Genomic DNA, 55308 nt, shown 5'->3' on the forward strand with positions numbered 1-55308 from the left:
GCAGGAGAAGCGCCGCTTCTCGACGACGAGTTCATCGCCACCCACACCACCGGCTACGACGATTTCGCCGCCGACATTCGGCAGACGAGCTGGGAAAGCATCGAACGATGCTCGGGGCTTCTTCGTGACGACCTCGTGGAGGTGGCCCGGGTGTATGGCGCGGCCAGATCGACGATCGCCTGCTGGGGCATGGGGATCACGCAGCATGTGACCGGCACCCAGAACGTCCAGCAGGTCGTCAACCTCCTGCTGCTCAAAGGCAACATCGGCCGCCCGGGCGCGGGCGTCTGTCCGCTGCGAGGCCACTCGAACGTCCAGGGCAACAGGACTGTCGGCATCACGGAACGGCCCAGCGAAGCCTTTCTCGACCGGCTGCGTGATGTCTTCGCCTTCGACCCGCCCCGAAAGCACGGTCACTCCGTGGTGGAGAGCATCGCGGCTATGCGGGCCGGTTCGTCCAAGGCCATGATCTCGCTCGGCGGCAATCTCGCCGTTGCAACCTCGGATCCCGGCGCCGCCTTCGAGGCCTTCCGCGCGCTGGACCTTTCGGTCTGCATCGGGACGAAACTCAACCGGACGCACTTGCTCACGGGCAAGAAGAGCTATGTCCTGCCCTGCCTGGGCCGCACCGAACTCGACATGCAGGAGACCGGCCGGCAGTCAGTGACGGTCGAGGATTCGATGTCGATGGTTCACGCCTCGTCCGGCTTCCTGGCGCCACCGAGCGATCACGTTCGCTCGGAGCCCTGGATCGTGGCGAGCCTGGCAAAGGCCACGCTGGGTGATCGTTCCAGCGTGGACTGGCGCGCGCTCGCGGCCGACTATTCCTTGATTCGCGACCAGATAGAAGCGGTGTTTCCGGACTTCGCAGGTTTCAACAAGCGCATCCAGACACCCGGCGGCTTCCAGCTACCGAATGCGGCACAGCGCAGGGTCTGGAACACCGAGAGCCGGAAAGCGAATTTCTCGGTGTTCGCCGGCTTGGAGGAAGACATGCTCGCCCCCGGCGGGGATGTCCTCAAGCTCATGACCATGCGATCGCACGACCAGTACAACACCACGATCTACGGCCTGGACGACAGATACCGAGGCGTCTTCGGCAGAAGGGACATCCTGTTCATCAGCGAGTCAGACCTGAACCGCCTGGATCTTCGCGAAGGCGATCTCGTGGACGTGGCAACCGCCCTCGACCACGAGAAGGCGGACCGCATCGTTCGAGGCCTGACGCTCGTGCGCTATGACATCCCTCCAGGTTGCTGCGGCGGCTACTACCCGGAAACGCAGGCCCTGGTCGCGCTTGAGCACGTGGACCCGGACAGCCTCACGCCGTCCTTCAAGTCCGTGCCGGTCCGCATCAAGACGAGTGCGGGAGGGTCGAGCGGCCCCGTTGCCATCGAGCGCGCAGGCGTGGCTGGGCGCGGCGTTGCGGCAGCCTGAAACACCTTCCTCGGAGCCTCACGGGAAGGTCACTCCGGCGTTGAAGCAAACAGCTCTGTTCATGGACGGCTCGGGCGCCCGACGACGTTTTTCCAAAGACGACGCAAGCTGTCGACGCCACCTGCCGTGGAACTCCAGAGCGTCGCATCGCCGACCAGGAGGGTGCCGGCAAAGACGCCCGGTCTTGCCTGCAACAAGGCGTCGAAGTCGCTTCGACCGCCTTGCACAAACGAGTGCGATGGCGCCGCCGTGTCGATGGACTGGCGGGCCAGCACCTCCAGCTTCTCGCCGCCATCGCCGACCCGCCTGAGATGCGGGAGATGGGGATGCGCGTTGAAGGTCGTCACGCCGTCAAGGACACCAAGACGGTCCAGGCCTTTTTCGATCCTGACCGGCATCGGTGACCCATCTGCCTGTACCGCAGGGCGCAGACCGAAGAGGTTCTCCACGGGAACGCCGAGCCCCGACAGCAGCGACCTGGCGAAGGCGCCAAAGCGTTGCTGCGGCGGAATCGTCTTGTCGCCGTGATGCAGGAACTCTTGCAACTGAAGGTCCGAGAGAACGACCTCCGACGCTTCATCCGCGTGACCGATGCTGTGGTGAGGACAGACAAAGACCAGGTTGTCCGGCCGCGCAAGAAACTCGGTGACGCCAGCGATCTCCGCGGCGCTGGCCTGCTGCGCCGTGCGGATCGAATCGAAGCTGATGACGATCAGCGTGTCGATGGATCGCAGGAGTTCATTGCCAAGCGGCGTGTGCCGATCGTCGTGCCCGCCGCGCTCGATCTCCAGGACAGGATTCCCAGTCTCACCGTTGGCCAGTTCGACGAACTCGACGAAGTTCTTCTTCAGGATCTGGTCCAGAAAACCTTCGATGCCCTGGTTGAAGCGTCCAGGGTCGGACAACTCGCTGAAGCGTGGGTACAGCATCCGACGGCTCTCGAACAGCGCCGGGAACCGATTGTCCAGGACGGCCAGCGGCGCACTGGTTTCCATCGACCTGTCCCACGCGTAGTAGACCGCCACCTTGCGACCGTTCATGTTTGAACCCTCATTCGACGGGCCATGCGTACCCCGATTGGAGCAACAGCTCGGTGCGACAGACTAGGACTCGCACCGCTGCGAGTCAACGTCGAGACGAAGCGAATCGGGGTACCCCGTTTCCATCGCGCCCGGCATCTCGATGCGCATTGCGACGCGGCTCTACGCGATGCCGGGCCCATTCAGCTTGACAACGCCGAAGCCGGCTTCGCGCCAGGCCGCCAGCCCACCTGTAAGGACCCGCGCGGCCTGCACGCCCCTGCTCCGCAGCTCGCTTGCGATCGTCGCCGCGGTCACGTCATTCGGGCTCGAGCAGTAGATGACGACCTTCTGGTCCGGCACGAACATGGCCGCCATGTCCAGCAGGGCCGTTTCATCCGCCAGCGTCGAGCCTTTGATCGCGTAAGGATCGATCTTCCGCTTCTCGGCCGAACGCACATCGAAGACCTTGGTAGCCACATCCTCCGCCATCAGCTTGTAGAGCTCGTGCACCAGGATGCGGTGGGTGCTGTAGAGGCGCAGCAGCGATTGCCGCCGCCAGTGCCGGTACGCCACGCATGCGACGATCAAGACCGCCGCCACGCCGGCAACTGCGCTGGTATTCGCGCCCGCGATGGTCGAGACGATCGCATCCAGCTGAGGCGCGATCAATGGCCCGATGCAGATGGCAACCGACGCCCAGATCAGCAGGCCGACCGCATCCCGCCAAAGGAAGGCCGGCACCTCCACGCGCATGGCGCCGGCAAGCGGCACCGAGACCAAGGAGAGCCCCGGGACGAAGCGCGCGAAGATGAGTATCCGCGCACCCCACCGCCCATAGAACCGCTCTGTCTTGGTGACGCAGCTGTCCCTCGACATCGTCAACTGGCAGATGGTTCGCAGCGTCCGGTCACCGTACCTGCGCCCGCCCAGGAACCACACGAGGTCTCCCAGCAGGCCGCCAAGCACCGCTGCCGCGATCGCCACGCCCAGGCCCCAGGTCGACGATGCGGCGTCGACGAGAGACAGCGATGCCCCGATCAATACGAGCGTCGCAAAGGCGGGGAACGGAACGCCGATCGACGCAGCAAAGACGCTCAGGAAAGCTGCTTCCGGGGCATACCGCGCCGCGAAGTCGTGAGAAAGCACCACCGGCCTCCAGTCAGAAATTGATCGGGCTCTCGTCGAAGCAGCGCTCGTCGAATGGGCCGCACCAAAGTGCGTCATCGGGACGCTGATATTAGGTGCGACTCGATGCCCGGCGGGCTGGATCAGGATGGGGTACCCCATTGACCAACAACCTGCTGCCACATCCGAGGTGCACGAGAGACGCACAGGAAACGCACGAGAGGAGTGCGCTGCTGCACGACTCTGGGGTCATGCACGAGACCGCCCGGCATTGCGAACATTCGTGGACGTATCGTAGGATGCCCCGCATGCCGAAGAGGATCGAGAAGTCCAAGCGATTTGCGCCTGCCGGCATGGTTCGCCAGCGTCCTGCGCGTGCGCTGTTCTTGCCAATGATCCCGCTGGCACTGAGCGGCTGCAGCCAGCGTGGGGCGCCATCGTTCGCACTGTTCGGCACCTACTTTCCCGCGTGGATGCTGTGCGCATTCCTCGGGATCGTGGCTTCGATCTGCGCGCGCGCAGTGTTCGTCGCGACGGGCCTGTCCTCTGCCCTTCCGTTGCAGCTTTTCGTGTGCACGGCGATCGGGCTCAGCTTCGCCCTCCTCGCCTGGCTGCTCTGGTTTGCCTGAGCGCATGAAGGCCGCAGGAATCCACCGCCCTCCCCTCTGGGGAAAACTGGCGTCCGCGGCGATCATCGCGATCGCGATCGGCCTCGGGATCTATGTGGCGCACCGGCACGCCAGCATGCCGTCGACAGACGATGCCTCGATCGATGCCGACATCGTCCACGTCGCCTCGGTCGTCGGTGGACGGATCATCGAGATCGGGGTCGCGGAGAACGCAAGCGTGGCCAAGGGCGATCTTCTTTTCCAGATCGATCCCGAGCCCTACCGGCTTGTCCTGACGCAGGCGCAGGCGGAACTCGAATTCGCCAAGGCCGCGCTCGAGACGCAGCGGCGCGTGCTGTCGACGCAGCGCTCGACGGCCGTCGTTGCCGGCGACCAGGCCAGGCGCGCAGCCACCAATCTCGAACATGCCAACCGCACCGTCGATCGACTGCGGCCGCTGGCCGCCAAGGGCTATGTGCCGGACCAGCAACTCGACCAGGCACAGACCGCGCAGCGCGACGCGGCGACTTCGCTGCGGCAGGCGCAGGAGCAGCAGGCTGCGGCCGGTCGCGCAGTCGACACCGATGCGGCGGCCGAGGCCGCGGTCCATGCGCGCGAGGCCGCAGTCGGCATCGCGCAGCGTGCACTCGAGGACACCACGGTCCGTGCGCCGCACAGCGGTCGCGTCGTCGGCCTGACCGTGTCGCCCGGCGAGATCGTCGCGCCGTCCCAGTCGCTGTTCACGCTGATCAACACCGAGGAGTGGTTCGCGGTCGCGAACTTCCGCGAGAACGATCTTTCAGCCATCGCCGAAGGCGACTGCGCCACGGTGTACTCGATGCTCGATCGCGGGCAACCCATCAAGGGCGTCGTGCAGGGGATCGGCTATGGCGTCCTCGACAGCGGCCGCATCAACCTGCCACGCTCGCTGCCCTTTGTCGAGCGCTCGCTCAACTGGGTGAAGGTGGCTCAACGCTTTCCCGTGCGCATTCGCCTCGAAGAGCCGCCCGCCCGGCTCATGAGGCTGGGCGCCACAGCCGCCGTCGAGGTGCAGCATGGCCACGCGTGCAAGTGAGCAGCGGCCGGCAGCGCCTCTCGCGAGCTTCCTCGAACTCCTTGCGCCGTCACCCGGCAGGCTGGAGTTCGCGCTCAGGCTGGCGCTGATCTGTGCCCTGGCGACGCTCGTTGCCGAGACCTACCAGACCCCAGAGGCCGCACTCACCGCCTACGTCGCCTTCTTCGTCATGAAGCCCGACCGCGCCACCAGCGTGATCATGAGCCTCGCGATCCTGATATTGATCACGTTGATCATCAGCTTCGTGCTGGTCGTCTCGACGGTGGTGATCGACTACCCGCTGTGGCGCGTGGCAGCCATGGCGGTCCTGTCCTTCGGCCTGCTCTTCGTCGCCACTGCGAGCAAGCTGCGGCCGATCGGCGGGATCCTCGCGCTGGTCGTGGCCTATGCGCTCGACCTGCTGAGCAACGCGCAGATCGGCGAACTGGCGACCCGCGGCCTCCTCTATGCCTGGCTCTTCGCGGGCATCCCGGCCAGCGTCTCGATTGCCGTCAACCTGCTCGTCGGCCCGGCGCCGCGGCGCCTTGCGGAGCGCGCGCTGGCGCATCGGCTCGCTGTCGCAGCGGACGTGCTCGCGACGTCCGCGGCGCGCAGTCGGGAAGTCCTTGGCGAGTGCCTGGCCGAAGGATCGGGCGAGATACAGAAGTGGCTGAAACTGGCCGCGGCAGAAAAGTCGTCCGCTGCCGCGGACATCGCCGCGCTACGGCAAGCCACGGCGTCCACGACACAGATCCTCCTGCTCGTCGACCTGGTCGAACGCAGCGCCGCCGGCACGTGGCCGCCCCCGTTGCGCCATCGCGTGGCGGGCACGCTCGAAGAGATGGCCTCGGTCCTGCGCGCCGGAGGGTATCCGGTGGAGATCGCGCTCCCGCTCGAAGACACCGAGCCAGCCTTGCCGCCCGAGGGTGCCGCGATCCTGGCGGAAATGAAGGAGGCTCTGGCGCACTTCGCCGAGCCGCCCTTGCCGGAGGCGCCACCGCCCGAGCACCCGCCCACGCCAGCGCAGCCGCAGCCTGCGGGTGGCTTCTTCCTGCCTGACGCCTTCACCAACCCGGAACACGTCCAGTACGCACTCAAGACGACCGCTGCGGCCATGTTCTGCTACGTCGTCTATACGCTGCTCGAATGGCCAGGCATCCACACGAGCCTGATCACCTGCTACATCGTTTCGCTCGGCACCGCGGCCGAAACCGTCGAGAAGCTGACGCTGCGGATACTGGGCTGCCTGGTCGGTGCCGCCGCCGGGCTCGCGACGCTCGTCTTCGTGATGCCCAGCGTGACCTCGATCAGCGGCCTGCTGACGATCGTCTTCCTCGCCGCGCTCGCGTCGGGCTGGATCGCGGCCGGCACGCCCCGCATCGCCTACGCCGGGTTCCAGATCGCATTCGCCTTCTTCCTGTGCGTGATCCAGGGCGCCGGCCCCGGCTTCGACATGGTGGTCGCACGGGACCGGGTCGTCGGCATCCTGTTCGGCAACCTGGTGGTCTATGCGGTGTTCACGGCCATCTGGCCGGTCAGCGTGGCGCGGCGGATCGATCCTGCCATCGCGTCTGTGCTGCGCCAGTTGAGCGCCATGATCCTGGCCGCCGGCCATTCGAAGCGCTACGCGATCGCGGGTGAGGCCCACGCCACCATGGGCACCCTGCGGCAGGACATGGGGCTCTTGCGCTATGAGCCGGGCAGCATCCGCCCGGCCCGGGACTGGCTGGCTGCCCGGACCCAGGCAACACAGGAGATCGCCGATCTCCAGGGCCCGCTGCTCCTGAGCGCCTCCCTCGATCCGGTGCAAGCCCACAGGATCGCCCATCGGCTCGACCGACTTGCCGATGGCGACGGCGATCGGCAAGCCGCTTCCGGCGTGGGCATCGGCTCGCCGTTCGCAGCCTGGCGCCAGGACCTGCCTGACATCTCCACGCGCGCCATGCGTCGGCACATCGATGCCCATCTCGTGTCCCTGGAGCAAGCCCTGGTCCATGAATCCAGCGAAGGCCAGGATGGGAGGGCCGACCATGCGCCGGCTTGAAGGCGCCATCACATGCGCCTTGTGCGCGGCCTGGTTGGCCGGTTGCGCCACGTCGGCACTCGAGATGGCGCCGCCGCAGCCCGACCGGCCCTGGACGCCGGCCATCACCTCCGAGGGCGAGATGATCGCCGGCCAGAAGGGTGCGGCCGATGCACCCACTGGCGGCTACGTGCTGCCCGCCAATCCGGCACTGGCGGTTTTCCCCCCGGGGCCCGCGATCGACGAAGCCAGGGACTACACCCTGCCCGAGCTGATCGACCTCGCGCAATCCAGCAACCCGCAGACGCGCATCGCATGGAACGACGCGCGTCGTGTCGCACTCGCCGCCGGCATCGCTGAAAGCACCTACCTGCCGCGGATCACGGCGAGTGCCGTGGGCGCCTACCAGTCGAGCAGCAGCAACGACTCGGTGCTCGGGTTCAGCGGCAACGGCAGGGAATCCGCGACCGGCGTCATCTCGGCGGTTTCGCTCGTGTGGCTGCTGTTCGATTTCGGCGGCAGGGCGGCCATCGTCGAGGCGGCAAAGCAGGCATCGCTGGTGTCGAACATCGCCTTCACCGCGGCCCACCAGCAGGTCATCTACGACGTCAGCCTGGCCTTCTACGCCAACGCCGCGGCGCGCACGCGCCTCGCGACGGCGACGCAGTCATTGAAGAACACCGAGTCCGTGCAGGCCGCTGCCGAAGACCGGCGCAAGCATGGCATCGGGACCGTCGTCGAGGTGGCCCAGGCGCGCCAGGCCACGGCACAAGCCAATCTCGCGCTGGTGCAGGCGACCGGCGGAGCGCAGGACGCCTATCTGCGGCTGGTGACGGCCATGGGCATCTCGCCGTTGACGAAGATCAGGATTGCCGACGTATCAGACCGCCAGTTGTCGCCAGCGATGGCTGCCTCCGTCGAGAGCATCGTCTCGGAAGCGTTGTCGCGGCGCCCCGACGTGCTGGGCGCCTACGCCGCTCAGAAAGCCAGCCTCGCGAAGGTGCGCGCGGCGGAGGCGGAGTTCAAGCCGAAGATCTTCATGTCGGCCACCGGCGCCTACAACTCGGGCAACCTGGACGTGACGGCGCTGCCCTCCATCGGGCAGCAATCCCCGACCGTCAACATCAACGGCAAGCGCCTCGGCGGCACGGTCTTCGCGGGCGTGACCATCCCGCTCTACGACGGCGGCACGCGCGATGCGATGCTGGCCCAGGCCCGCGCCGACGCCGACAGCGCCGAAGCCCGGCTCACGCGCATTCGCGAGGAAGCGGTGCGCCAGATCGTGCTCGCGGACAACGCCCTGCGCACCAGCCTGGCCGCCCACGACGCCTCGAAGGCGCTGGTGTCGGCCGCGCAGACCACCTTTGATGCGGCACTCGGCGCCTATCGCGGTGGGGTCGGCTCCATCACCGATGTGAACCTGGCGGAAACGCAGCTGCTGCTGGCCAGGAACGTGCGTGCCGACGCCTACAGCACGGCGCTGTCGGCGGCGGCGACGCTCGCGCTGTCCACCGGCGCCCTTGGCAGTTCACGCCCATAGACGACTGCTCATCGCCGGTCAGGCTCTCACTTACGACAGCCCCAGCGCGCGAGCCTCTTCCTCATACGCCGGATACGACGCCTTCATCACCGCCCCATTGAGGATCATCTCCGCCACCGCCTCGCGCGAACCCGCCTCGAAGACCCTCGTGCGGATCCAGACCGATTCGGTGCGCGCACTCTCGCTCAGCGCGATGATCTCGCGCTCCAGCTCGTAGGCCTGGTCAACGAACAGCGGCCCCTTCAGCAGGCGGATCTCCTGGCCCGCGAACAGCCCGACGGCCGGTTTGCGCCCGCTCAGCCCGGCCTCGGCGGAGGTGGCGCCGAGCAGCACGCTGATCATCTCCATCGGGATGATCGGCCGGCCCCAGGGCGACTGGCTTCCGGTCTCGCGTGAATACCATGCGCAGGGCTCGGTGATGACCTTCAGCTTGTCGGCCAGCGTGAACGGATAGTGGTCGCCCATGTGGTCGTCGAAACCCATGCGGATCTTCTCGACGGCCGCGCCGCGCTGCCCTACCTTGAGGTCGCGGTTGATGACCAGCCCCGTGGCTGGCCGCAGCTTGGCGATGCGTTGCTGGATCTCGTGCGGCAGGCCATTCGCGTCGCCGACCGAAGCCGAGCCCGTGAGCACCGGCGTGCCGTCGCGCTTCTCGGCCCAGATGCGGACGAAGCGTGGTTGCGACGGCGTCGACTCGACGAAGGCGCGCACCTCCTCGCCCTCCACCACCATGTTCTGGTAGTGCGCGCTGATGCAGCCCGTTTCAAACCAGGCTTGGCCGAACACCTTGTAGAGCAGCGGATCGAACTGGCTGAAATGCGTCGGTCCTTCGATCGGTCCTGCACGCAAGCCAAGCCCCTCCGCCATGGCGTCGTCGTGGATGGACTTGTGGCCGTCGTAGCGCTGGTCGGCCAGCATCTGGCGGGGCTGGCGCAGGTGGCCGCAGAGGAACGGGGATTCGGTGAAAGCTTGGCTCATGGGTGGGTGGGTCCGGCTGGGTCGAAGGGATCTGGCAGATGGCGACGCAAAAATTCTATGGCCCCAGCCGGAGAAGCGAAGTCACGCAAGTGCCTCGGGCGCACCAGGCATCGTTGCCGGTCCGACGCGATGCAGCCTGCGCGCCGGTCGCCGCATGCGATCGATGGCTCTCTGCAGCGTCAGGTGCAGCACATCGCGCTGCGCATGGCTGCCACCGAGCCGATGCGCCATCAGGGGCAGGCTGGCCAGCAGCGTGATCGCCAGCGCGTCGTTGCCCGCGCCGAATGCGATCATGGCGCGGCATGACGCGAGCCCGAGTTGCCGCGTGGTCTCGCCGTGCCGCGTGGGCAACTGTTGTGCACGCGCCAGCGATTGCTCCAGTCGCCTGGCGCTGTCCCAGTCGCGCGCACCGACGAACGCGAGCGCTGCGTGCAGGTCGTTGAAGCTGCAGAAACCATCGTCGATGCGCGGCGCCCATGCCTGCGCGAGTTCGACCCAGCGCGCGCCCGGATCGCCACCCGCTCAGCCCGACGCGCCACAGCAGTGCCGCGCCGTCGATCAGGTCCGCGATGTCGCTGGACTGCCCTGCGCCCATGTGCCGGTCATACAGCGCCAATGCCGCGTCGCATTCGCCGCGCGCCAGGTGGAACAGCGCGAGGTGCCACCGGCAATGCGTCGCGACCACGGTGTCCTTGCCCCATGCGTCGACGTGGCCGTTCAACCATTGCACGCCTTCGTCGAACCGGTCGGTCATCTCGAAGACATGCGCCAGGGCATGGTGCGCGCGTGCATTCAAGGCATTGGCATTCAACGCGGCATGGGCCGCGTCCTCGGCACGCGCGTACTCGCCGCACTCCTCCAGGGCGAAGGCATGCATGGCCAGCACCGCGTGATAGCCGGGCATGGAATACGACCAGTGCGGCAGCGCGGCGGACACGCGCTCGCGCATCGCGGCCAGGTCGCCGGTGACATGGTCCAGCGCGTGCGCCACCTGCAGGGCCAGCACATCGCGCGGGTGCAGCTTCAACAGCGCGCCGAGCGCGGACTTCGCGCCTTCGTAGTCGTCGCCCAGCACGGCGGCGATGGCGGTCAGGTGCCGCTGTTCGCGCAGGGTGGACGGCAGGCCGGCCGCGATCGCAAAGAGCGGTCGCGCCAGACGCACGCGCTGCGGATCGCGGCTGCACAGGAACAGCCAGGCGCGCAGCACATGGGCCATCACGAAGTCCGGCGCCTCGTGCAGGGCGATGTCGACTTCCGCATCGGCGCCGGCGCGCCAGTTCTGGAAGGCGGCGAGCGCGCGTTCGAAGGCGATGAGGCTCGCGGACGTGGTGCCGGTGATGCGGCAGCCGCGAGAGTCCAGTCCGCTGGCGCTCATATCGCCACCCGCCGATGTGGAGGCGCCGCCGGCGCGATGTTGAGGTTCATGCGGAACAGGTTGTCCGGGTCGAAGCGCTTCTTGATCTCCTGCAGGCGCTCGTAGTTGACGCCGTAGCTCATGCTCACGCGCTCTGCCTCGTCCTCCGTCAGGAAGTTGACGTAGCCGCTGCCGGTGGCGTGCGGTGCGGCTTCCTCGAAGGCGCGGCGGGCCCAGGCGCGCACCTTGTCGTCGTCCTGCGGATCAGACCAGCGGCCGTGCACGTTCATGATGTAGTGCGCATCGCGGCCGGCAAAGGCCGTCGCGGTGGGCTTCACGCGCGCCATCGCGCCGCCAAGCTGTGCGATGAAGATCTCGCACTCCGGCCCGGGCAGGAAGGCGGCCGACGAGATGACGGCATCGAGCGCCGCATCGCTCATCTTGCTGAAGTTGTTCGACTTCCAATAGTTGCGACCACCCGCCGCCAGCAGCGGGTCGAACGCGGTCTGGAAGCCGGCATAGGGTGTGGGGCCGACCGCGACGCCGACCGGGTCGCCGAACTTCATCACCGGGGCCGCAGCGCGCTCGCCCTCCCCGACGCTGCCGCTGTAGACCAGCGGCAGCACCACCACCTCCTTGCCATGCACCGACTCGGGCAGGAAGGGCAGCGGCGGCGCCTTGCGCAGCACGGCCCACACGCTCAGCTCATCGGGCGCCTCGGCATTGAAATCGCGCCATGCGCGCAGCACCTGGCGGGCTTGCGCGAACGAATAGACCACCAGGCCGCTGTAGACCTCCGGCCCCACGGGATGGAGCTGGAACTCGAACGACGTCACCACGCCGAAGTTGCCGCCGCCACCGCGCAGCGCCCAGAACAGATCGGGCTGCGAAGTCGCCGATGCCACGCGCAGCGCGCCGTCGGCGGTCACCACGGTCGCGCTCAGCAGGTTGTCGATGCTCATGCCGTAGCGACGCGTCAGCCAGCCGAAGCCGCCGCCGAGCGTGAGCCCCGCCACGCCGGTGGTGGAGTTGATGCCGAGCGGCGTGGCCAGCCCGTGCGCCTGCGCCGCGCTGTCGAAATCGCCGAGCAAGGCGCCGGCCGCGACGCGCGCCGTGCGCTTCGCCACATCGATGTCGACGGTACGCATGCCCGACATGTCGAGCATCAGCCCACCCTCCGCCACCGCGTTGCCCGCGATGTGGTGGCCGCCGCCGCGTACGCTCACCAGCATGCGGTGCGCCGCTGCAAAGCGCACGCCGGCCTGCACGTCGCTGTCGTTCATGCACCGCGCGATCAACGCCGGGCGACGATCGATGGTGCCGTTCCAGATCCTGCGCGCCTCGTCGTAGGCCGCGTCCGCAGCCGTCAACACCCCGCCGCTGACCTGCGCGGCGAAAGCGTCGACGTGTTGCGGCTGCACTTGCCGGACATCCTTGTCCAGCGTAAGGTAAGTGAGAGATTGCATGAGGTGCTCCTGTGATGAAGGTGTTGAAGAACAAGCCACCGCGTTGGGTTCTCGACGGGTGCAATCATTTTTTTGCTTCGCCCGCCTGCGCGCTTCACCGCGCGTCCACCGCACTTGATTGCGCATCTTTCGTTGTGCGAACGCGGCGCGCCGGCTTGATCGGATGTCCGCGCGACTTGATCGAAACGCCGCGGCGTTGATGCACGCATGAGCCAGGACACGCTGTCCGACGTGCTGCGTGGCGTGCGCCTGCGCGGCGCCGTGTTCTTCAACATCAGCGGCAGCAGCGACTGGGCCGCCGAAGCCCCGTCCGCGAAGGAACTCGCACCGATGCTGATGCGCGGTGTCGACCACGTCATCGAATACCACGCGGTCGCCCAAGGCACTTGCTGGGCCAGCATCCCCGGCGGGCCTTCGGTGCAGCTGCGGGCGGGCGACGTCGTGATGTTTCCGCACGGCGATGCGCACGTGGTGTCGAGCGCACCGGGCATGCGCGGCGACGGCGACTTCAGCTGGTTCCCCGGTACCGAGGCCGCGGGCCGGTTGCCGCTGCGCGTGGCCTACAACGGCAACAACGTCCTGCTGCCGCCAGCGGAAGCGCCCAACCCGGATGCCGACGTGAACATCGTCTGCGGCTTCCTCGGACTGGACTTGCAACCCTTCAACCCGCTGATCGACGCGCTACCCCGCATGCTGCACCTGCGCGCGAGCGAGGACGGGGCCTGGATCGCGAAGTTCACGCAGCAGGCCGTGGCCGAGTCACACGCGCAACGCCCCGGCGGCGAGGCCATGCTGGCACGCATGAGCGAGATGATGTTCGTCGATGCGGTGCGTCGCTATGCGGACAGCCTGCCGGCACAGAGCGCCGGATGGCTGGCGGGCTTGCGCGATCGCTTCGTCGGTCGCGCGCTCGCGGTGATGCACGAGCAACCGGCGAAGGAGTGGACCGTCGAGGAACTCGGCCGTCATGCCGGCCTGTCGCGTTCGGCGTTGCACGACCGCTTCGTGCAACTGGTGGGCGTCGCGCCGATGCAGTACCTGGCGCAGTGGCGCATGCAGGCCGCGGCGCGCAAGCTGCTGGAGACGCGCGCCACCGTCGCGGCCATCGCGCTGGATGTCGGCTACGACTCGGAGGCGGCGTTCGCTCGTGCGTTCAAGCGCGTGGTCGGCAAGCCGCCCGGCCAGTGGCGACGCGAGCGGGACGCCGCCGCGTCGCAGTAGTCTCCCATCTCTCCCTAGCTCAGGTCGTACTCCCGGAGCATCACGGGCTCCGTGGAGCCCCCAGCGACGCGCTTGCGCACCGCCGCATCGATCTCCTCGGCGTGAAGCTCATAGGTCTCCATGGGGTTGTCATCGGCCGCCGTGGGCCGGTAGTGGTAGTGCAGCACCTCCTTGCCGATGCTGGCCCCCACGTGCACGCCGTCGATCAGGATCCAGAATCGAACGGTGCCGGAGGCTTCATGAAAGAAAGGTGGGTTCGACATGCGCGACTTCCTCCGCCGTTGCTTCGCGGGCATCGATCCACTGCGTGGCCTTGAGCTGGATGGCCTGGATGGCGACGCCGGCATTGGCAAATTGCCGGCACGAGACGAGGTGGCATTTGCAGGCCTCGTCGAAGTAAAGCATCGCGCCGGCCGCAACCATGCCGTCGAGGGAACTCTGCATGAGGTTGCTTCGTACATCCCATCCGTGATAACGGAGGCGAATTGAATCGCTGTCGTGGTCCATGGTGTCCTTCCGGTTCGGTAGAACCCGAAGAGCCGGTTATAGGGCTTCACCACCCCAAGGTCGGTACGGCAGCGCACAGAGCCCGCGCCGCAACGAGCCTACAAAGCGGGTGAAAGACCACCCAGGACCAACCCATGAACCAGCAAACCCTTGTCCCGCCCCACGCGCTCCCCACCTCCGGGGCAGTTCCCCTCGGGAAGCGGTCCACCATGCAGGCCCTCGTCTACAACGGTCCCGGCCAGAAGGCCGTGGAAGAACGGCCGATGCCCGCGCTGCTCAAGCCCACGGACGCCATCGTTCGCATCACGCGAACGACGATCTGCGGCACGGACCTGCACATCCTCAAGGGCGACGTGGCAAGCTGCCGGCCCGGCACCGTGCTCGGCCATGAGGGCGTGGGCGTCGTCGACTCAGTCGGAGCCGGCGTGAGCACGTTCAATCCGGGGGACCGGGTGCTGATCTCGTGCATCAGCGCCTGCGGGCGCTGCGAGCAATGCCGCACGGGCATGTACTCGCACTGCACGACGGGCGGCTGGATCCTGGGCAACAGCATCGACGGGACGCAGGCCGAGTTCGTGCGTATTCCGTGGGCCGACACCAGCCTCTACCCGATACCCGAAGGCGCCGATGAAGAAGCCCTGGTCATGCTCAGCGACATCCTGCCGACGGGCTTCGAATGCGGCGTGCTCAACGGCAAGGTCAAGCCCGGCGACACGGTGGCCATCGTCGGCTCCGGGCCGATCGGGCTGGCCGCCCTGCTCACCGCGCAGTTCTATTCGCCGGCAGAGATCATCATGGTCGACCTGGACGACAACCGGCTCGCCGTGGGCAAGCGCTTCGGCGCGACGGCGACGGTGAACAGCGCCGCCGGCGACGCGGCGCAGCAGGTGATGAAGCTCACCGGCGGACGCGGCGTGGACACCGCCATCGAAGCGGTCGGCATTCCCGCTACCTTCGAGTTGTGCCAGGACATCGTGGCCGCCGGCGGCACGATCGCCAATGTCGGCGTGCACGGCTGCGGGGTCGACCTGAAGCTGCAGAAGCTGTGGTCGCACAACATCACGATCACGACGCGGCTCGTGGACACGCTGTCGATTCCGATGCTGCTGAAGACCTTGCTGTCGAAGCGCATCAACGCGCGGCAACTGATCACTCACCACTTCAAGTTCGCCGACATCCTGGAGGCCTACGACACCTTCGGCAACGCCGCTGGCACGCGGGCGCTGAAGGTCATCATCGAGACATGAAACGGGTGAACAGATCGGCCATGCACGTCCGATTCATTCACCGGCTCTGAGCCCGGCCTCCGGTGCGACCGTCACTCGCTCAACTCGCGCAACGGATTCGCGCTCACCGTTCGTCTTGCCCCGAAAAGTGAACAACGCGACCCCTGCAACGCAGGCCCACACCGCTACCGCGAAGGTCAGGATGCGCAGGCCATGCTGCCGCTGTCTTGCCGGAATGCCCTGGAAGCGGCGATACAGGAAAGCCGCAACCCGCGTCATCCGTGCCTCCCGACGGGCGGTGGCTCGGCGGGCCGATCCGCCCATTGCGCCTGCTGCGGAAGCGGGGCGTCCGGCATCGAGGGAATCCACGGCTCGATGAACGCGCCTTGCCTTGCGTCGCCTTCAGCCTCCGCGGCCGTCGGCACCTCGGTGATCGAGGGCCAGACTGGCGCGCAGAGCAAGTCGGACAAGGAGGCGAGCGCGAAAGCCAGCAGGAGCAGCAGCCACAGCAGTTCGAACTCGCGCGTGCGACCTGGATCGGTATCTGCATCGGTATGGCGCTTCATGAAGGCCTTGCCCGTGGGGCTGTTGCTTGAACGAGCCTCAGGCTAGGGCGCGACCGTTCGCGCATCGTTCGCATGCCGGCGCAACCCGACCGGAACTGCGGTGAGCGCTACTGCGTCGGCGCCTCGACATTGAAAAGCCAGGTGTCGACCAGCGTCGTGCCGGCGGCATCCACGTTCAGCGCCCGCCCTCTGCCGGTGCCGGGGTTGCGCGTGTAGACCCACAGCACCGGGCCGCTTCTCGCCGTCGCGACGACCGACTCGCCTTCCGACGCGGCCCGCTCGAGTTGGCTGCCGAGACCCGCGCAGTCGACGCCAGCGGCAGCGGCGGCCCCGCAGTCAGGCTGCTCACGACGGCCAAGCAACGCCAGCGATGTCGCGGGTTGCCCGAGCGGCCAGCGGGATGCCTGAGCGAGCCGCGCGCGAACGCAAAGCTGCTCGGCGCCGTTCATCACGCCCGCGAGCCCGTCGCGGGGAAACTCGTACCTGCGCACCCAGACGACGCCCTCGCCAGTCTTCCGATGAACCAGCACTACCAGCCACGCTGCGATCGCGTTCTCGCGCAGCAGGCTTGCATGCAGGTGCTGCCGGACCTGCGCGACGAATTGCGGCTCGGCGCCGGACCGGATGACCCCACCTTCGACCGCTTCCTCTGCATGCGCCCCGGCGTCGAGCGACATGTCGACCAGCGACTCGAGCTTGACGCGCACCTGCGAAGCACCCGCGCTGCGCGTTGCAATGCCCTTCGACGTTCCGCCCGTGCTGGCGATCTCGTTCGCATAGAGAAAGCCCGTGTAGCCGGCGCGCGAGCTTTCCTTCACGGCCTGCCTGAGCGGGCGGCACTCCACGTCGGCACGTGCCGCGCCCGCAGCGAAGAGGCTGGCCATCAGCACCGATGCGAAGCGTGGCAAATCCATTCAGCCTCCCTTGCATGCGAGCATCATTCGCCCGGCAAACACAGCCAGTGCCATCGCAGCACGCGCTGCCCGCAATGGTGCGCAACGACGCGCGCGATCAGTTCTGCCTTGCCGGCCGCTTCCCATCGCCGATCGATCCAGATCACTGCCTCGTAGAGATCGTCCGTGTCGCCCGTCTGCTCGTACCGGTCGAGCAGGGCGATCGACAGTTCACGGTTCGAGAGTTCGTCGCCGCTCGCCGCCTCGTTGCGCAGCACGTCCAGCCGCGATTGGGCAGCGAGCACGCGTGGTATCGGCCTGGCGGCATGCGCTGGCCGCGCAGGCCCGGCCGGCGGGGAGGAAGGCCCGTGCGGCGCGAAGGCAAGCACGACGCCCGCCAGCAGCGCACCCGCCGCAAAGCATCCGATGCGCTCGGATCGCCGGGACAGTGGGAACATCATTTGAAAATCAAAGGACAAGGCAATGAAGCGGTGGCAGACTCCGCGCAGGCTTTCGCCAACGCACCTGCTCATGGCTTTCCCCGAAAGGTTGTTGCATGAACCCGGCTCACCTTAGGGCGCGATCGTTCGCCCATCGTTCGCGCGCTCGCGCCCTCCCATGAACATGTCACGTTGGCCGACCTGAAGCCGTCCGCGAGTCCTGCAGGGCGCGGCCTCCAGATCGACTTGCTGGGGGGATTCCGCTGTGCCCTGGACGGCCATCCCGTGGCCGGGATGTCGTACGACAAGATGCGCGGGCTGCTCGCCTATCTCGCGATGGGACATGCGCAAGACCACAAGCGCGAACTGCTGGCCGAACTGTTCTGGAGCGGCAACGATCCGGTCACCGCACGAGGCAACCTGCGCCGGACCTTGTCGGACTTGCGTCGCGTGCTGGAAACGCCCGCCGGCCCGGCCTTGTTCTCCACCAGCCGCAGCACCATCCGCTTCATGCTCGGCCACACCTCAGCGGATCAGGGCGGGATGACCACGACGCATCGGCTCGAGAGCCCCCGCATCGACGCAGTCGCGTTCAACGACACGGGCTCGCCGCCCGGCGACGACGCGGCGCACCAGCGCGACGAGCGCCTCGTCGCGCTCTACCGCGGTGAATTCATGGCGGGCTTCTACCTTGCGGATTGCCCTGCCTTCGAAGACTGGCTGCACGTCCAGCGCGGCGTCATGCACCGTCGCGCACTGGCACTCCTGGAACACTTGGCAGGCTTCCACGAGTCCGCCGGCAACCCTGGCAAGGCCCTGCCATTCGCGCTGCGCCACGTGGCGCTGGAGCCCTGGGACGAAGCCGCCCACCGCCGTGCGATGCGCCTGCATGCCCTGCTGGGGCAAAACGGCTCGGCGCTGCGGCAGTTCGATGCTTGCGCTCGACTGCTGCAAGACGAACTGGGCATCGCCCCCGGCCCGGAAACGCAGGCACTGGCCGAACGCATCCGCAACGATGAACTGGCGCACGCCGCGGCCGCGTTGCCGACCGCACCACAGCGGCCGCCAACGCAAACGCCAACGCCCACAGCGCCGCATGCCGAGCGTCGCCAGGTCACCGTGCTCTTCTGCGAACTCGCGATATCAGGCGTCGACGATGCCGACGACGCGATGGAGCGCATGCTCGCGCCGCGCGCCCGTTGCACCGAGATCCTGCGGAGCTTCTCCGGGCATGTCCTGCCCATGCATGGCGGCGGACTGCTGGCCTACTTCGGCTATCCGCAATCCCGGGAGGACAGCGCGGTGCGCGCCGTGCGCGCCGCCCTGGCCCTGGTGCAGGAAGCGATCGACGGCATCAAGATCCGCGCCGGCGTCCACACCGGCTTGATCCTGACCGATGGCGATCCTTCTTTGCCCGATGCGGTGGGCAAGACATCCGCCGTCGCCATCCAGTTGCGGCGCCTCATCGGCTCCGGCGAGGCCGCCATCAGCGGGGAAGCGCACCGCATCGTGGCCGGCTACTTCGATTGCACGGGCCTGGGCAGCCAGGTGTTGCCCGACACGTCGCAGCCGATCGCCATCTTCAGGGTCGACAAGGAAAGCGGCGCCCGCACACGGCTGGACGCGGCGACGCCGCTGACGCCGCTGGTCGGGAGACAGGCCGAGCTCGCGCAACTGACGCAATGGTGGGAAGAGACCCGCCACGGCGCCAACCATGCCGTGCTGCTGCAAGGCGAGCCGGCCATCGGCAAGTCCCGCCTGGTGCATGCCTTCCGGCAAGGCCTGGCGGACGAGGCGCATGCGGTCCGCGTGCTGCGCTGCTTTCCGGAGTACAGCCAATCGCCCTTTCATCCGCTGCTGGTCCTGCTGGCGGAAAGGATGGGATTCGCCGCTGGCGATACGCCCCAGCTGAAGTCGGCCAAGCTGGCGCAGCATGTGTCCGCGGCCTGGCCCGCGTGGACCGCCGATGCCGTCCCCCTCATCGCCGCCCTGTTCGGACTCCCCCCACCCGCCGACGAGCGCGCGCCCGCGCCCGTACGGCCATCGCAAAAGGAGCAGACCTTCAGGCTTCTGCAGGCGATGCTGAGGGGGCCGACGGCGCACATGGGTGTGCTGTTCATCGTGGAGGACCTGCACTGGGCCGATCCTTCGACGCTGGAGCTGCTGGCCATGCTGGTCGCGCAGGGCAAGGGCGACGGCGGCTTGCTGTCGGTCTTTACAGCACGCCCCGAATTCGCCGGGCCCGTGGCAACGCATGCGCTGTCGCTCGCGCCCCTTGCGGAATCCGAGATGACGCAACTGATCGCCTCGGTCAGCCCGCAACTTTCGCCCGAAATGGTCCGCGGCATCGCGGCACGCGCCGACGGCGTGCCGCTCTTTGCGGAGGAGCTGGCGAAATCGGCCACACGAGAGGACTGGGCCGCCATTCCGATCGCGCTGCATGACCTGCTGGCGGCCCGCATGGACCGCCTGGGCGCAGCGCGATACGCCGCCCAACTGGCCGCCACCATCGGGCGCGAATTCAGCGCAGACCTGCTGCGCAAGGTGTCGCCCGACGAGCCCGAGGCGCTGTCGGCCCATCTCGATCAACTCAACCATGCCGGCCTGGTGTCGAGGGTCGACGACACGACCTTCCAGTTCAAGCATGCGCTGGTCCAGGAAGCGGCCTACCAGTCGCAGACGCGGGCCGACCGGCAGGCTGCGCACCGACGCATCGCGCAGGTGCTGCAAGCCGAGCTGCCGGACAGCGTCGCAGCCCGGCCGGAATTGCTGGCGCAGCACCTCTCCTGCGCGGGAGACGATGCGCAAGCCATCGAGCACTGGATCCGCGCGGGGCGCCGGGCCATCTCCGGCTCGGCCAACCTGGAAGCCATCGCGCATTTCAAGCGCGCGCTGCAATCGCTGATGACGCTGCCCGCGACATCGAAAAGGGACCAGGCCGAGTTCTCGATCCTTGTGGCGCTCTGTCCCGCGCTCCATGCCACGCAAGGCGACGGCTCGGAAGAAATCGGCCGCGTCACCGCGCGCATCTCGGCGCTGCACGCGCAGGTGGCCGACAGCCCCGACCTCTTCCTCGCGGAATGGACGCGCTTGCGCAACGCCGTGGCGACCATCGGCCCCCGCGGTGTGCCGCAAGCTGCCATGCGCCTGCTGGAGAAGGTCCGCGACGACCCGATCGCCCGGCAAGCGGCGCACTACGCGGCGGCGGTGGCAACCTTCTGGCTCGGCGACTTCGCGGACTCCGGCGCGCATTCGGTGGAAGCCATCGCGCTGTATCGCCCGGACCAGCATCACCTGATGCTTCAGTTGTTCGGCGAGGACCTGTCGGTGTCCCTCGCCGGGCACCTGTCGTGGTCCCTCTGCTTCCGGGGCTTCCCGGACCAGGCGCAGCAGGTCAGCGCGCGAATGCTGGAGCAGGCGCGCGCGATGGCGCATCCCAAGACCTTGGCAATGGCCCTCCTGTTCGCCACCATGTTGCGCCGCTGGCTCAACAAGCATGCGGAGACCATCCGCCTCGCCGGGGAGACCATTGCGCTCGCGCGCCAGCACGGCATGCTGCACTGGATGGCGACGGGCGAAGCCCTGCAGGGCAAGGCCCAGGTCCTCCAGGACGGCCACCGGGACCAACACGCGCTCACGGCGCTCACGGCGCTGGCGGCCCGCCTCGGCGCCGCCTCGCCTTCCTACTCGGCGCTGCGCATGTCCGACATGGCCGAGCTTCACATGCACCTGAACCTCCACGCGGAAGCGCTGCGCCTGCTCGACCAGGCGCAGGCCGATGAGCTCAGCACCGGCAGCCTGCAGTTCGCGGCCGAGCGCCATCGCCTCCGGGGCCTGTGCCTGCTGGCGCTCACGCCGCCCGACGCGGCGGCCGCGGAAGCCGCCTTCGAACGCGCCCTGGCCATCAGCCGCGCCCAGGGCGCCAAGACGCTGGAGCTGCGCGCCGCCGTATGCCTGGCCCGGCTCTGGCGGCAGCAAGGCAGGCACGTGCAGGCGCGCCAGTTGCTGGCAGAGACGCACGGCTGGTTCACCGAAGGATTCGACACGCCGGATCTCGTCCTGGCGGCCGGACTCCTGCAGGATGCGGCCTCAAGCGCAGAACAAGGCGGAGCGCCGCAGACCGCTTGATTGCGAAGCCGTCATCAGATCGCGGTGGTCGCCGGCAGCAGCCGGTCGTACTCCGACTTGACCACCGCATAGCACTCGCAGGTGCGCCGCTCCAGGCCCTCGCGGTCCAGCACCGTGATGTGGCCGCGCGCATAGCGGATCAGGCCCGCATGCTGGAGCTTGAGCGCGCCCTCCGTCACGCCCTCGCGCCGCACGCCGAGCATGTTGGCAATCAGCTCCTGCGTCATCACCAGTTCACTTCCCTGCAGGCGATCGAGGCTCAACAGCAACCAGCGGCACAGTTGCTGGTCCAGCGAATGGTGCCGGTTGCACACCGCCGTCTGCGCCATCTGGGTGATCAGCGCCTGCGTGTAGCGCAGCAGCAGATGCAGCACCGCACCGGCGCGGTTGAACTCCTCCTTCATGAGTTCCGCCTTGAGCCGGAAGCCCCGTCCTGCACTCTGCACCACCGCGCGGCTCGGCGTCGACTCGCCGCCCATGAAGAGCGAGATGCCCACGATGCCTTCATTGCCCACCACCGCGATCTCGGCCGAGGCGCCGTTCTCCATCACGTACAGCAAGGACACGATGGCAGTCGTCGGAAAGTACACGTGGCTCAGCGTCCGGCCCGATTCGTAGAGCACCTGCCCGAGCGGCAGGTCGATCGCTTCGAGGTCAGGCAGCCAACGCTTCCGCTCCGCATCAGGCAATGCGGCCAGCAGGCGATTGAGGAGAGGATCGGGGGACTTGGGCATGGCGCAACTCCGCAACAAGGCAGGCACTGGACTCCAGTCGGGGCTTGCGCCCCCACGCCGCCCTCGATTCAGGCCAGTATAGGCATCTCATGCCCTCGTTGGTGCGGTACCGGACAGTCCCCCCACGCCCGGCAGCGGATCAGAGGATGCGCAGCGACCGCGCCTGTTCCGTCAGCTCGCCCCTGAAGACCGGATGCGCAATGCCGATGAGTTCCTGCGCCCGCTGCTTCGCGGACTTTCCGCGCAACTGGGCCACGCCGTATTCGGTGACCACGTAGCTGATGTCGTTCTTGCTGGTGCTGACGTGCGTGCCCGGCGAAAGCACCGGGACGATGCGCGAAATGGTGTCGCTCTTTGCTGTCGAAGGCAGCACGATGAAGGACTTGCCGCCGCGCGAACGATTGGCCGCACGAACGAAGTCGGACTGCCCGCCCGTGCCCGAATAGGGCGACAGCCCCAGGCTCTCGGAGCCGCACTGCCCCAGCAGGTCGATCTGCAAGGTTGCGTTGATGGAGACCAGGTTGTCGTTCAGCCCGGCCAGCGCCGGATCGTTGGTGAAGTTCACCGGATGCATCTCCAGCGCCGGGTTGCGGTGCATGTAGCGGTAGAGCTTGCCGGAGCCGAGCGCGAAAGTCGCGATCGACTTCCCCGGCAGGTAGTTCTTGCGCTTGTTGGTGACGGCCCCGCTTTCCACCAGCGAGAGGATGCCGTCGCCGATCATCTCGGTGTGGATGCCGAGGTCGTGCTTGTGCGTCAACTGCATGACCACCGCGTCAGGAATCCCGCCGTAGCCGATCTGCAGCGTCGATCCATCGTCGATCAGGTCGGCGACGTACTTGCCGATCGCCTGCTGCACCGGGCCGATGACCGGCAAGCCGACCTCCAGCACCGGATCGCTGCTCTCCACCAGCGCCGCGACCTTCGAGACGTGCACGCGGCAGTCGCCGAAGGCGACGGGGACGTTCGGGTTGACCTCCAGTACCACCGCCCGCGCCCGGGCCACGCCGGCCATGGTGTAGTCGGCGCCCAGGCTCAGCGAGAAAAAGCCGTCCTCGTCCATCGGCGAGGCCATGCTGAACACCACGTCGGCCGGGATCTGCCCGCGCTCGATCATGCGCGGAATCTCGGAAAAGTAGTTGGGGATGAAATCGATCCAGCCGGCCTGCCCACCGGCACGCGTCGCGCCACCGTAGAAGAAGGCCACGTGCCGCACATGCTGCGTGGTCTCCGGGTCGATATAGGCGTACTTGCGGACGGCCAGGATCTGGGCGACCTTCACGTCGCGGAAGTCGAGGCGCTGCTCCGACAGCGCAGTGAGCAATGCCGGCGGCTCGCCGACGCCCGTGGGCACGATGATGAAATCGCCATCGCGCACCTGTCGCACGGCCTCTGCGGCGGAAGTCCGCTTTTCCTGGTACTGCGCCTCGAACGACATGCGGTTTGCTCCTTGTGGACCGTTGCGGACATTGCTGCGGGCATTGCCGGCGGCAAGCGTCGAATATAGGGCGGCTTCCGCCACTCTCGCAGTCGTGCTTCCACGGGGTTTGATTTGGCGCAAAGGCCTGCATCGGCCCATACTCGCCCACTCCATGTCGGAGAGCGGGAACAGCGGCGTGAACAAGCTCCGAAGAATCCTCCTGACGCTTGCCATCGGGGCCGCCTGCGCCCCCTGCGCCGCCCTCGCGCAAGGGCAGGCATCGAAGCCGCGGCGCATCGGCTACCTGGACACCGCTTCGGCCAGCACCTCCAGCAACCGGCTGGACCGGCTGCGCGCGGGCCTGCGCGACCTCGGCCAGGTGGAAGGCAGGGACATCGTCATCGATGCGCACTGGGCCGAGAGCGCCTACGAGCGCCTTCCCGGGCTCACCGCTTCACTGCTGGCGCAGAAGCCGGACCTCATCGTGGCCGCGGGGCCGGCCGCCATCCTGACCATGCGCAAGGCCACCAGCACCGTGCCCATCGTCTTCGCGGCAAGTGGCGATCCGCTCGTGTTCGGCTTCGTCCGGAGCCTGTCGCGGCCCGGCGGCAACGTGACCGGGGTGTCCAGCGTCGGCGCCGACCTCAGCGGCAAGTACCTGGAGTTCCTGCGCGAGGCGATACCCAGCCTCTCGACGGTTGCCGTGCTGATGAACCCGGGGCATCCCGGCCACCCCGACTACCTCCGGAGCATCCAGGCGGCCACCCCGGCGTCGGTGCGGGTGCTCCCGCTGCGAGCGGCGGACGCCGGCCAGATCGAGGCGGCCTTCGACGCGGTCAGGCAAGCTCGCGCGCAGGCCGTGATCGTGCTCGGCGACGGGCTGTTCTTTTCGCAGGCGCGCCGCATTGCCGAACTGGCGATCCAGCAACGCCTGCCCACGCTGTTCTCGTCGAGGGAGCCCGTGCAGGTCGGCGGGCTGATGAGCTACGGCCCGAACCTGGCCGAGCAGTTCTACCGGGCCGCGAGCTATGTCGACAAGATCCTGCGTGGCGCGCATCCCGCGGATTTGCCGGTGGAGCAGCCGACGACCTTCGAACTGGTCATCAACCTCCAGACCGCCAAGACGATCGGGTTGACGCTGCGGCAGGCGCTGCTGCTGCGTGCCGACGTGCTGCTGTGAATCGCCGGGCCGCCGCCGTCAATGCGTCTTGCGCAGCACCGCCACCATCTCCGCCACGATCGACGCGGCGATCTCTGCCGGCCCGATCGCGCCGATGTCCAGGCCCGCCGGGCCATGGATCCTGGCGCCTTGATCGGCCGGCACGCCGGCCTGCTCCAGCCGCGCCAGCCGCGCCGCATGCGACTTGCGGCTGCCCAGCGCGCCGATGTAGAAGACATGGCTGCGCACGGCTTCGATGAGCGCCGGGTCGTCGATCTCCGGCGCATGCGCCAGCACCACCACCGCGCAGCGGCTGTCCAGGCGCAGCGACCGCATCGTCGCGCCCACGTCGCCCACCAGCATGTTCGCGCCGGAGAACTCCGGCCCCACGGCATGGGCGCGCGGCTCGATGATGGTCACCTCGAAGCCGATCAGTTGCGCCGCGTCGCGCAAGGCCCGGGCCGTCCGCACCGCCCCCACCACGAACAGCCGCAAGGGCGCGTTGAACACCTGGAACAGCACCTCGTCCCCTTCCACCAGCGCTATCGCGGTGTCGTCCATGCGCGCACGCTTGTGGGCCTCGCTCGCCCATGCGCCCGACGCGGGACCATCCGACGAGATCAGCAAGCGGCGACCGTCGGACAGCCCGGTGCACAGCACCACGCTGCGGCCGCTGCGCATCGCATCGAGCGCCTCGCGCAACACCTCGACCTGGCCGCCCTGCCCACCGTGCCTGTTGCCATCGATGCATTCCAGCCGGATCTCCAGTCCGCCGCCGCAGGCCATGCCGGCGGCCGAGGCGGTGGCGTCGTCGACCGACACCTTCACCATCGTGTCCTTGCCCTCGGCCAGCACGCCCAGCGCGGCCGACACCACCAGCGTGTCGACGCTGGCGCCGAACAGCGTGCCGAAGTGCGTGCCGTTCTCGTGCACGGCCAGCTGCGTGCCGGCGCGCCGCGGGGCGGTGGACCATGCCTTGACCACCGTGGCCAGCACCACGCCGGCGCCGGCGTCCTTCCATTTCAGGACCTGTTCCAGCACCGCCGCCGCCAGGTCGCGGGCCTTTTCACCATGGATGTCCGTCATGCCGATTCCTTTGCAGCTACAAGGTTGTTCCGGAGCGCGGACCATGCCACCTCAGGAGACTCTCGTATGTACCACCGCAGGCAATTCCTGAACACCCTCGCGGCATCTTCGCTGGCCGCGTTGCCGGGCTTGATGCTCAGCGCAACGGCGAGGGCCGCCAAGACGACTTTCGAGCTGACGCTGAGCGACGCCGAATGGAAGAAACGCCTGTCGCCGCAGCAGTACGCGGTGCTGCGCCAGGCCGATACGGAAACGCCCTTCACCAGCCCGCTGAACAAGGAGCATCGCGCCGGCGTGTTCTCCTGCGCGGGTTGCCAGTTGCCGCTGTTCTCGTCCGCCACCAAGTTCGACAGCGGCACCGGCTGGCCCAGCTTCTGGAAACCGCTCGACGACGCTGTCATCAAGGCCACCGACACCACCTTCGGCATGACCCGCGACGAGGTGCTGTGCCGGCGCTGCGGCGGGCACCTGGGGCATGTGTTCGACGACGGGCCGAAGCCGACCGGGTTGCGCTACTGCATGAACGGGCTGGCGCTGGTTTTCACGCCGGGGGCCGCGCCGGCGGCTTGAATGCCGGCCATCCCGGTCTTGGTGGCCAGCGACGCGAGGCCAGCGATCGCGCACGTCATTCCAGCGATGTCACCGCCGCCAACAGACCCGTCAACGCGCGAATCTCCGCCTTGCAGGCCTCGGCCGCGGTCGTCTCGATGTTGCGGTAGTGCTCGATCAGCCGGCAGCCCACGTCAGTGACGACGCTGCCGCCGCCATGCTCGCCGCCCTTGCCGGATTCGACTGCCGGCTTTTTCAGGGCGCTGTTGAGCTCGTTGATGAGGAGCCAGGCGCGCCGGTACGACATGTCGATGGCCTTGGCGCCCGCCGTGAGCGAGCCGGTCTCGAGGATCGCCTCGAGCAACTGGATCTTGCCGGGGCCGATCGCGATGGTGTCGCCGGTCGTGATACGCATGCGGAAGCGCACCTTGGGTCTGGCCTCCGTCGAATTCGCAGGACTGGCGGTCTTCCGGGGTTTGGCGGCGGCGGGCGCGGATTTCGCAGGGGCTCTGGGCATTTCGACGGCATCGTGGGAGTTGTTCGGCCGCAGGTTACCGCGACCTTGCCGCCCGAGCCTAGAGGGGAAATCTGCGCAAGTGCCTGTACAGGGTGCTGCGGTGCAAGCCCAGGCTGCTGGCAGCCCGCGCGACATTGCCGCCGGCCGCCTCCAGCGCAGCATGGATCGCCCTCGCCTCCACATCCGACAACTGCAGCACCTGGCGCACCGGGTCCGCCACCGCTGGCTCGAACGGCGCAGCGCCGGTCGACAGGCCTGCCTCCCGATTCGAAGGCACGCTGCCAACCCCGAGCACCGACCCCGGCTCGGCCAGCGCAATCATGATCCGCAGCACCGACACCAGTTCGCGGATGTTGCCTGGCCACGGCTGCCGTGCCAGGGCGTCGGCCGCGTCGTCCTGCAAGCGCAGCTTCGCCGCCTTCCCACCCAGCTCGTCGAACAGGCGGCGGATCAGCAGCGACTTGTCCGTGCGCTCGCGAAGGCTCGGAAGGCGCAGCGCATAGCCGTTGATGCGGTACATGAGGTCGGCACGGAACGCGCCCGTCGCGCTGAGGGCCGGCAGGTCGCAATGGGTGGCGCAGACGAGCTGGAACTCCACCTGCACCGGCCGCCCGGCGCCCAACGGCGTCACGACCCGGTCCTCCAGCACACGCAGCAGGCGCGTCTGCAGCATGAGCGGCATGTCGCCGATCTCGTCCAGCATGAGCGTGCCGCCATGGGCCTCGCGGATGCGGCCGGCGGCGCCCTGGCGACGCGCTCCGGTAAAGGCGCCCTCCTCGTAGCCGAACAGCTCGGCCTCGATCAGCGTCTCGGGCAAGGCCGCGCAATTGACGACGACCATGGGCCCGCCGCGCCTGCGGCTGGCCGCGTGCAGGCGCCGCGCGAACACCTCCTTGCCGACGCCGGTCTCGCCGGTGACCAGCACCGGCACGCCGGCATCCAGCACCTTCACGGCGGCCCCCAATGCGGCACTCACTGCGTCGTCGTCAGCAATGTCGCGGCGTGCCGGCTCATGGGGCCCATGCGCTGCGCTGCCGGCGCCGGCCAGCGCCACGCTGCGGTGTGCCAGCGCATGCTGCCGGCTCATCACGATGCGCGCGCCACCCGGCAGGTTCACGCTCTCTGCATGGCCGCCAGCGGCCGGCCAGGCGCTGCCCAGCAGGCGCTCGACCGGCTGGTCCAGCACCGACTTCCATTCATGCCCGAGCAGGGCCAGCGCGACGCGATTGGCCGCGACTACCTGGCCGTCCACCACGCACAGCAAGCCTTCGCGCGCGCTGCCGATCAACGCCACGTTCGCGTGCAGCCGAATGATGTCGCCCCTGGATCGGGACAGCATCATGCGGTGCTCGATCTGCTGCGAGGCCATGCGCACGAGCCCCAGCGTGTGCCCGTCGATGCGAACGGCATCGCCCGATATGTCGAGCACGCCAGCGATCTCGCCGCGGCCATTGAAGATCGGCGCCGCCGCGCAACCAAGTCCGCCGTTGCCCGCCAGGAAATGCTCGCCACCCAGCACGGCCAGCGGATGGCGCTCCACCAGAACCGTGCCGATCGCATTCGTGCCGCATTGCCGCTCCGACCATTCGACGCCCGGCAGCAACGCCACGCGCTGCGCCTTCGGCAGGAACTCCGGGCTGCCGATCTCGTCGAGGATCACACCGCTGGCATCCGTCACGATGACCACGCAACCCTGCCCGATCGCATGCTCCGCCAGCGCATCGAGTTCCGGCTGTGCGCTTTCGATCAGCAGCCGCGAGGATTCGCGACGCTCGCGCAATTGCGCACTGCTCATCGGCGCCGGCCCCGCGTTCCAGACGCCCGCGCCGCGCGAGCGCGCCCACGAGCGCGAGATGTGCGGCGCGACCCAGTCGGTGGGCGCCAAACCCTGGTTGAAGAAGAGTTCGCGGGCGTGTTGCGTCCTGCGGATCGCTCCTGCGGCTTCCAGCATCGGTTGTCTCCGTTTGCGCGGCTGTCGCGCGTCGCGACATATTCGCATGGATATGTCGCAAGCGTGTGTCGCAGTTTGCGACAGCCCGCGTCGCGCAAGGGTCGACTGCCCGCCGTGCGCAGGGAAGCAACGCCCGGGATAGTCCCTAGAAGAAGCGGTACAGCCATTGCATTGCGTCCAGGGTCGCGACCTGCGACGCTCACAACCATCAGTTTGGAGAGAAACATGGACATGTTGGAACCCGGCAAGTTCGGCACCGAAGTGCCGTTCAAGAAGCGCTACGACAACTTCATCGGCGGCAAGTGGGTGGCCCCCGCCGGCGGCCAGTACTTCGAGAACGTGACGCCGATCACCGGCAAGGTCTTCTGCGAGATCGCGCGCTCCACGGCCGAAGACGTGGACCGCGCGCTCGATGCCGCGCATGCCGCCAAGAACGCATGGGGCCGCACCTCGCCGACCGAGCGCGCGAACATCCTCATGAAGATCGCCCAGCGCATGGAAGAAAACCTGCCCATGCTGGCGATGGCCGAGACCTGGGACAACGGCAAGCCGATCCGAGAAACGACGCTGGCCGACATGCCGCTGGCGGTCGACCACTTCCGCTATTTCGCCTCCTGCATCCGCGCACAGGAAGGCGGCATCAGCGAGATCGACAGCCAGACCTATGCGTACCACTTCCATGAGCCTCTGGGCGTCGTGGGCCAGATCATTCCGTGGAACTTTCCGATCCTCATGGCGGTGTGGAAACTCGCGCCTGCGCTCGCTGCGGGCAACTGCGTCGTGCTGAAGCCGGCGGAGCAGACTCCCGCTTCGATCCTCGTGCTGATGGAATTGATCGGCGACCTGCTGCCGCCGGGCGTCATCAACGTGGTGAACGGCTTCGGGCTCGAGGCCGGCAAGCCGCTGGCGTCCAGCAACCGCATCGCGAAGATCGCCTTCACGGGCGAGACGACCACCGGCCGACTGATCATGCAATACGCCAGCCAGAACATCATCCCGGTCACGCTGGAACTCGGCGGCAAGTCGCCCAACATCTTCTTCGAAGACGTGATGGCGAAGGACGACGGCTTCCTCGACAAGGCGCTGGAAGGCTTCACGATGTTCGCGCTGAACCAGGGCGAGGTCTGCACCTGCCCCTCGCGCGCGCTGGTCCACGAATCGATCTACGACCGCTTCATGGAAAAGGCGATCAAGCGCGTCGAGGCCATCAAGCAGGGCAGCCCGCTGGAGATGAGCACCATGATCGGCGCGCAGGCGTCCAACGAGCAGCTCGAGAAGATCCTGTCGTACCTCGACATTGGCAAGCAGGAAGGCGCCAAGGCGCTGACCGGCGGCGAGCGCAACAAGCTCGAAGGCGAACTGGAAGGCGGCTACTACGTGAAGCCGACCGTGTTCCAGGGCCACAACAAGATGCGCATCTTCCAGGAAGAGATCTTCGGCCCGGTGGTGTCGGTGACCACCTTCAAGGATGAGGACGAAGCGCTGGCCATTGCCAACGACACGCTCTACGGCCTGGGCGCCGGCGTCTGGAGCCGCGACTCGAACCGCGCCTTCCGCATGGGCCGAGGCATCCAGGCCGGCCGCGTCTGGACCAACTGCTACCACCACTACCCGGCGCACGCGGCCTTCGGCGGCTACAAGGCGTCCGGCATCGGCCGCGAGAACCACAAGATGATGCTGGACCACTACCAGCAGACCAAGAACCTGCTGGTGAGCTATTCCGAGCAGCCGATGGGGTTCTTCTGACCATGGATCTGCGCCGCGTCACCTGCACGCCAGCGGCCGAGGCGCTCATCGACGTGGTCCGTGCCAAGCACGGGCCCGTCATGTTCCACCAGTCGGGGGGCTGCTGCGACGGCAGCGCGCCGATGTGCTATCCGCAGGGCGAGTTCATCATCGGCGACCATGACAAGATGCTCGGCGTGATCCACGGCGCGCCCTTCTACATCAGCGGGCCACAGTTCGAATACTGGCAGCACACGCAGCTGATCATCGACGTGGTGACGGGGCGCGGCGGCATGTTTTCGCTGGAGGGGCCGGAGGGGCTTCGCTTCCTCACGCGCTCGCGGCTCTTCACGGACGAGGAGTGGCAGCAACTCGAATCGGCCGAGTTATCGTAATATCCGGCAAAACATATCGCGCAGGCTCCACCCAGTGGCAAGCTTGCGCGATTCTTCCGTGTATCGATGGAGCGTCCGATCCATGTCCGCACCCTTCGCGCTGAACCTGTCGCGTTCTTCCGGCTTCGCGACCGGACCTGTTCCCAATGTCTACCGCCAGGTCGCCTGCTGCGAGGATGACGCGGCCGAGATCGATGCCGAGAGCAGGGGACGCTCGCGCGTGCAACAGCTCAACCCGCACGTGCATTGCTCGGTCATCGGCACCTGCCTGAGCACGGCGGAACTGCGCAAGATCGTCGCGAAGCACGGCCACATCGATGCGGCCCGTGCGTCGGATGTCGAGATCCATCACGAAGGCGTCTCGATCGCCAGCCAGACGGCCGGCGGCAAGGCCTTGTCGAAAGCGCTGGACAAGCGCCATGAGGCCGTCATCCGCAGCTTCGAGAAAGCCAAGGACGCCGATGCGCTGGAAGCGCTCTGGCAGCAGGCCCTGCAGGGTGGCGCCATCGCCGGCGCCTACTGGGCGCTGATGTCGCACCGCCATGTCACGGCCGAATTGCGGCAGCGCGCCTTCGGCGACGTGCACATGCTGTCGCACCTCGTCGGCGCCGCCAACCGGGCCGACATCCGCCGACTGGCCACGCTGGAGCAGGAATGCGCGGATTGGCGCGAGCAGTCCGAACGACTGCAGGCGCGCATCGCCGAATTGCTACAGGAGAACCAGCAACTGAGGCTCGATGTCGAGGGGCTGAAGATGGAGAGCAGCGTGGCCCGCGTCCGGCCGGCGGAGCCACCGGGTGACGTCGAGTCGCTGCAGCGCGAACTCTCCGTGGAACGGCAGTTCAGCGCATTGCAAATGCAGCGATGCGACACAGCGGAACAGCAGCAGGCCGCCAGTGCGGCCAGCGAGGAGCGGCTGCGGGCCGAACTCGAAGGCGCAAGGCGCCACATCGACATGCTGGGCCGCGAACTGCATGGCGCGGAGGCGCACCTGCAGGCGCTCGCCGCACCGGAACACGACACGTCGGAGAGCCTGCGACTGGCGATCCAGGGACGCAGGGTCCTCTATGTCGGCGGTCGGCCCAGTTCGACGCCGGCCATCCGCAAGCTGGTGACCGATTCAGGCGGCGAATTCGTCCATCACGACGGCGGCCTGGAAGACCGCAAGGGCCTGCTCGCGAGCGCCCTGGCCGGCGCGCACCTGGTTGCTTTTCCGGTGGACTGCGTCGATCACGACTCGGTGGGCAACCTGAAGCGGCTCTGCACACGGCACGAGGTGCCGTTCCTGCCGCTGCGCACGGCCAGCGTGACCTGCTTCGCCGCCGCGCTGCTCGCCCATGCGGAAGAACAAGAGCCAGCCAGGCCCACCTTCCGGATGTGTCTCCGGCATGGATGAGGCTTCAAAAGGTGTGAAGATTTCGTAGCGAGGGCGCCGAGGTCGGGTTGAGGAGCGGAACCGCACTCTCGTGCGGTGAGCACCGCAGACCCGAGATCGGCGTCCGCAGTAGAAAGATTCACGCCTTTTGTCAGTCGGTGCCGATCATCACGCTGGACGCCTTGATGACCCCGTAGGCCTTGCCGCCTTCGACCAGGTTCATGCCTTCGGCCGAGGTGGAGGTGATGGTGGAGACGATCTGGACGCCTTCGGCGATCTCGAGCGTGACCTCCGTGGTGACCGGACCCTTGACGATCTTGATGATCTTGCCGGTGAGGACGTTGCGTGCACTGATTTTCATGGGAGCCTTCTAGTCAAGCAGTTGATTTGGAACGCAAATGTAAACGCATATGTTTCAATTGGCAGCGCTGCCGGCCACGAACACCTCCACCGCAATCAGGTTCGAGACCAGGCGCCCCTGCTTCACCTCGCCCGGAATGACGAGCCGCGCGACGCCGTTCGCGCCCAGGCCTGCGCCGTTGACGTCATAGGCGATCAAGGCGCCCTTGGCGCCGAATCCGGGGTCGATTTCGCCCAGGGACACGGCCGCGCGGTAGCCGTCGCTGCCGGTCGCGACGGCGTACGCCGACAAGGTCGGGTTCTTGACCGATGCCGGCAGCTTGAGCCCCACCGTGTTCAGCAGGGCCCACAGGCTGACGCCGGTATAGGTGCTGCTGCCGATCGTCTGGCTGGACTTTGGCAGGGCCTGCAGCGCGGCCAGGTCGAAGCTTGCCGGCGCGGTCACGGCGCCCGAGACCCTGAAAGAAGGCGATACGCCGCCTCCAGTGCCCGGCACGGTGGCGGCCGATGCGAAGACGTCGAGCCTGGTGAGGTTGGAGACATAGCGCCCGCCCTTCACATCGCCCGGCGCGGTCACGCGAACCGGCCCGTCGCTGGAATTCAGCGGCCCATTGAGGCCAGACACCGTCTCCAGGTACGCCAGGATGCTCGGCTTGTTGCCGAAATCCGGGCTGAGTTCACCGAGCGTGAAGATCACCTGGTAGCCGTCGCTTCCCGTGGCCAGCGCGTAGCGGCTCAGGACGTCGTTCTTGCGCGAGGCGTCGTTCTGGATGCCCGCGTCGCCGAGGATCGACCACAGGCTGGCGCCGGTGTAGGTGTGTGTCTGCGGCGTGGTGCCGCTGTTGAAGGTCACCGTCTGCGTCACCGCCGGCTTGGCCGCCAGCGTAGCCAGGCTCACGCCCGACGGATGGTCGACGGCGCCGCCGACCTGCACCACCGGCGTGACGAGCGCCGCCGCATTGGACGAGTCGCCACCGCCTCCGCCGCATGCGCTCAACAGCGCCGCAGCGCAGGCTCCGGCACAAGCAATCCACTTCTTGGAACCATGCATGTCTTGTTCTCCCTTTTCAACGACCTTGTGGCAGGCCGATTGCCTTGTACCCATTGCGCGCGAGGATCGCTTGCCCTTCCGGCGACAGGATGCGCAGCGCGAGCAGCATCGCCTCCGGCTTTGCGCCCTTGACGACCGCCAGGCCGTATTGCGGGCCCACCTGGAGCTCCGGCGCAAACGGCACCATCGCGACTTCCTTGCTCAGCTTCGCGTAGCGCTCTCGGCCCGAGCAATAGACGACCGCCAGGTCGACCCTGCCGTCGTTCAAGGCATCGAGGTAGTAGTCGCCGCTGGGCGAAGGCGGCGCGCCGGGCGGGTTGTCGAGCACCACCGCCCTGCCCTGCAGCGCGGCCTCCGCGCCAGGCTTGAGCCGGCCCGCGGCGGTGAACAGTTCGACCGTGTAGTCACCCAGCGGATCGACCTTTGGCGGCGAGACACCGACCTTCACGCCCGCCTTCAGCAGCGCGTCCAGCGCCCCGGCACTGTCGATGCGGCCAGCGCGCGCGGGTGCCAGAAGGCACAGCGTGTTCTGCGCGAACAAGGCCATCACGCTGGCCCGGCCATCCTGCACCAGCTTGCGCGCATGGCCGAGGTCGGCGGAGGTGAACACGTCGACCTTTTCCCCGGCCTCGATGCGTTCGCGCATGCGGCCCGATGCGCCGAACTGGGTGGTCACCGGGATCTTCTCGCTGGCGGTGAAAGCCGCTGCCACCTCGGTCATGGCTTCGCGCAAGGAGCCTGCGCCGTAAAGCACCAGGCCGTCTTGCGCCCATGCAGGTGACGCGCACCCGAACACCGCCAGAAGCGCAGGAAGAAAAGGCAAGACCAACCGCCGGGAAGCGATGCGCATGAATGAATGTCTCCGGAACTTTGCTTCGACGGAACGCCGAGCGTTGTATTCCGCAAATCATATCGCGGCGCTTGCGGCCGCGCGCGTCAACCTTCGCGCGGCGCCTTGCCCACCATCTTCGCGGCACGCAGGAAGTCGAAGTCCACGCCCCTGTCGGCCTGCATCACCGATTGCAGGAACAGCTTGCGGTAGCCCCGCTCGGCCGTCGGCTCGACCACCGGCGACGCCTCGGCGCGGCGCGCCAGCTCCTCGTCCGACACCAGCAACGCGATCTCGCGCCTGGCCACGCTCAGGCGGATGCGGTCGCCGTTGCGCACATGGGCCAGCGGCCCGCCGATGGCGGACTCCGGCGTCACGTGCAGCACGATGGTGCCGAAGGCCGTGCCGCTCATGCGTCCGTCGGAGATGCGCACGATGTCCTTCACGCCCGCCCGCGCCAGCTTGCGCGGGATCGGGATGTAGCCGGCCTCCGGCATGCCCGGCGCGCCCTTGGGGCCGATGTTCTTCAGCACCAGCATGTCCTGCGCCGTCACGTCGAGGTCGTCGCGGTCGATGCGCGTCACCAGGTCCTCGATGTTCTCGAACACCACGGCGCGGCCCTCGTGCTCCATGAGCCGGGGGTCGGCGGCGGACTGCTTGATGATCGCGCCGCCCGGCGCCAGGTTGCCGCGCAGCACCGCGATACCGCCCTGCGGATAGATCGGGTTGGCGGCCGGGCGGATCACGTCCTGCCTGAATCCCGGCCCGGCCCGCTCGATCTCCTCGCCGAGGGTGCGGCCGGTCACCGTCAGGGCGTCCAGCTTCAACAGCGGCTTGAGTTCGCGCAGCAGCGTCGCCATGCCGCCCGCCGCGTGGAAGTCCTCCATGTAGTGCTGGCCTGACGGCTTCAGGTCGAGCAATACGGGTGTGTCGCGGCCCATGCGGTCGAGCGCGGCCAGGTCGATCTCCAGGCCCATGCGGCCGGCGATGGCCGTAAGGTGGACGATGCCGTTGGTCGAGCCGCCGATCGCCAGCAGCACGCGCATCGCGTTCTCGAAGGCCGCCGGCGTCAGCACCTTGTCGATGGTCAGGCGCTCGCGCGCCATTTGCACGGCCTGCGCGCCGGTTTGCTCGGCGATGCGGATGCGGTCGGCTGTCACTGCCGGCGGCGATGCGCCGCCCGGCATGGTCATGCCCAGCGCCTCGGCAATGCAGGCCATGGTGCTGGCCGTGCCCATCACGGAGCAGGTGCCGACGCTCGCGACAAGCTGGTTGTTGACGTCGATGGTCTCCTCCACATCGATCTCGTCGGCGCGGTAGCGGGCCCAGTAGCGCCGGCAGTCGGTGCAGGCGCCCACGCGTTCGCCGCGATGGCTGCCGGTCAGCATCGAGCCGGTGATGAGCTGGATCGACGGAATGCCGGCCGAGGCAGCGCCCATCAGCTGCGCGGGCACGGTCTTGTCGCAACCGCCGATCAGCACCACCGCATCCATCGGCTGGGCGCGCACCAGTTCCTCGGTGTCCATCGACATGAGGTTGCGCAGGAACATGCTGGTCGGCGCAGCAAAGCTCTCGTGGACGGAGATGGTCGGGAAGTCCATCGGCAAGCCGCCCGCGAGCATCACGCCCCGCTTCACCGCCTCGATGAGCTGCGGCGCATTGCCATGGCACGGGTTGTAGGCGCTGCCGGTGTTGGTGATGCCGATGACGGGCCGGTCCAGAGCGGCATCGGTGAAGCCCGCGCCCTTGATGAAGGCCTTGCGCAGGAACAGCGAGAAGCCCTGGTCGCCATAGCTGGTCAGGCCCTTGCGCATGCCGGAGTTGTCGGGCGGGTCGGTCGGTTCGAAAGGGGATTTGGGCATCGTGGTCCTTCGGGTGTTGTTGTGCGTTCCACCTCATTTGACACGCGATCAAAGGAGCGGCCGTACGCGCGATTCTGTCGGGATCGGGCCTCCGACGCCACGCAGTCCCACGGCGCTGGCAATCCGCTAAAGATGCTTGCGAACCCGCCGCACTAACGCGCCTGCCGCAGCGCCTGGTAAGGATTCAGCGCCTCCCCCTTCCACCACTGCTTCTGCGGCCCCAGCAGGAACACGGCGAAGTGAAGATGGGGCGCATCCGGCGGCGCGTTGCCGGTCGTGCCCACGTAGCCGATGAGATCGCCACGCCGCAAGGGCTTGCCTTCCTGCAGCCCGTCGGCGTAGCGGTCCAGGTGCGCGTAGTAGTAGGCCAGCCTTCCGCTGGGGTCGAACTGGTAGACCGTGAGGCCCCCGGCCTTGCTGGTGAACAACTTCACCAGCGGCCCGTCGTCCACGGCGACGACGCGGGTGCCGCGCGGCGCCGGGATATCAAGCGCCTCATGTCGGTGGCCGGGACGGCCGTCGCCGAAGGTGTCTCTCAACTTGTCCGCGTCGATCCCCTCGACCGGAAAGCGCAATGGATGCGCGGACAGCAGCGCAAGCGCATCGGTGGATGGCGACGCCGGCGCCGTCATGGCCGGGGGTGGGGGCGCGGCGACCTGCGCCAGCGCCCCCGCCGACATCACGCACCACAATGCAGCCACCCATCCAACGCGCGGCATCACATCCTTCTCATGCCCTGACCTCGACCGCGAAGCCGGCCTTGGCGAGCCGGGCGACGCGCGCCGCATCCCAGTTGGTCAGGTGGATGCAGCCGTTCGTTTCCTCGTGTCCCACCCGCTCTGGCGCTGGCGTGCCGTGGATGCCCCAATGTGGCTTCGACAGACCCATCCAGACGTTGCCGACCGGGTTGTTGGGCCCGGCAGCCACGTCGACCTTCTTCGCATCCGCGGGCGCATTCTTGAGGATGGAAGGGTCGTAGGTGAAGGTCGGGTTCTCGACCTCGTTGGTGATCTTCATCTTGCCGAGCGGTAGCGGATCCAGCGGCCCGCCGATGCTGATCGGGAAGCCAGCCAGCGGTCTTCCGTCGCGGTCCAGCACGAAGAGCATGTGCTCGCCCTTGTCGATCTCGATCGAGCGTGCCGCCTTGACGATGCCGGCATCCGCCGCGCCGGTGACGTTGGCCGCGATGACTTCATCGCCCGCCTGGAAGCGCGCGCCCCGATTGAGCTCGACCAGGGAACGCGGCGACATGTGATGCTTCTCCGCGAGCGCCTCCTGCAGGTTCTCGTAGTCCAGCGACTTCAGTTTTGCGCGCTCGGACATGTCCTGGGGTATGGACGTGAATGGACCTGCCGCGTCGTTCGCGGTGATGGCGTAGGTCGCGAACGGCGGCGCAGCGTCCGCGTTCAGGGCGGCCCATGTGGGTCCATCGATCTTGCCGCTGACGGCGAGCCCGCTGGACTTCTGGTAGGCCGCCACCACACGCCGCATGTTGGCGCCGAAGCCGCCATCGATCTCGCCCGGCGAGAACCATGCGCGATCCAGCAGGATCTGCGCGCGCATGACCGCGGCGCCGCGCGCGCCTTGGGCCAGCGTGGGCGTGTCGTGGGCAGCGTTGAGCTTGTCGATGGTCACCGTGTCATCGACGACGTCCTGCTTCTTCGTGCCAGCGGGCGGCCGGTGCGCAGCGAGCGCCACCCAGGGCGAGGCGCCAAAGGCAAGGCCAGTGACAGTCATCAGGAAAGTTCGGCGTGCTGAGGTCATTTGGGACTCGGTCAAGTGGGGACGCGCCATCCTTCGTCCCGACCGTGCCGGTGCCTGTAGTCGCAGGCAGACAAAGCGCCTCGGCACAACGCGCGTCCACCGCGCGCCTCCTCTTCCTCACTGCCGGAACTGCTTCGACGCAAAGGTCCACGCCATGCGCGAGGCATCCGGCCCCTTGTCGTCGCTGAAGAACTCCTTGGCGGCGCCACCGCTCCATGCGTGGCCCAGCCGCGCGATCTCCACCAGGGTGGCGATGGTGCTGCCCTTGCGCTTGTAGTCGGTCACGGTCGCCGGATAGCGGCTGCCTCGCTGCACGCTGCGGGTGGCCGTGGCACGCGCGCCGGCAGCCGAGGCCCAGGCCTGCACCGCTGCGTGGCCGTTGTTTGGCGAAACCACACGGTCCAGCCCGCCATGAATCACCATGAGCGGCGGCCAGGAGGTCACCACCGCCAACGGCCGGGCCGCCAGCGACTTGGTATGCCGCAGTCCGTGCATCGCGCCCACCGCCGACATCGTCGAGTGCGCGGTGCCGGGCGGAATGCCGGAATGCATGACGACCGCCTTGAACCGGTCCGGATGCCTGCTGACCAGCAGCGCGGCCATGCTGGCGCCCGCCGACAGGCCGACCGCCGCCACGCGCGCGCGGTCGCCTCCGTAGAGCAGGGTCACCTGGTCGATGGCGCTCATGATGAGCGCGGCCTCCCCGTACGCGCGGCCGCCCGTGGTGTCGTACCAGTTCCAGCAGCCCTGCGGATTGGAGACGCGGTCCTGCTCCGGGTAGAGCACCATGAAGCGCTCGCGCGCCGCGATGACGTTCATGCGGGTGCTGTTGGCAAAGGTCCTGGCGTCCTGGCTGCAGCCGTGCAGCATGACCATCAAGGGCAGGCGCTCGCCCACCTTGACGCCGGGCGGGCGGAACAGCCGGTAGCGGCGCATGCCGGTCGCGCCCATCGCCACGCCCTGCAGCCATTGGCCCGCGCCCGCCGGCGGCTTGCGCTTCTTGATCGTCTGCTTCACCGTCTGCTTGACCACCGACGCCATGGCCGACTGGCCCACGCGCATGCCCTGCCGGGTCATCGACGCGATGCTGCGCTGGAAGATCGCACCCCATGACGGGGCCTTGTATCGCCTTGCCATGCCCGCGTTCAGCGACGCGACTTCCTCTTCGTCGTGGCCGGTTTCGCCGGCGACTTGCCGCTCCAGAAGTCGAGCACCTGTCGCGCGACTTCCGCCTGCGCCGTCGCCACGTTGCGCTTGGCCGCCGCGGTGGCCTGGCCCCTCGCAGATCCGGCCGTTCGATTCGCGGCGCTGAGCCACATGCTCATGAACGGATTCTTCGTCGTCCAGGGATTGCGCATTGGATGTCTTTCTAGGGCCGGGATGGCCGAAGCACGCAGCATGAAATCCCGCCGCGGCCGCACAGGCGATGTTTAAGCGCGACACCGTGTCGGCTCGTTCTTACGCCATAGGTTTTCATGTCCGCCGCCCAATTGAAATTGATCGTATCGGTGTGCGTTTTGGCCGCCTGGAATCGCGCGGCGCGGTGCTACAACCCACAGTGCATGCCGCCTCCCTAGCCCTCCGATCACCATGAAACCCCACTGCACGACGCATCCGTTTCTCACCGGCGGCGGGGACGCAGCGCGATTGATCGCGGAATTCGACTGGGGGCGCACCAGCGCGGGGTCGATCGGCACCTGGTCGCAGACGCTCAAGGCGTCGGTATCGATGATGCTGCAGTCGTCCGTGCCCATCGCCCTGCTCTGGGGAACGGAGGGCGTGATGATCTACAACGACGGCTATGCCGTCTTCGCGGCCGCACGGCACCCGCAATTGCTCGGCATGAATGTGCGCGACGGTTGGCCGGAGGTGTTCGACTTCGCCGATAACCTCATGAAGGTCTGCCTGGCGGGCGGCACGCTCAGCTACCGTGACCAGGAGCTGACGCTCAACCGGACGGGCTGCGCCGAGCAGGTATGGATGAACCTCGATTACTCGCCGCTGCGCGACGAGTTCGGCCAGCCGGCGGGCGTGATGGCCATCGTGCTCGAGACCACGGCCAAGGTGCGCGCCGAGCAAGCGGTGCGCGTGCGCGACGCACGCTTCCAGACCGTCGCCGAGGCCATGCCCAATCACGTCTGGGCCGCCCCGCCCGATGGATCGGTCGACTGGTTCAATCACAACGTCTCGACCTACACCGGCCTGCCGTTGCAGCAGCTTGTTTGCGAGGGGTGGGCGAACATCGTGCATCCCGAGGATCTCGCCGATGTCACCCAGCGATGGCAAAGCGCGCTGGCCGAGGGCAGTGCCTACGAGGCAGAAGCCCGGCTGCGCCGGGCCGATGGGGCCTACCGCTGGCACATCGCGCGCGCCGTACCCCTGCACGACGAGGCCGGCGCGATCATCCACTGGGTCGGCACCAACACCGACATCGAGGACCAGAAGGCCGCTGCGCTGGTGCTGGCCAACATGAACCAGATGCTCGAGGAGCAGGTGGCCGAGCGCACCGCGGACCGCGACCGCATGTGGCGCCTGTCGATGGACGTCATGGTGGTCGCCGACTTCGATGCGCGGATCCTTTCCGTGAACCCGGCGTGGACGCGGCTGCTCGGATGGTCGCAGACCGAACTCGTCGGCCACAACTTCCTCGACCTCGTGCATCCCGATGACCGCAGCGCCACGCTGGCGGAACTCGCCCGGCTGGCCGACGGCGCCGCGACCTTCCGCTTCGAGAACCGTTACCGCCGCAAGGACGGCAGCTACTGCCCGTTCATGTGGACCGCCGTGCCGGACGAGCGCTTCATCCACGCCGTGGCCCGCGACATGACCACAGACCACGAGGCCGCGGAAGCCCTCAAGCGCACCCAGGCCGCGCTGTACCAGTCGCAGAAGATGGAGAGCGTCGGCCAGCTCACCGGCGGCGTGGCGCACGATTTCAACAACCTGCTGCAGGTGATCTCGGGCAACCTGCAGTTGCTCTTGCGCACCGTGGGCGCCGAAGGTTCCGCCGCGCGGTATGTGACGAATGCGATCGCCGCCACGCAGCGCGGCGCGCGGCTGTCGAACCAGTTGCTCGCGTTCGCGCGGCGCCAGCCGCTGGACCCGAAGGTGGTGAATGTCGGCCGCGTGATCGCGGGCATGGAGGACATGCTGCGCAGCACGATCGGCGATGCGATCGAGATCAGGACGGTGGTCTCCGGCGGGCTATGGAACAGCTTCGTGGACGCGGCCCAGGTCGAGAACGCACTGCTCAACCTGGCGCTCAACGCGCGCGATGCCATGGAGGGCTCGGGGCGTCTCACCATCGAAGTCGGCAATGCCTCGCTCGACAAACGCTACACGCGCGACTACCCGGACGTGGTCGCGGGGCAGTTCGTGCTGCTGGCGGTGACCGACACCGGCAGCGGCATGACACCGGAGATCGCCGCCAGGGTGTTCGAGCCCTTCTTCTCGACCAAGGCCGAGGGCAAGGGCACGGGCCTGGGACTGTCGATGGTCTACGGCTTCGTGCGGCAATCGGGCGGCCACGTGAAGCTCTACAGCGAGCCGGGGCATGGCACGACCGTCAAGATCTACCTGCCGCGCGCCGCCGGGGACGTGTCGACGGTGGCAGAGGAGGTGGACGTACTCGATGGTGGCAGCGAGACCGTGCTGGTGGCGGAGGATGATGACGCAGTGCGCGCCACGGTCGTCGAGTTGCTTGGTCACCTGGGCTACGAAGTGCTGGAGGCGCGCGACGCGGCTGCGGCGCTGGCCATCCTTAAGAACGGTGCGCAGGTCGACCTGTTGTTCACCGACGTGGTCATGCCGGGCAAGCTGCGCGGCCCCGAACTCGCACGCAAGGCCCGACAGTTGCAACCCGGGATCGCCGTGCTCTTCACATCGGGGTACACGCAGAACGCCATCGTGCACGGCGGGCGGCTGGACAGCGGGGTGGAACTGCTTGGCAAGCCCTATACGCACGATGCGCTGGCGAAACGGATTCGGCGCGTCCTCGCGGACAAGGCGCGCCGACTGCGCTGAGTGCGCAAGGGTCAATATCTGCGCGGACGCATCGCGACCAGCAGGGCCATCAGCGCGGCGCCGCCCGCCATTGCATAGCCCACCGAGCGCATGGGCTCATCGGCGATGTACCGGGCGCTCCTGGACTTCAGGTCGATCGCACGGCCCTTGAGTTCATTCAGCTTGTCACCGGCGGCAGTCGCCGCGTTCTTCGCGTAGACCCGTCCGGTGGCCGCGGCATCCGACGCGATGTCCCCGGCGTCACTCGCAGCAACCCTGGCGACGTTGGCGGCATGCTGTCCCGTGGTCCGGGCTTCGGCCGCGACATTCCATGCGGCAATCTTGGCGTCATGGCTGGCGCGGCGGGCGTCCTCGACCAATTCAGCCGGCGTCTTCGTTTGCAATTCATCCATCTGGCAACTCCTTGTACTTCGGAACGGCAACATGCCGTATCGATGAAAGGAGTCTTGGGACCATAACGTATCCGCCATGTGGGCACAGGGGCGCAACCCGCGTAGGTCCAGTCTCGCAAGCGAGCGGGCGAGCTACGCGAGCGCGAGCTTGCTAAAGCTTCGCGATCGACACTTCGGTCGACTTCACCAGAGCGACCACGTCGGAGCCGGGCCGCAGTTGCAGCTCGTCGACCGAGCGGGTGGTGATGACCGAGGTGACCACGCCCCAGGCGGTCTCGACATCGACTTCGGAGACAACGTCGCCGCGGATGATTTCCTTCACCTTGCCCTTGAACTGGTTGCGAACGTTGATGGCCTGGATGGACATGAGATGACTCCTGTGGGTTGAAAAAGAAACTTCAGAGCGCCCAGCGCAGGGCGTGGGCGGGACCGTCGGCCCAGTGCGGGTCGTTGCGGGCGGGTTCGGCGTCGGGCTTCTGCAGCACACGGTCGAGGATGCGTTTCTCGATCGCGGCAAAGGCCGGGTCGCCCTGCGAGCGCGGGCGGGCCAGCGCGATGTTCTCGTCGAGCGCGATGCGGCCGTCCTCGATGAGGATCACGCGGTCGGCCAGCGCCACGGCTTCCTGCACGTCGTGCGTCACCAGCAGCGCGGTGAAGCGATGGCGCAGCCACAGGTCCTCGATGAGGCGGTGCATCTCGATGCGGGTCAACGCATCCAGCGCACCCAGCGGTTCGTCCAGCAGCAACAGCCGCGGGCGGTGCACCAGCGCGCGCGCCAGCGACACGCGTTGCCGCTGCCCGCCCGACAGGCGCGCCGGCCATTCGTTCTCGCGGTCGGCCAGTCCGACCTGCGCCAGCACTTCCTTGCCGCGCCCCCTGGCCTGCGCCGGCAGGCCCAGCGTGACGTTGTCGAGCACGCGCCGCCAAGGCAGCAGCCGCGCCTCCTGGAACATGATCCGCGTGTCGTCGTGCAGCCCGTCGATGGCCTTTCCATCCGTGTAGAGCGCGCCCTCGCTGGCCGCTTCCAGGCCGGCCACAAGCCGCAGCAAGGTGCTCTTGCCGCACCCGCTGCGCCCCACGATGGCGACGAACTGCCCCGGCTCGACGACAAGCCGCGTGTTGCGCAGGACCTCGCGCTGGCCGTAGCGCTTGTGAAGGCCGCGCGCTTCCAGCTTGACGCCGCCTTCGTTGGAAATCGTTTGATCGGTCATTGAGCTTCTTTCAGGTGGTCTTCTTTTGATAGCCCGGGTGCCAACGCAGCCACCATTGCTCCAGGCCGCGGGCGAACAGATCCGCCAGCTTCCCCAGCAACGCGTACAGCAGGATCCCCACCAGCACAATGTCCGTCTGCAGGAACTCCCGCGCATTCATCGTCAGGTAGCCGATGCCGGCCTGCGCCGAGATGGTCTCGGCCACGATCAGGATCACCCACATGAGCCCGAGCGAGAAGCGCAGGCCCACCAGGATCGACGACAGCGCACCCGGCAGGATCACCTCGCGATAGAGCTGCCACCGGCTGAGGCCGTAGGTGCGCCCCATCTCGATCAACTGCGGGTCGACATTGCGAATCCCGTGGAAGGTGTTCAGGTAGATCGGAAAGAACACCGACACGCTGATGAGGAACAGCTTGGCCGACTCGTCGATGCCGAACCACAGGATCACCAGCGGGATCAGCGCCAGCGCCGGGATGTTGCGCACCATCTGGATGGTCGAGTCGAGCAGCGTCTCGAAGAACTTCACCGAGCCGGTCAGCAGGCCCAGTGCGAGCCCGAGTCCACCGCCGATGGCCAGCCCCGCGAGCGCCCTGCCCGCACTCACTTTCACATGCGTCCACAGCTCGCCCGACAGCGCCAGCGTCCACGCGGCCTTCACCACGTCGATGGGGGCCGGCAGCACGCGCGTCGACAGCCAGCCCAGCGAAGAGGCGATCTGCCACACGACGACCAGCGTGATGGGCACCAGCCACGGCACCAGCCGCGTTCCCACGCCCAGCGCAAAGGCCTTGGCGGCGCCGGATGGAGGTGAGGAATCGACGGGCAAGGTTTGCACTTGTTCAGTCATGAATGCTTTTGCTTTCAGCTCTGCGAATGAAGGCGCGACGGCGCATCGAGATTGGCCACCACCTCGCCGAACGGTCCGCCCAGCGGCCCGCCACGCAACTGCTGCCTGACGCGCTTCGACAGCAGCGGGAACACCAGTTCGGCGAACCGGTAGGCTTCCTCCAGGTGCGGATAGCCCGAGAGGATGAAGTTGTCGAGCCCGAGCGCCGCGTATTCCTCGATGCGCGCGGCCACCGTCTTCGCATCGCCGACCAGCGCCGTGCCCGCCCCACCGCGCACCAGCCCCACGCCGGCCCACAGGTTGGGCGACACCTCCAGGTCGGCGCGCGAGCGCTTCTTGCCCCCGGCATGCAGCGCGGCCATGCGGCGCTGCCCTTCGGAATCCATGCGCGCGAAGGCGGCTTGCGCGCGGATCACGGTGTCGTCGTCGACGCGGCTGATCAGCTCTTCGGCGGCGCGCCATGCGGCGTCCTCGGTCTCGCGCACGATCACGTGGAGGCGGATGCCGAATTGCACCGTGCGTCCCCGGCGCGCGGCACGCGCCCGCACATCAGCCACCTTCTTCGCGACCTCGGCCGGCGGCTCGCCCCAGGTCAGGTAGGTGTCGACCTGCTCGGCCGCCAGCTCATGCGCCGCCTCCGAGGAACCGCCGAAATATACCGGCGGATACGGCGCCTGTACCGGCGGATAAAGCAGCTTCGCGCCCTTCACGCTCAGGTGCTTGCCCTCGTAGTCGAAGGCCTGGCCGTCGTGACTGCGCGCCAGGATCTCGCGCCAGATGCGGATGAACTCGGCCGACTGCTCGTAGCGCGCCGCATGGTCGAGGAACACGCCATCGCCTTCGAGCTCGGCCTGGTCGCCGCCGGTGACCAGGTTCACCAGCAAGCGGCCGCCGGAGAGCCGGTCGAAGGTCGCGGCCATGCGCGCGGCCAGGCCCGGCTGATGAAGTCCGGGCCGCACCGCCACCAGGAACTTGAGCTTGCGCGTGGCGCCGATCAAGCTGGACGCGATCACCCATGGGTCTTCGCAGGAGCGGCCTGTCGGTATCAGCACGCCCTCGTAGCCGAGCTGGTCGGCGGCACCGGCGATCTGCTGCAGGTAAGGCAGGTCGACCTGCCGCGCGCCTTCGGTGCTGCCGAGATAGCGGCTGTCGCCATGGGTGGGGAGGAACCAGAAAATGTTCATGCAATGCCCGCCCCGGCGGCCTCGAGCAGGTTGATCTTCTTCGGGATCAGCTTCAGTTCGAAGAAGGTGTCGGCGATCTGCTGTTGCTCGGCCAGGATGGCCTTGGTGATCGGCGCGGTGCCATAGGCCGCTCGCGCGACCGACACATCGACCACCGGCTTCGGCAAGCCCCACAGCGTGGACAGTTCCTGCGCGTAGGCGCTCTTGTTGGCCACGGCCCACTGGTCGAGCTTGTCGATCTCCTCGACCACCAGCTTGAGCACGTCGGCGTTCTTCGCGACATAAGGCAGAGACGAGAAGTAGTAGCCCCGATTGCCGACCACGCCCTTGCCATCTGCCAGGATGCGCGCGCCCAGCGTGAGTTCGGCGGAGGCCAGGAACGGGTCCCAGATCACCCACGCGTCGATCGAGCCCTTCTCGAAGGCAGCGCGTGCATCGGGCGGCGCCAGGAAGACGAAGTTGAGGTCGCTGTATTTCAAGCCCGCCTGCTCCGCCAGCCTGACGATGAAGTAATGGACGTTCGAGCCCTTGTTGAGCGCGACTTTCTTGCCTTTCAGGTCGGCCACGGTCTTGATCGGCGAGTCCTTGTGCACCAGCACCGCCTCGGCGCCCGGCCGCGGCACGGTCGCGGCCACATAGGCCAGCGGCGCGCCGGCGGCCTGCGCAAAGATCGGCGGTGCCTCGCCCACATCGCCAAAGTCGATCGAGCCGACGTTGAGCGCCTCGAGCTGCACCGGCCCGGCATTGAACTCGGTCCAGGTCACGCCCACGCCGAGCGGTGCGAGCCGCTTCTCCAGCGTGCCACGGCCCTTGAGCACGGTGAGCGCGCCTTTCTGGTTGCCCACACGCAGCGTGCGCGACGGGCTTTGCGCCAGCGCCGCGAACGACGGCAGCGCGATGGCGGTGGCCGCGCCCTGCAACAGGCGGCGACGCTGGATCGAATGAGAAGAGGTCATGATGGATTCCTTCAGGCAAGCCTTGTCCCGCGCCGCGAATGAGCGGCCAAAAAAGATCGGGACGATGAACGGGGTATAGGTTGCCGCGCCTTGGCGCCAAGGCGCGGCGGAAGCTTCAAACGCTACATCGCACCCGGGAGAAATGCACCGGCTCGAAGCCCCGCATCGGCGGCAGCTTCAGCCCTTCGGCGGCCAGCACCTCGGCCGCTTCGTCGAGCCGGTGCGCCAGGTCGTCGTGCACCCGGAATTCGCCTTGCGGCGTGGCGGTGATCTGCGCATCGGTCGCGTAGATGCCCGGCAGGATGTGCCGCGCCGCCAGGGCCTGCAGCACCGGCCGCAGTGCGTAGTCGAGTGCCAGCATGTGGTGCGCGCTGCCGCCAGTCGCCAGCGGCAGCACCGTCTTGCCCTTCAACGCGCCTTGCGAGAGCAGGTCCAGGAACACCTTCAGCACGCCGCTGTAGGCCGCCTTGTAGACCGGCGTGGCCACCACGACCACGCGGGCCTGCGCCACTTGGGCAATGGCATGCGCAATGTCGGGATGCTCCCACTCGGCCCGCAACAGCGCCTGCGCCGGAAGCTCGCGCACAGTGACGCGCTCGATGCGCGCGCCGCGCCCGTGGAGCCGGCTGCCCACCGATTCGAGCAAGGCGGTGGAACGGGACGGCGACGAAGGACTACCGGCAATCAGGAGGACGGTCACGGGAAGCTACTTTTTTGAAGGGTGAGTTCGCCCCGGGCGCCTGCTGCACAGGCGCTCTTGCGGATCGGGGCGACGCGGGAAAGGAGGCGGCCGGCCTACTTCAACTTGGCCGTGTAGATCTGGTCGAAGGAGCCGCCATCGGCGAAATGCTCCTTGTCGGCCTTGGTCCAGCCACCAAAAGCCTGGTCGATGGTGAACAGCGTCAGCTTGGGGAACTGGCTGTCGTACTTGGCCTTGGCCTTGTCGGAGGTCGGGCGGTAGTAGTTGCGGCCGACGATGTCCTGGCCTTCGTCCGAGTAGAGGTACTTCAGGTATTCCTCGGCCACGGCGCGCGTGCCCTTCTTGTCGACCACCTTGTCGACCACCGTCACGGTGGGCTCGGCCAAGATGCTGATGGACGGTGCAACGATGTCGAACTTGTCGGCGCCGAATTCCTTCAGCGCCAGGTAGGCCTCGTTCTCCCAGGCCAGCAGCACGTCGCCCACGCCGCGCTGCACGAAGGTGATGGTCGAGCCGCGTGCGCCGGCATCGAGCACCGGCACGTTCTTGTAGAGATTGCCGACGAACTCCTTCGCCTTGTCATTGCCGTTGTTCGGGCCGCCGTACTTGCGCTTGCCGAATTCCCAGGCGGCCAGGTAGTTCCAGCGGGCGCCGCCCGAGGTCTTCGGATTCGGCGTGATCACCTGCACGCCGGGCTTGACCAGGTCGTCCCAGTCCTTGATGCCCTTCGGGTTGCCCTTCTTCACGAGGAACACGATGGTCGAGGTGTACGGGGCCGAGTTGTGCGGCAGGCGCTTCTGCCAGTCGGGCTTGACCAGGCCGCCGTGCGTGACGAGCGCGTCGGTGTCGCCGGCCAGCGCCAGCGTGGCCACGTCGGCATCGATGCCGTCGATGATCGAGCGGGCCTGCTTGCCCGAGCCGCCATGCGACTGCTTGATCACCACGTCCTGGCCGGTCTTGGCCTTCCAGTAGGCGACGAAGGCCTTGTTGTAATCGACGTAGAGCTCACGCGTCGGGTCGTAGGACACGTTGAGCAGGTTGACGGTCTGGGCGAACGACGGCAGCGCCGTCAGGGCCATGCTCGCGCCCAGCGTGGCACCGAGGGAAAGCTTGATAAAGTCGCGGCGAAGGCTCATGGCGGTCTTTCGGAAGGCAAATCTGGCTGAGAAGCTGCCGATTCTGAAAGCCACCCTACAAAACAGGAACTACCGTTTTCACAGTTCCAAATAGCCAAATCAACTAAGGACCCCGCAAATGGCACGAATGATTCAGTGCGTGAAACTCGGCAAGGAAGCCGAGGGACTCGACTTTCCCCCCTATCCAGGCGAACTCGGCAAGAAGATCTGGGAGAGCGTGAGCAAGGAAGCATGGGCCGCCTGGCTCAAGCAGCAGACCATGCTCGTGAACGAAAACCGCCTGAACCTGGCCGACCAGCGCGCCCGTGAATACCTGAAGCGCCAGATGGAAAAGCATTTCTTCGGCGACGGCGCGGACGTCGCGCAAGGCTACGTGCCGCCGAGCGCCTGATTTTCAGGCGGGTGTGAAAGGGGACTTGAAAGCGGACTTGGCCGGACGCAAAGGACGCGAAGAAACGCAAAGGACGCAAAAAAGTCAAAGAAGACTTTTCTGGTTTTCTTTCGCGTCCTTCGCGAAACCTTCGCGTCCTCTGCTTCCGGTCCCCGTATTCCAGTACCCATCTTCATGACGTCCGCTGACTAATGCCCGAACCCGTCCAGTGGCGCGCCGACGGTGTTCCGCGCAGCGAGCGCTTCGACGACATCTATCACACGGAAACCGGCGCGCTCGCCCAGTCGCGCCATGTCTTCCTCGGCGGCTGCGGGCTCACTGACGCCTGGCGCGGCCAGCCGCAATGGCTGATTCTCGAAACCGGCTTCGGCTTTGGCCTCAATTTCCTGACAACCTGGCAGGCCTGGCGTTCCGACCCGGCCCGGCCGCGCATGCTGCACTTCGTCTCGATCGAGGCGCATCCCGTGGGCATGGAGGATCTGCTGCGCGCCGCGTCGGGCTATCCGGAACTGGCCGAACTCGCGCAGGCGCTGGCCAGGCAGTGGACGGAACTGCTGCCGGGCTTTCACCGCATGAGCTTCGACGACGGCCATGTGCTGCTGACGCTGTGCGTCGGCGACGTGCAGGCCATGCTGCGCGCCCAGCGCTTCGAGGCCGACAGCATCTACCTCGACGGCTTCAGCCCGGACCGCAACCCCGCGATGTGGTCCCCGGAAGCTCTCAAGGCCGTCTCGCGCTTTGCCCGGCGCGGCACCGGCCTTGCCACCTGGACCATTGCACGGGCCGTTCGGGATGCGCTCGCGCAGAACGGATTCCAGGTGCGCAAGGTGCCGGGCCTGCCGCCCAAGCGCGACTGCCTGCGCGCCGTGTTCGACCCGGCCTGGACACCGCGACGCCGCACCCCGCGGGCCGAACGCGCGGCACCCGGTCGTTGCGCCGTCATCGGCGCCGGTCTCGCGGGCGCGGCGGTCGCGGCCAGCCTGGCGCGGCGCGGATGGCAAGTCGACGTGTTCGACAAGGCCGGCCACGTGGCGGGCGGCGCGTCGGGCCTGCCGGTCGGCGTGCTCGCCCCGCATGTCTCGCCCGACGATGCCCTGCTCTCGCGCCTGACGCGCGCCGGCATCCGCGCAACATGGCAACAGTTGGAGGCGCGCCTCGTCGAAGGGCGCGACTGGCGTGCCAGCGGCGTGCTGGAGCGCCGGGCCGACGGCGACACCCGCGTGCCACCCGGCTGGAGCGCACGGGGTCCGAACCTTTCATGGCCTGCCGATGCTGCGCGACTCGCCGCCGCGCAACTCCCCACCGATACCGCAGCGCTCTGGCACCGCCGCGCCGGCTGGGTGCGCCCGCGCGCGCTGGTGGAAGCCTGGCTGGCAACGCCGGGCGTACGCCTGGTGCCCGACTGCGATATCGAACGCATCGCGGCCATCGACGGCTGCTGGCAACTCCTTGCCACGGGTGATCACCCGCTGAGGACCGCCCCGGACACGGCCGCGCCCGCCCCATCCCCCGCGAGCGCTCAAGTCACGAATGCAGCGCCGCATCGACTTGTGAGCGGATTCGATCGCGTGGTCATCGCTGCCGGCTTCGAGAGCGCCCGCTTCGCCCCTTCCCTGCCCTTGCAGCCGGTGCGTGGCCAGGTCCAATGGGGACGACTGCCGCCAGGAACGGACCTGCCGCAGATCCCCATCAACGGCGATGGCCACTTGATCGCGGGCGTGCCGGACGGCGATGGCGCCCTCTGGCTGACCGGCGCCACCTTCGACCGTGACAGCGTCGACCTGGCGCCGCGCGCCGCGGACACCGAAGCCAATCGCGAACGCCTCGCACGGCTGCACCCGCAAGCCGCAGCGGCCTTGGCGTCGGCGTTTGCCGGCGGCATCGAGGACGCGACGCCATGGACCGGCGTGCGCTGCGCCTCCGGAGATCGCCGACCGCTGGTCGGTCCCCTGCCTGGCCCCCTGCCTGGCCCCCTGCCCGACCCTCTACCCGGCCAGCCCGCTTTGTGGGTCTGCACCTCGCTAGGGTCGCGCGGGCTGACCTTCGCGGCGCTGTGCGCGGAACTGCTGGCCGCGCACTGGCACGCGGAGCCCCTGCCCCTCCCCGCGGCGATGGCGCAAGCCCTCGACACACGCCGCCTGCCTTGACCCCCGCGCGCCGAACGACGCGCGCACCACGAATATCCCTTTCGCTCCCCCGAAGATCGCAGTCCAATGGCCGCTTCATCCAGCCTTGGGAGAAGCCCATGTTCAAGCGAATTCTTGTGGCCACCGATGGTTCCCCCCTGTCGGAACAGGCCGTCGGCAAGGCCATCGAGCTTTCCCTGCTTTGCGGCGCCGACTTGTGCGCCGTCACCGTGGCTCACCTGGAGCCGCACAGCTACTTCGAAGGCTCTCCGGTCCTGAGCCAGATGCAGGTCGAGGAGATGCGCCACCGGTCGGTCTCGGCGGCGCACGGGCTAGTCGATGCCGCCAAGGCCAGTGCCTTGAACAAGGGGGTGCGCAATGTCGAATCGGCAGTGGTTCCATCGAACCAGGTGGCAGAGTCCATCATCGAGACCGCGACCACGCACAACTGCGACCTGATCGTGATGGCTTCGCACGGCCGCCGGACCCTCAAGCGATTGCTGATGGGCAGCGAGACCCTGCACGTGCTGACGCATTCGAATACGCCTGTGCTGGTGCTGCGCTAGGAGGCTAAAAGCTACTTCTCCGAATCGTCGTCATCCGGCGGCTTGACGAAGCGCGGCAGGTGCCAGTTGAAGCGCACGGCAAGGTACCGAAGCACGAAGCAGGTCGCCAGCGCAGCCGCCGCACGGCGGTCCGCCGGCCAGTGCGCGCGGTTCCCGAACACTTCGATCAAGGCCGCGGCCAGCGCCGCCAGCGCATAGATCTGGCCCTTGAGGATGGCCGGCACGCGATTGAGCAGGATGTCCCGCGCCATGCCGCCGCCCACGGCCGTCAACACGCCCAGGATCACCGCGCCCTCGGAAGTCAGTCCATAGATCATGGCCTTCTGCGCACCCGTGACGGCGAAGAGCCCGAGGCCGAGGCTGTCGAACAGCACGATGGGCTGCTCCAGCCGCTCCCGCACGATGCGCGAGTACATCGCCATCAAGGCCGCGACCGACGAGATCGCGATATAGCGCCAATCCGAAAGCCCCGCCGGCGGCACCGCGCCAATGCAGACATCGCGCACCACCCCGCCGCCGCACGCCACGATGAACGCGACCACGAAGATGCCGAAGACATCCAGCCCCCGGTTGCGCGCCGCCACGGCGCCGCTGAAGGCGAACGCGAAGGTGCCGGCGAGGTCGAGGATGTAGAACAGCAGAAGGCTTGTCATGCGGTGCGCGCATTCTGCCGTTGCCGGCATCGCGCTCCAAATGCCATGCAGCCCATGAACGCGAGTCTTTGCGACATACCCGAGAATCTCCCATGCACACCCGCTACGACATCCAGCACACCACCATCTACAGCTACAACCAGCCCGTCACCTTCGGGCTGCACCGCGTGATGTTCCGCCCGCGCGACAGCCACGACCTGCGCGTGCTCGCCACCGACCTGCAAGTGAGCCCGCGCGCCAATGTGCGGCTGATCCAGGACCCGCACTCCAACTCCGTCGCGCTGGTGCAGCCGCTCGGCGAAGCGACCGAGCTCAAGGTGGTCTGTTCCTTCACCATCGAGCAGGTGCCCGCCGCCGACGACCCGCTGAGCGAACTCGACCCGGCCGCCGAATTCCTGCCCTTCGCCTATTCGATCGAGGACCGCCTGGACCTCGAGCACTACCTGCGCCCGCACCATCCCGACCCCGACGGCACGCTCATCCGCTGGGCGCACCAGTTCCTCTACACCGACGAGCCCAACAGCACACGCGAGGTGCTGGCCCGCATGAACGCGCACATCGGCAAGACGCTCACCTACAAGGCGCGCGACGAGGAAGGCACGCAGAGCCCGCTCGAAACCCTCAACCTCGGCTCCGGCAGCTGCCGCGACTACGCGCTGCTGATGATGGAAGCCGCGAGGCGGCTCGGCGTGGCGACGCGCTTCGTCTCGGGCTACCTCTACGACGCGGCGCTGGACACGCCCTCCGCCGCGGAGGACACAGAGGAAGCGCCGGAAGCGCCGGAAGCGCCGGACGCACAGGACGCAGAGGATGCGAAAGACGCCGCGAGCGGCGTTACCGTCGGCGCGGGCTCCACGCACGCCTGGCTGCATGCCTATCTGCCCGGTGCCGGCTGGGTCGCCTACGACCCGACCAACAACCTCATGGGCAGCAGCCAGCTGATCCGCGTCGGCGTGGCCCGCGACCCGGCCCTGGCAACGCCGATTTCGGGAAGCTGGTTCGGCGAAGCCGACGCGTACGAGGGCCTGACCGCCACGGTGCAGGTCCGCCGCGTCCGAACCTGACTCCCTGGCGTGCGAATTTCCGCACGCTTGACAAGAAGGCCGCATCGACTCAATACTTAACCTGATGGTTCAGTTATCAGACCCCGATCTCGACCTTGTCTTCGCCGCGCTGGCCGACCGCACGCGGCGTGATGTGCTGATCGCGCTGGGCCAGCGCGACCTGAGCATCTCCGAACTGGCGCAGCCGCACGCCATGTCGCTGACCGGCTTCATGAAGCATCTGCGCGTGCTCGAAGCCGCGGGGCTGATCGCCCGCTCGAAAGAAGGCCGCGTGGTGCGCTGCGAGCTGTCGGCCGCGCCATTGCAGGAGGCCGCCGTGTGGTTGTCCCGCTATGAAAAGTTCTGGAACGCGCGGCTCGACGCGCTCGGCCGCTATCTCCACCACCAGGAGGAAACCACGTCATGCCCGACTCCAATGGCTCCGACATCGCCGCCCCCACCCGCGAACGCCCCGAACTCCGCCTCGAACGCCACTACCCCGTCTCGCCCGAAAAAGTCTGGCGCGCGTGGACCGACCCGCAAGCGCTAGTCGAATGGTTCGGCCCCGGCGAGCCCGGCTCGGTGACGCATGCCGAGACCGACGTGCGCATGGGCGGCTACTTCCGCGTCGAGTTCCACACGCCCGACGGCGAACAGCACAGCGTCAGCGGCTACTACCTCGACGTGACGCCGCACCGCCGCCTGCAGTTCAGCTGGGCCTGGCGCAGCACGCCCGAGCGCGAATCGCTGGTCACCATCGATTTCGTGAAGACGCCGACCGGCACGCGCATGAACTTCGTGCACACGCAATTCTTCGACCAGGCCGCGCGCGACGGCCACGAAGGCGGATGGACCCAGACCTTCGAAAAGCTCGCGCAACACCTCCATCCATCCTGATCAGCGACGAAAGGAAAGCCCGATGCAAAAGATCACCCCCTGCCTCTGGTTCGACGGCCAGGCCGAAGAAGCACTCAACTTCTACGCAGCTATCTTCAAGAACTCGCGCGTCTACAACGTCAAGCGCTATGGCGATGCCGGTCCAGGCAAGAAGGGCTCGGTGCTGGCCGCCAACGTCGAGCTCGACGGGCAGGAATTCATGGCGCTCAACGGCGGGCCGATGTTCAAGTTCACGCCGGCCATCTCGCTCTTCATCACCTGCGAAACGCAGGACGAAGTCGATCACTTCTGGCACCGGCTGCTCGAAGGCGGCCAGCCCTCGCAGTGCGGCTGGCTCACGGACAAGTTCGGCGTGTCATGGCAGATCGTGCCCAAGGCGCTCGGCCAGATGCTCGAAGACAAGGACGCGGCCAAGGCCAACGCCGTCATGTCGGCGATGCTGAAGATGGTCAAGCTGGATGTCGCGGCGCTGAAATCAGCCTACGCCGAAGCCTGAACCGCCGCCTCCGGCGTCAGCGGCCCAGGCCTGGCGAGTTGGGGCGCCGGAAGCCCTCAAGCAACAGGGTCGCCGCATGCCTCAGCGCCGCCTTCCAGTCCCCGGGCATCGAGTTCGCCATCGAGTTCTTCAACTGCGCGAGTTGCCACTCCAGGTCAGCGGAATGCGCCCGCGCCCTGGCGAGTTCGCGCCGCAGTGCAATCCGATCCTGGGCCGCATAGTCCGGAAAGTTCGGACCGGACACCGGCGCACGCGGACCAGCCCCACCCGCATCGACGGCCAGGTCGCGCCCGACCCTGACCTTGCCCGGATCGGCCAGCTG

The 55308-nt window shown here is 67.5% G+C and carries 56 protein-coding genes (1 of these 56 only partly in view); 22 read left to right on the top strand and 34 right to left on the bottom strand.

What is annotated here, in order from left to right; translation table 11 throughout:
• Nucleotides 1-1437 (top strand): molybdopterin dinucleotide binding domain-containing protein (locus HCU76_RS31200; RefSeq protein ID WP_218511424.1); only part of this gene is annotated, 1437 nt, incomplete at its 5' end.
• Between the two features lie 59 nt (nucleotides 1438-1496).
• Here HCU76_RS31200 and HCU76_RS31205 read toward each other — a convergent pair.
• A complete protein-coding gene (locus HCU76_RS31205; RefSeq protein WP_218511425.1) occupies nucleotides 1497-2477 on the bottom strand; it encodes a hypothetical protein in 981 nt (326 codons plus the stop codon).
• 162 nt (nucleotides 2478-2639) lie between these two features.
• Nucleotides 2640-3605, bottom strand: a complete 966-nt coding sequence (locus HCU76_RS31210; protein ID WP_218511426.1) for a VTT domain-containing protein — start codon at nucleotides 3603-3605, stop codon at nucleotides 2640-2642.
• A gap of 287 nt (nucleotides 3606-3892) precedes the next feature.
• On the opposite strand from HCU76_RS31210, the gene HCU76_RS31215 reads away from it, so the two are divergent.
• Genes HCU76_RS31215 through HCU76_RS31230 form a run of 4 tightly spaced genes read left to right on the top strand, consistent with a single transcriptional unit; the run spans nucleotide 3893 to nucleotide 8809 of the window.
• Complete coding sequence (locus HCU76_RS31215; protein ID WP_371319937.1) at nucleotides 3893-4213, top strand: YtcA family lipoprotein; 321 nt, start codon at nucleotides 3893-3895, stop codon at nucleotides 4211-4213.
• A gap of 4 nt (nucleotides 4214-4217) precedes the next feature.
• A complete protein-coding gene (gene mdtN / locus HCU76_RS31220) occupies nucleotides 4218-5267 on the top strand; it encodes a multidrug transporter subunit MdtN (protein WP_218511427.1) in 1050 nt (349 codons plus the stop codon).
• Nucleotides 5248-7290 carry an FUSC family protein gene (locus tag HCU76_RS31225; protein WP_218511428.1) on the top strand — a complete coding sequence of 681 codons (2043 nt, stop codon included), beginning with the start codon at nucleotides 5248-5250 and terminating at the stop codon, nucleotides 7288-7290. The genes mdtN and HCU76_RS31225 overlap by 20 nt, the downstream gene beginning before the upstream one ends.
• Nucleotides 7277-8809, top strand: a complete 1533-nt coding sequence (locus HCU76_RS31230; protein WP_218511429.1) for a TolC family protein — start codon at nucleotides 7277-7279, stop codon at nucleotides 8807-8809. The genes HCU76_RS31225 and HCU76_RS31230 overlap by 14 nt, the downstream gene beginning before the upstream one ends.
• Before the next feature lie 30 nt (nucleotides 8810-8839).
• On the opposite strand, the gene HCU76_RS31235 is transcribed toward HCU76_RS31230, so the two are convergent.
• Genes HCU76_RS31235 through HCU76_RS31245 form a run of 3 tightly spaced genes read right to left on the bottom strand, consistent with a single transcriptional unit; the run spans nucleotide 8840 to nucleotide 12607 of the window.
• Entirely contained in the window at nucleotides 8840-9787 is a 948-nt protein-coding gene (locus HCU76_RS31235) for a hypothetical protein (RefSeq protein WP_218511430.1), read from the bottom strand.
• Between the two features lie 55 nt (nucleotides 9788-9842).
• Nucleotides 9843-11162: a tetratricopeptide repeat protein gene (locus HCU76_RS31240; RefSeq protein WP_218511431.1), complete on the bottom strand. Its 1320-nt coding sequence runs from the start codon at nucleotides 11160-11162 to the stop codon at nucleotides 9843-9845.
• The gene (locus HCU76_RS31245) at nucleotides 11159-12607 is read right to left on the bottom strand and encodes an FAD-binding oxidoreductase (protein WP_218511432.1); all 1449 of its coding nucleotides are present in this window, start codon (nucleotides 12605-12607) and stop codon (nucleotides 11159-11161) included. The genes HCU76_RS31240 and HCU76_RS31245 overlap by 4 nt, the downstream gene beginning before the upstream one ends.
• Before the next feature lie 207 nt (nucleotides 12608-12814).
• Between HCU76_RS31245 and HCU76_RS31250 the strand changes: the two genes are divergently transcribed.
• Nucleotides 12815-13828: an AraC family transcriptional regulator gene (locus HCU76_RS31250; protein WP_213959121.1), complete on the top strand. Its 1014-nt coding sequence runs from the start codon at nucleotides 12815-12817 to the stop codon at nucleotides 13826-13828.
• A 14-nt stretch (nucleotides 13829-13842) separates the two neighbouring features.
• On the opposite strand, the gene HCU76_RS31255 is transcribed toward HCU76_RS31250, so the two are convergent.
• Nucleotides 13843-14091 carry a DUF1488 family protein gene (locus tag HCU76_RS31255; RefSeq protein WP_213959120.1) on the bottom strand — a complete coding sequence of 83 codons (249 nt, stop codon included), beginning with the start codon at nucleotides 14089-14091 and terminating at the stop codon, nucleotides 13843-13845.
• Nucleotides 14066-14335, bottom strand: a complete 270-nt coding sequence (locus tag HCU76_RS31260; protein WP_213959119.1) for a hypothetical protein — start codon at nucleotides 14333-14335, stop codon at nucleotides 14066-14068. The genes HCU76_RS31255 and HCU76_RS31260 overlap by 26 nt, the downstream gene beginning before the upstream one ends.
• A gap of 209 nt (nucleotides 14336-14544) precedes the next feature.
• Between HCU76_RS31260 and HCU76_RS31265 the strand changes: the two genes are divergently transcribed.
• A complete protein-coding gene (locus tag HCU76_RS31265) occupies nucleotides 14545-15582 on the top strand; it encodes a zinc-dependent alcohol dehydrogenase family protein (RefSeq protein WP_213959118.1) in 1038 nt (345 codons plus the stop codon).
• A 33-nt stretch (nucleotides 15583-15615) separates the two neighbouring features.
• Here HCU76_RS31265 and HCU76_RS31270 read toward each other — a convergent pair whose 3' ends face one another.
• The 4 genes from HCU76_RS31270 to HCU76_RS36935 form a co-directional block, all read right to left on the bottom strand.
• Nucleotides 15616-15840, bottom strand: coding sequence for a hypothetical protein (locus HCU76_RS31270; RefSeq protein WP_213959117.1), 225 nt, complete (start codon nucleotides 15838-15840; stop codon nucleotides 15616-15618).
• Nucleotides 15837-16127, bottom strand: a complete 291-nt coding sequence (locus HCU76_RS31275; RefSeq protein WP_213959116.1) for a hypothetical protein — start codon at nucleotides 16125-16127, stop codon at nucleotides 15837-15839. Before HCU76_RS31275 ends, HCU76_RS31270 begins: the two co-directional genes overlap by 4 nt.
• Before the next feature lie 107 nt (nucleotides 16128-16234).
• A complete protein-coding gene (locus tag HCU76_RS31280; protein ID WP_218511433.1) occupies nucleotides 16235-17041 on the bottom strand; it encodes a hypothetical protein in 807 nt (268 codons plus the stop codon).
• Nucleotides 17042-17064: 23 nt separating this feature from the next.
• Complete coding sequence (locus HCU76_RS36935; RefSeq protein ID WP_256354607.1) at nucleotides 17065-17325, bottom strand: hypothetical protein; 261 nt, start codon at nucleotides 17323-17325, stop codon at nucleotides 17065-17067.
• A 63-nt stretch (nucleotides 17326-17388) separates the two neighbouring features.
• Between HCU76_RS36935 and HCU76_RS31290 the strand changes: the two genes are divergently transcribed.
• Nucleotides 17389-17580, top strand: coding sequence for a hypothetical protein (locus tag HCU76_RS31290; protein ID WP_218511474.1), 192 nt, complete (start codon nucleotides 17389-17391; stop codon nucleotides 17578-17580).
• A gap of 72 nt (nucleotides 17581-17652) precedes the next feature.
• Entirely contained in the window at nucleotides 17653-21588 is a 3936-nt protein-coding gene (locus HCU76_RS31295; RefSeq protein WP_218511434.1) for an AAA family ATPase, read from the top strand.
• Between the two features lie 14 nt (nucleotides 21589-21602).
• Here HCU76_RS31295 and HCU76_RS31300 read toward each other — a convergent pair whose 3' ends face one another.
• Nucleotides 21603-22322: a Crp/Fnr family transcriptional regulator gene (locus HCU76_RS31300; protein ID WP_218511435.1), complete on the bottom strand. Its 720-nt coding sequence runs from the start codon at nucleotides 22320-22322 to the stop codon at nucleotides 21603-21605.
• Between the two features lie 139 nt (nucleotides 22323-22461).
• Nucleotides 22462-23757 carry an acetyl-CoA hydrolase/transferase family protein gene (locus tag HCU76_RS31305; RefSeq protein WP_218511436.1) on the bottom strand — a complete coding sequence of 432 codons (1296 nt, stop codon included), beginning with the start codon at nucleotides 23755-23757 and terminating at the stop codon, nucleotides 22462-22464.
• A 178-nt stretch (nucleotides 23758-23935) separates the two neighbouring features.
• Here HCU76_RS31305 and HCU76_RS31310 point away from each other — a divergent pair, with 178 nt between their 5' ends.
• Nucleotides 23936-24919: an ABC transporter substrate-binding protein gene (locus HCU76_RS31310; RefSeq protein WP_213959111.1), complete on the top strand. Its 984-nt coding sequence runs from the start codon at nucleotides 23936-23938 to the stop codon at nucleotides 24917-24919.
• An 18-nt stretch (nucleotides 24920-24937) separates the two neighbouring features.
• Here the strand turns inward: HCU76_RS31310 and HCU76_RS31315 are convergent, their stop codons facing one another.
• Complete coding sequence (locus tag HCU76_RS31315) at nucleotides 24938-25984, bottom strand: XdhC family protein (RefSeq protein ID WP_218511437.1); 1047 nt, start codon at nucleotides 25982-25984, stop codon at nucleotides 24938-24940.
• Nucleotides 25985-26050: 66 nt separating this feature from the next.
• Between HCU76_RS31315 and msrB the strand changes: the two genes are divergently transcribed.
• On the top strand, nucleotides 26051-26554 hold the full coding sequence (gene msrB, locus HCU76_RS31320; RefSeq protein ID WP_218511438.1) for a peptide-methionine (R)-S-oxide reductase MsrB: 504 nt from the start codon (nucleotides 26051-26053) through the stop codon (nucleotides 26552-26554).
• Nucleotides 26555-26609: 55 nt separating this feature from the next.
• Here the strand turns inward: msrB and HCU76_RS31325 are convergent, their stop codons facing one another.
• Both HCU76_RS31325 and HCU76_RS31330 read right to left on the bottom strand, forming a co-directional pair.
• Nucleotides 26610-26948 (bottom strand): winged helix-turn-helix domain-containing protein, encoded by a 339-nt coding sequence (locus HCU76_RS31325; RefSeq protein WP_256354609.1) that lies wholly within the window; start codon nucleotides 26946-26948, stop codon nucleotides 26610-26612.
• A 160-nt stretch (nucleotides 26949-27108) separates the two neighbouring features.
• Nucleotides 27109-29001, bottom strand: a complete 1893-nt coding sequence (locus HCU76_RS31330; RefSeq protein ID WP_218511439.1) for a sigma-54-dependent Fis family transcriptional regulator — start codon at nucleotides 28999-29001, stop codon at nucleotides 27109-27111.
• Between the two features lie 225 nt (nucleotides 29002-29226).
• On the opposite strand from HCU76_RS31330, the gene adh reads away from it, so the two are divergent.
• The 3 genes from adh to HCU76_RS31345 all read left to right on the top strand — a co-directional run bounded on the left by adh (nucleotide 29227) and on the right by HCU76_RS31345 (nucleotide 32517).
• Nucleotides 29227-30747 carry an aldehyde dehydrogenase gene (adh, locus tag HCU76_RS31335; protein WP_218511440.1) on the top strand — a complete coding sequence of 507 codons (1521 nt, stop codon included), beginning with the start codon at nucleotides 29227-29229 and terminating at the stop codon, nucleotides 30745-30747.
• Nucleotides 30748-30749: 2 nt separating this feature from the next.
• Nucleotides 30750-31121, top strand: a complete 372-nt coding sequence (locus HCU76_RS31340; protein WP_213959105.1) for a DUF779 domain-containing protein — start codon at nucleotides 30750-30752, stop codon at nucleotides 31119-31121.
• Between the two features lie 82 nt (nucleotides 31122-31203).
• Nucleotides 31204-32517, top strand: coding sequence for a DUF2325 domain-containing protein (locus HCU76_RS31345; protein WP_218511441.1), 1314 nt, complete (start codon nucleotides 31204-31206; stop codon nucleotides 32515-32517).
• A gap of 130 nt (nucleotides 32518-32647) precedes the next feature.
• On the opposite strand, the gene HCU76_RS31350 is transcribed toward HCU76_RS31345, so the two are convergent.
• From HCU76_RS31350 to HCU76_RS31385, 8 genes are all read right to left on the bottom strand, one after another.
• On the bottom strand, nucleotides 32648-32857 hold the full coding sequence (locus HCU76_RS31350) for a molybdopterin-binding protein (protein WP_213959103.1): 210 nt from the start codon (nucleotides 32855-32857) through the stop codon (nucleotides 32648-32650).
• A 54-nt stretch (nucleotides 32858-32911) separates the two neighbouring features.
• The gene (locus HCU76_RS31355; RefSeq protein WP_218511442.1) at nucleotides 32912-33907 is read right to left on the bottom strand and encodes a molybdopterin-binding oxidoreductase; all 996 of its coding nucleotides are present in this window, start codon (nucleotides 33905-33907) and stop codon (nucleotides 32912-32914) included.
• 16 nt (nucleotides 33908-33923) lie between these two features.
• Nucleotides 33924-34757 (bottom strand): extracellular solute-binding protein, encoded by an 834-nt coding sequence (locus HCU76_RS31360; protein WP_218511443.1) that lies wholly within the window; start codon nucleotides 34755-34757, stop codon nucleotides 33924-33926.
• Nucleotides 34758-34843: 86 nt separating this feature from the next.
• Complete coding sequence (locus HCU76_RS31365) at nucleotides 34844-36598, bottom strand: IlvD/Edd family dehydratase (protein WP_218511444.1); 1755 nt, start codon at nucleotides 36596-36598, stop codon at nucleotides 34844-34846.
• Between the two features lie 152 nt (nucleotides 36599-36750).
• On the bottom strand, nucleotides 36751-37317 hold the full coding sequence (locus tag HCU76_RS31370) for a M23 family metallopeptidase (RefSeq protein WP_256354610.1): 567 nt from the start codon (nucleotides 37315-37317) through the stop codon (nucleotides 36751-36753).
• Between the two features lie 10 nt (nucleotides 37318-37327).
• Nucleotides 37328-38362 (bottom strand): L,D-transpeptidase family protein, encoded by a 1035-nt coding sequence (locus HCU76_RS31375; RefSeq protein WP_218511446.1) that lies wholly within the window; start codon nucleotides 38360-38362, stop codon nucleotides 37328-37330.
• Between the two features lie 117 nt (nucleotides 38363-38479).
• Nucleotides 38480-39499 carry a PHB depolymerase family esterase gene (locus HCU76_RS31380; protein WP_218511447.1) on the bottom strand — a complete coding sequence of 340 codons (1020 nt, stop codon included), beginning with the start codon at nucleotides 39497-39499 and terminating at the stop codon, nucleotides 38480-38482.
• Nucleotides 39500-39507: 8 nt separating this feature from the next.
• A complete protein-coding gene (locus HCU76_RS31385; RefSeq protein ID WP_213959094.1) occupies nucleotides 39508-39720 on the bottom strand; it encodes a hypothetical protein in 213 nt (70 codons plus the stop codon).
• Nucleotides 39721-39952: 232 nt separating this feature from the next.
• Between HCU76_RS31385 and HCU76_RS31390 the strand changes: the two genes are divergently transcribed.
• Nucleotides 39953-42385 carry a PAS domain-containing sensor histidine kinase gene (locus HCU76_RS31390; protein ID WP_218511448.1) on the top strand — a complete coding sequence of 811 codons (2433 nt, stop codon included), beginning with the start codon at nucleotides 39953-39955 and terminating at the stop codon, nucleotides 42383-42385.
• An 11-nt stretch (nucleotides 42386-42396) separates the two neighbouring features.
• On the opposite strand, the gene HCU76_RS31395 is transcribed toward HCU76_RS31390, so the two are convergent.
• The 8 genes from HCU76_RS31395 to HCU76_RS31430 form a co-directional block, all read right to left on the bottom strand.
• Nucleotides 42397-42777, bottom strand: coding sequence for a hypothetical protein (locus tag HCU76_RS31395; protein ID WP_213959092.1), 381 nt, complete (start codon nucleotides 42775-42777; stop codon nucleotides 42397-42399).
• A gap of 151 nt (nucleotides 42778-42928) precedes the next feature.
• Nucleotides 42929-43144, bottom strand: coding sequence for a molybdopterin-binding protein (locus HCU76_RS31400; RefSeq protein WP_213959091.1), 216 nt, complete (start codon nucleotides 43142-43144; stop codon nucleotides 42929-42931).
• A 31-nt stretch (nucleotides 43145-43175) separates the two neighbouring features.
• The gene (locus HCU76_RS31405; RefSeq protein WP_213959090.1) at nucleotides 43176-43988 is read right to left on the bottom strand and encodes an ATP-binding cassette domain-containing protein; all 813 of its coding nucleotides are present in this window, start codon (nucleotides 43986-43988) and stop codon (nucleotides 43176-43178) included.
• Nucleotides 43989-43998: 10 nt separating this feature from the next.
• The gene (gene ssuC / locus HCU76_RS31410) at nucleotides 43999-44838 is read right to left on the bottom strand and encodes an aliphatic sulfonate ABC transporter permease SsuC (protein WP_218511449.1); all 840 of its coding nucleotides are present in this window, start codon (nucleotides 44836-44838) and stop codon (nucleotides 43999-44001) included.
• A gap of 14 nt (nucleotides 44839-44852) precedes the next feature.
• The gene (gene ssuD / locus HCU76_RS31415) at nucleotides 44853-46022 is read right to left on the bottom strand and encodes an FMNH2-dependent alkanesulfonate monooxygenase (protein ID WP_213959088.1); all 1170 of its coding nucleotides are present in this window, start codon (nucleotides 46020-46022) and stop codon (nucleotides 44853-44855) included.
• The gene (locus tag HCU76_RS31420) at nucleotides 46019-46978 is read right to left on the bottom strand and encodes a sulfonate ABC transporter substrate-binding protein (RefSeq protein WP_218511450.1); all 960 of its coding nucleotides are present in this window, start codon (nucleotides 46976-46978) and stop codon (nucleotides 46019-46021) included. The genes ssuD and HCU76_RS31420 overlap by 4 nt, the downstream gene beginning before the upstream one ends.
• Before the next feature lie 115 nt (nucleotides 46979-47093).
• Nucleotides 47094-47678 carry an NADPH-dependent FMN reductase gene (gene ssuE, locus HCU76_RS31425; RefSeq protein ID WP_213959086.1) on the bottom strand — a complete coding sequence of 195 codons (585 nt, stop codon included), beginning with the start codon at nucleotides 47676-47678 and terminating at the stop codon, nucleotides 47094-47096.
• A gap of 95 nt (nucleotides 47679-47773) precedes the next feature.
• Nucleotides 47774-48814 (bottom strand): sulfate ABC transporter substrate-binding protein, encoded by a 1041-nt coding sequence (locus HCU76_RS31430; protein WP_213959085.1) that lies wholly within the window; start codon nucleotides 48812-48814, stop codon nucleotides 47774-47776.
• A 118-nt stretch (nucleotides 48815-48932) separates the two neighbouring features.
• On the opposite strand from HCU76_RS31430, the gene HCU76_RS31435 reads away from it, so the two are divergent.
• From HCU76_RS31435 to HCU76_RS31445, 3 genes are all read left to right on the top strand, one after another.
• The gene (locus tag HCU76_RS31435) at nucleotides 48933-49205 is read left to right on the top strand and encodes an oxidative damage protection protein (protein ID WP_213959084.1); all 273 of its coding nucleotides are present in this window, start codon (nucleotides 48933-48935) and stop codon (nucleotides 49203-49205) included.
• 191 nt (nucleotides 49206-49396) lie between these two features.
• A complete protein-coding gene (gene mnmC / locus HCU76_RS31440) occupies nucleotides 49397-51352 on the top strand; it encodes an FAD-dependent 5-carboxymethylaminomethyl-2-thiouridine(34) oxidoreductase MnmC (RefSeq protein ID WP_218511451.1) in 1956 nt (651 codons plus the stop codon).
• 98 nt (nucleotides 51353-51450) lie between these two features.
• Nucleotides 51451-51897, top strand: coding sequence for a universal stress protein (locus HCU76_RS31445; protein WP_218511452.1), 447 nt, complete (start codon nucleotides 51451-51453; stop codon nucleotides 51895-51897).
• Nucleotides 51898-51908: 11 nt separating this feature from the next.
• Here HCU76_RS31445 and HCU76_RS31450 read toward each other — a convergent pair whose 3' ends face one another.
• Nucleotides 51909-52550, bottom strand: coding sequence for a trimeric intracellular cation channel family protein (locus tag HCU76_RS31450; RefSeq protein ID WP_218511453.1), 642 nt, complete (start codon nucleotides 52548-52550; stop codon nucleotides 51909-51911).
• 92 nt (nucleotides 52551-52642) lie between these two features.
• Between HCU76_RS31450 and HCU76_RS31455 the strand changes: the two genes are divergently transcribed.
• From HCU76_RS31455 to HCU76_RS31470, 4 genes are all read left to right on the top strand, one after another.
• Nucleotides 52643-53614, top strand: a complete 972-nt coding sequence (locus HCU76_RS31455; protein WP_218511454.1) for a transglutaminase family protein — start codon at nucleotides 52643-52645, stop codon at nucleotides 53612-53614.
• Nucleotides 53615-53678: 64 nt separating this feature from the next.
• A complete protein-coding gene (locus tag HCU76_RS31460) occupies nucleotides 53679-54143 on the top strand; it encodes a helix-turn-helix transcriptional regulator (RefSeq protein WP_218511455.1) in 465 nt (154 codons plus the stop codon).
• Nucleotides 54041-54490, top strand: a complete 450-nt coding sequence (locus HCU76_RS31465; RefSeq protein WP_218511472.1) for an SRPBCC domain-containing protein — start codon at nucleotides 54041-54043, stop codon at nucleotides 54488-54490. Before HCU76_RS31460 ends, HCU76_RS31465 begins: the two co-directional genes overlap by 103 nt.
• 22 nt (nucleotides 54491-54512) lie before the next feature.
• The gene (locus HCU76_RS31470; RefSeq protein WP_218511456.1) at nucleotides 54513-54986 is read left to right on the top strand and encodes a VOC family protein; all 474 of its coding nucleotides are present in this window, start codon (nucleotides 54513-54515) and stop codon (nucleotides 54984-54986) included.
• 16 nt (nucleotides 54987-55002) lie between these two features.
• Here the strand turns inward: HCU76_RS31470 and HCU76_RS31475 are convergent, their stop codons facing one another.
• On the bottom strand, nucleotides 55003-55308 hold the end of the coding sequence (locus HCU76_RS31475) for a hypothetical protein (RefSeq protein ID WP_218511457.1). 594 nt of this gene lie beyond the right edge of the window; the window shows 306 of its 900 coding nt (coding positions 595-900); its start codon lies off the right edge, out of view; the stop codon is at nucleotides 55003-55005.

Origin of the sequence: Variovorax sp. dw_308 (genome assembly GCF_019207085.1) — a bacterium.
Classification (GTDB): Bacteria; Pseudomonadota; Gammaproteobacteria; order Burkholderiales; family Burkholderiaceae_C; genus Variovorax.

Excerpts from the sequence above, each read along its gene's own strand:
- HCU76_RS31205 (WP_218511425.1), bottom strand. The coding sequence starts at position 2,477 with ATGAACGGTCGCAAGGTGGCGGTCTACTACGCGTGGGACAGGTCGATG.
- HCU76_RS31215 (WP_371319937.1), top strand. The coding sequence starts at position 3,893 with ATGCCGAAGAGGATCGAGAAGTCCAAGCGATTTGCGCCTGCCGGCATG.
- mdtN (WP_218511427.1), top strand. The coding sequence starts at position 4,218 with ATGAAGGCCGCAGGAATCCACCGCCCTCCCCTCTGGGGAAAACTGGCG.
- HCU76_RS31225 (WP_218511428.1), top strand. The coding sequence starts at position 5,248 with ATGGCCACGCGTGCAAGTGAGCAGCGGCCGGCAGCGCCTCTCGCGAGC.
- HCU76_RS31230 (WP_218511429.1), top strand. The coding sequence starts at position 7,277 with ATGCGCCGGCTTGAAGGCGCCATCACATGCGCCTTGTGCGCGGCCTGG.
- HCU76_RS31235 (WP_218511430.1), bottom strand. The coding sequence starts at position 9,787 with ATGAGCCAAGCTTTCACCGAATCCCCGTTCCTCTGCGGCCACCTGCGC.
- HCU76_RS31240 (WP_218511431.1), bottom strand. The coding sequence starts at position 11,162 with ATGAGCGCCAGCGGACTGGACTCTCGCGGCTGCCGCATCACCGGCACC.
- HCU76_RS31245 (WP_218511432.1), bottom strand. The coding sequence starts at position 12,607 with ATGCAATCTCTCACTTACCTTACGCTGGACAAGGATGTCCGGCAAGTG.
- HCU76_RS31250 (WP_213959121.1), top strand. The coding sequence starts at position 12,815 with ATGAGCCAGGACACGCTGTCCGACGTGCTGCGTGGCGTGCGCCTGCGC.
- HCU76_RS31255 (WP_213959120.1), bottom strand. The coding sequence starts at position 14,091 with ATGTCGAACCCACCTTTCTTTCATGAAGCCTCCGGCACCGTTCGATTC.
- HCU76_RS31260 (WP_213959119.1), bottom strand. The coding sequence starts at position 14,335 with ATGGACCACGACAGCGATTCAATTCGCCTCCGTTATCACGGATGGGAT.
- HCU76_RS31265 (WP_213959118.1), top strand. The coding sequence starts at position 14,545 with ATGCAGGCCCTCGTCTACAACGGTCCCGGCCAGAAGGCCGTGGAAGAA.
- HCU76_RS31270 (WP_213959117.1), bottom strand. The coding sequence starts at position 15,840 with ATGACGCGGGTTGCGGCTTTCCTGTATCGCCGCTTCCAGGGCATTCCG.
- HCU76_RS31275 (WP_213959116.1), bottom strand. The coding sequence starts at position 16,127 with ATGAAGCGCCATACCGATGCAGATACCGATCCAGGTCGCACGCGCGAG.
- HCU76_RS31280 (WP_218511433.1), bottom strand. The coding sequence starts at position 17,041 with ATGGATTTGCCACGCTTCGCATCGGTGCTGATGGCCAGCCTCTTCGCT.
- HCU76_RS31300 (WP_218511435.1), bottom strand. The coding sequence starts at position 22,322 with ATGCCCAAGTCCCCCGATCCTCTCCTCAATCGCCTGCTGGCCGCATTG.
- HCU76_RS31305 (WP_218511436.1), bottom strand. The coding sequence starts at position 23,757 with ATGTCGTTCGAGGCGCAGTACCAGGAAAAGCGGACTTCCGCCGCAGAG.
- HCU76_RS31315 (WP_218511437.1), bottom strand. The coding sequence starts at position 25,984 with ATGACGGACATCCATGGTGAAAAGGCCCGCGACCTGGCGGCGGCGGTG.
- msrB (WP_218511438.1), top strand. The coding sequence starts at position 26,051 with ATGTACCACCGCAGGCAATTCCTGAACACCCTCGCGGCATCTTCGCTG.
- HCU76_RS31325 (WP_256354609.1), bottom strand. The coding sequence starts at position 26,948 with ATGCGTATCACGACCGGCGACACCATCGCGATCGGCCCCGGCAAGATC.
- HCU76_RS31330 (WP_218511439.1), bottom strand. The coding sequence starts at position 29,001 with ATGCTGGAAGCCGCAGGAGCGATCCGCAGGACGCAACACGCCCGCGAA.
- adh (WP_218511440.1), top strand. The coding sequence starts at position 29,227 with ATGGACATGTTGGAACCCGGCAAGTTCGGCACCGAAGTGCCGTTCAAG.
- HCU76_RS31340 (WP_213959105.1), top strand. The coding sequence starts at position 30,750 with ATGGATCTGCGCCGCGTCACCTGCACGCCAGCGGCCGAGGCGCTCATC.
- HCU76_RS31345 (WP_218511441.1), top strand. The coding sequence starts at position 31,204 with ATGTCCGCACCCTTCGCGCTGAACCTGTCGCGTTCTTCCGGCTTCGCG.
- HCU76_RS31350 (WP_213959103.1), bottom strand. The coding sequence starts at position 32,857 with ATGAAAATCAGTGCACGCAACGTCCTCACCGGCAAGATCATCAAGATC.
- HCU76_RS31355 (WP_218511442.1), bottom strand. The coding sequence starts at position 33,907 with ATGCATGGTTCCAAGAAGTGGATTGCTTGTGCCGGAGCCTGCGCTGCG.
- HCU76_RS31360 (WP_218511443.1), bottom strand. The coding sequence starts at position 34,757 with ATGCGCATCGCTTCCCGGCGGTTGGTCTTGCCTTTTCTTCCTGCGCTT.
- HCU76_RS31365 (WP_218511444.1), bottom strand. The coding sequence starts at position 36,598 with ATGCCCAAATCCCCTTTCGAACCGACCGACCCGCCCGACAACTCCGGC.
- HCU76_RS31370 (WP_256354610.1), bottom strand. The coding sequence starts at position 37,317 with ATGCCGCGCGTTGGATGGGTGGCTGCATTGTGGTGCGTGATGTCGGCG.
- HCU76_RS31375 (WP_218511446.1), bottom strand. The coding sequence starts at position 38,362 with ATGACCTCAGCACGCCGAACTTTCCTGATGACTGTCACTGGCCTTGCC.
- HCU76_RS31380 (WP_218511447.1), bottom strand. The coding sequence starts at position 39,499 with ATGGCAAGGCGATACAAGGCCCCGTCATGGGGTGCGATCTTCCAGCGC.
- HCU76_RS31385 (WP_213959094.1), bottom strand. The coding sequence starts at position 39,720 with ATGCGCAATCCCTGGACGACGAAGAATCCGTTCATGAGCATGTGGCTC.
- HCU76_RS31390 (WP_218511448.1), top strand. The coding sequence starts at position 39,953 with ATGAAACCCCACTGCACGACGCATCCGTTTCTCACCGGCGGCGGGGAC.
- HCU76_RS31395 (WP_213959092.1), bottom strand. The coding sequence starts at position 42,777 with ATGGATGAATTGCAAACGAAGACGCCGGCTGAATTGGTCGAGGACGCC.
- HCU76_RS31400 (WP_213959091.1), bottom strand. The coding sequence starts at position 43,144 with ATGTCCATCCAGGCCATCAACGTTCGCAACCAGTTCAAGGGCAAGGTG.
- HCU76_RS31405 (WP_213959090.1), bottom strand. The coding sequence starts at position 43,988 with ATGACCGATCAAACGATTTCCAACGAAGGCGGCGTCAAGCTGGAAGCG.
- ssuC (WP_218511449.1), bottom strand. The coding sequence starts at position 44,838 with ATGACTGAACAAGTGCAAACCTTGCCCGTCGATTCCTCACCTCCATCC.
- ssuD (WP_213959088.1), bottom strand. The coding sequence starts at position 46,022 with ATGAACATTTTCTGGTTCCTCCCCACCCATGGCGACAGCCGCTATCTC.
- HCU76_RS31420 (WP_218511450.1), bottom strand. The coding sequence starts at position 46,978 with ATGACCTCTTCTCATTCGATCCAGCGTCGCCGCCTGTTGCAGGGCGCG.
- HCU76_RS31430 (WP_213959085.1), bottom strand. The coding sequence starts at position 48,814 with ATGAGCCTTCGCCGCGACTTTATCAAGCTTTCCCTCGGTGCCACGCTG.
- HCU76_RS31435 (WP_213959084.1), top strand. The coding sequence starts at position 48,933 with ATGGCACGAATGATTCAGTGCGTGAAACTCGGCAAGGAAGCCGAGGGA.
- mnmC (WP_218511451.1), top strand. The coding sequence starts at position 49,397 with ATGCCCGAACCCGTCCAGTGGCGCGCCGACGGTGTTCCGCGCAGCGAG.
- HCU76_RS31445 (WP_218511452.1), top strand. The coding sequence starts at position 51,451 with ATGTTCAAGCGAATTCTTGTGGCCACCGATGGTTCCCCCCTGTCGGAA.
- HCU76_RS31450 (WP_218511453.1), bottom strand. The coding sequence starts at position 52,550 with ATGACAAGCCTTCTGCTGTTCTACATCCTCGACCTCGCCGGCACCTTC.
- HCU76_RS31455 (WP_218511454.1), top strand. The coding sequence starts at position 52,643 with ATGCACACCCGCTACGACATCCAGCACACCACCATCTACAGCTACAAC.
- HCU76_RS31460 (WP_218511455.1), top strand. The coding sequence starts at position 53,679 with ATGGTTCAGTTATCAGACCCCGATCTCGACCTTGTCTTCGCCGCGCTG.
- HCU76_RS31470 (WP_218511456.1), top strand. The coding sequence starts at position 54,513 with ATGCAAAAGATCACCCCCTGCCTCTGGTTCGACGGCCAGGCCGAAGAA.